The organism is Niveispirillum sp. FG156, assembly GCF_057809555.1.
This window is the reverse complement of sequence record NZ_JBMDKE010000031.1, coordinates 1-57671: the sequence shown is the minus strand read 5'-3', so window position 1 is coordinate 57671 and position 57671 is coordinate 1. Positions and strand designations below refer to the sequence as shown.

Genomic DNA, 57671 nt, shown 5'->3' with positions numbered 1-57671 from the left:
CCAGGGTCAGCGCTTCTTCATACTGGCGGTCCTCACTCAGGGCAGAGGCAAGGTAGCGCAGATAACTGGTATTGGTGGGGTCCCGTTCGATGGCAGCTCGATAGCAGGCAATACGCTCGGCGGGCGCGGCGTTGAGCTGCTTAAGCACGATCCCGAGATTGGCATGAATGACGGCTTCATCATCATTCAACGCCAAGGCACGCCGCAGGCGTTGTTCAGCCTCTTCCATCTGGCGCTGTGCGAAAAGGCGCAAGGCGCCTTCATGCTCGCGCAGGGCCTGCTGACGCTTGTCGCTGCGTACCAGCATCTCATCCCATGCCTGACAATAGGCCTGTTCGAGATGCCTGGTGAAGCCGGCAGCGTCGCACAGGGGCGAGGCCCACATACGGTCACGCAGCAGACCACGCAGTTCCTGAAGCAGCGCGGAACTTGCCGCCAGTCGGCGCGCCAATTCCACATAATGATCCGGATCGCGCGCGGCGAGGCCGGCCAGGCTGATATTGTTCAGAAAACTCAATGTCTGGCGTGAGACCGGGCGGGACAGCGGCAGTGTGACGATGGGTACACCCATCCACAGCGCCTCCAGGCTGGTATAGCCGCCGCTGAACGGGAACGGGTCCAGCGCGATGTCGATATCCGCATATTCCGCCAACAAAGCGTCATGCGTGCTCTGTGGACGACATTCCAGCCTGTCTTCCGCAACACCGTGCCCCGCAAAAGCCGTGCGCAGGCGCGCAACATGCTCCGGATCGGCATAGGATCGCCATTTCAGGATCAAACGGCTGTCCGGCACCTCGGTCAGGATGCGCGCCCAGGCCGCGATCACATGCTCATTGATCTTGGCGCTATTGTTGAAACTGCCGAAGGTGACGTAGCCGTTGCGCAGGAAGGGCGGGGGCGATACCGCCGGCGCAAAATCCACGGGCGTGTAGCAGAAGCGGTTATGGGGCAGACGGATCACCCGTTCCGTGAACAGGGATTCCGCCCCCTCGGGCGCGTGCACCGGGTCCATGATGACATAGTCCATGTCCCGGACGCCGGTTGTCGCGAAATAGCCAAGCCAACTGATCTGAACCGGCGCCGCCCGGCGCGCAAACAGGGGCAGCCGGTTGCCCTGCGTATGGCCGGACAAATCGACCAGGATGTCGATCCCGTCATTACGGATCATGGTATGGACCACATCATCCGGCTTGCCGGCAATGTCACGCCAAGTGCCAAAGCGGCGCAGACCCTGGGTCAGATGATCGGCAACGACAATGTTGCTGTAGAAGAATATCTCAAACCGCGAGAGATCATGGCGGGAGACGACATCGCGCGCCAGCAGGCCGGCAACATGCTGACAGAAGTCGGCAGAGACATAGCCGATGCGCAGCCGCCGCTCCGCCGGCAGCGGCAGCGCAGGCAGGAAGGTCGCTGCGCCGAAACGAGCGCCGTAACTCACAGCCGTATGGCGGATGGCCTGATCGGACAAAAGCGGGTGATATTGCTGGGCCACCAGGATGTTCGATGCAACACGGTTATCGGTGGGGGTGATCGCCAAGGCGCGGTGTAAAAGGGACAGCGCAGCTTCGGCCTGCCCCGCAGCCTGTTCGATCAATCCCAGATTGCTCAAGGCTTCATGCCGTTCCGGCCAAGTTTCCACCATGTGACGATAGGTGGCGGCGGCGGCAACCAGCTTGCCCTGCTGCTCCTGCACATCGCCGAGATTCAGCCAGCCACTATAATTTTGTGGATCAAGGGTCAGAGCGTGACGGTAGTTGCCCTCCGCCTCGACGAACAGACCGAGTTCCTGCTGCGTATAGGCCAGATTGTGATGGGCCATGGCCATGGCCGGCTTCACCCGGATGGCTTGCCTGTAACGGTCCAACGCCTCGTGTCGCCGACCCGTTTCGCGCAGCAGATTGGCAAAGTTGAAGATGAGGTCTGGACTATGGGGATCAACTTCCAATCCACGACGAAAGCAGGCGTCAGCCTGGCTTAGCAGACCCATGGATTTAAGCCCCGACGCCATATTGGTCAGCGCAGCGACATGGTTTGGATCTGCCTCCAGGACCCTTTCATATAATTCCATGGCGGCGGACGTGTTCCCGTCGCGATGAAGGGCCAGAGCCTTCTTAAACAGATCGGTCATTACGCAGTCCTTGAGCGCCTTGCACCGGTCGACCCCGACCCCTTTACCGGGAGCGTTGAACCTATTCATACAAGGTCGATATGGGTCGCAGGCCTAGCTCCCACATATCCTATCTTAGGTATGGAAGCACTCTTTCATACGATGCGACCGTTCAGACATCCGAAAAGAAAAAAGGCCCCCACTTCCGAACCGGATGAGGGGGCCTTTCAGTCTTCAAGACGTCCTTCCGCCGAAGCGGAAGGACGCTTTGTACGCAGTAATTAGAGGATCAGGATGCCGCCGGCGGTGGTGCCGGTGGTGATCAGCGACGTACCGGTGATACCAACCAGATCCACCAGTTCGCCGCCCGCCGTAGCACCCGTCTGGGTGTAGACGTAGGTGTGAGCGATCGAGTTGATCGTGGCGGTGAAGTACACGGTATCGCCAGCCGAACCGATGTCGTTGGCCGCAAGGGCCTGGACAGCAGCGGCCAGAGACTCTGCGCTGTTGATGGTGACAGCACCGGTGGAGCCATCGTTGCCGGTGAAGAAGGTAGCAACACCGGTGGCGATGTGGACCGAGCTGACAACAACGCCACCAACGGTCAGGGTGCTGTCGTTGGTCAGCGCGGCCGCATCAGCAGCGACTGCACCGGTGCCCGAGACGTCCAGCACGTCGCCACCAGCCAGGGAGAAGTCGGTGATGATGTCGTAACCGGACACCGCACCGCTGTTACCCGTGCCAGAGAAGCTCGGCGTGGAGTCACCCGTGGCGATGATGAACGTATCGGTGCCATTACCGCCCGTCAGGCTGTCGGCGCCGGTACCACCGGTGATGGTGTCGTTGCCTTCACCACCGCTGATGGTGTCGTTACCAGCACCGCCAACCAGGCTGTCGTTACCAGCGCCACCGCTGATCGCGTCGGACATCGACGTACCGGTGATGGTGTTGGCCAGCGACGAGCCGGTGATGTCGGCACCGAAGCCACCGGTATACTGGGACAGGTTGATGTTCTCGAAGCCCTTCTGGACAGCGGTGTTGGTGGCACCGTTGAAGAAGGTGATCTGATCGACCGTGCTGGACAGGTCCACCACGATACCACCCAGCGGCGAGGAACGGATGACGGTCAGGGTGTCGGTGCCGGTGCCGCCATCGAGAACGTCATTGGCGTTCTTCATCTGGAAGCTATCGCTACCGGAACCCGACGTGATCGTCATGGCCGAGGTGCCCGAACGGGTATCAATCGTGAAGTTGCTGGCCAGCGTGCTGGCATCGATGCTGGTCACATTGTCCTGCACCGTGGTCAGCGTAAAGGCCTTACCCGACCCACCGCCCGTGATCTTGTGGGTCACGGCGTTGTCGGTCGTGCTGTTCTGAACCGCCAGCTTGAAGTCTTCGCCGGTGGCGGCGTTGAACGTCCAGTTCTCGATGCCGTTACCAACCAGGGTCAGGCCCGTCGTGGCTGCGGTCACGTCAACCAGGTTCAGCGTGATAGCATCAGCCGTACCGGAGGAAGACGCCAGACCGAAGGTCAGGGTCTTGCCGTCGGTGTAGTCAGCCGCCAGCTTGTTGGCGTTCAGAGCGCCGCTGCTGGCAACACCGATGCTGAGCGTGGAGGCAGCAGCGATGTTGGTCAGGTTCAGGTTCTGCGTACCGCTCAGAGCCAGCGTCGAGTAGCCGGTGACATTGGACAGGTCAACGGTGGAAGCTGCCGTCACGGTGTTCAGCTCGATCGCCTCGAAGCCGCTGATGCGCGGAGCCGAGTTGTAAGCGTTGAGCTCAACATGGAAGGCGTCAGCCGTACCAGCGCCACCGGTGATGGTGTTGGCGGAAACCAGACCAGCCTGCAGAACCTCGACATCGACAGCACCGAAGAACTTCGAGAAATCGATGCTCTTGCTGCTGGCATTGCCCAGGCCATCGGTCGCGGTGAAGCTGATCAGCGGGTTGTTGCCCGTGATGACCAGATTCGTGGCCGAAGCCAGACCACCGGCAGTCGACACCGTCACATTGGTGTCGGTGCCGTTGATGGCATCGGCAACATGGATGTTGACGTTCTCGACGTTGGACAGGTTGGCGAAGCTGACGCCACCGGCCAGCGAAGCCGACTTGCTGTCGATGGTGGCGGACAGCGTGTCGCTGGTAGCGGTGCCACCGGTCACGGTGTCGCTGTTGTCGAAGCCGGAAGCGATGGTGAAGGTACCTGCACCATTACCACCAACCAGGCTGTTCGCGCCCGCACCGCCCTTCAGGGTGGCGGCGCCGGTGGCGGCAACCGTGGCCTTGAAGGTACCGGTGGTGATGCCGCTGGCGTCCACGGTGGTGACCGTGTTCTTCAGCGTGCCCAGATCCAGCGTGTTGGCACCATAAGCGCCAGAGGCGTTGATGGTCGTGGCCGTGACGTCAGTCAGGGTCAGGGTCGCGCCGCCCACCGAGGCAACCGCCGTCAGGTTCAGCGTCTCGATGTTCGAGGTCTTCAGCGTGGCCGTCTGCGCGACGGTGCTGTTCACGCGAACGGTCAGGCTATCGGCGGTGCCGGTGGCATCAGCCAGCGACGCCGTCAAGGTGCCGGAGTAGGCCGTAGTAGCGCTACCCAGACCAACCGTGGCGGCAGCGCCCAGGTTGGTGGAGGAAACGGCGCCGGAGCCCGTGTAGTTGATGATGCTGGCGCCAACGATGGTCGAGGCGTCGATCGTGGCAGCGGAAGCAGCGGCCAGGGTCAGCGTCTCAACACCGGTAACGTTCAGCTTGCCGGTCGTCGCGGTCAGGCCACCGATGTCGGCGGTCAGCACGTCAGCCGTACCGGCGCCACCATCAACGGTGTCGTCGTTGTTCAGGTTACCAGCGAAGGTGAGGGTGTCGTTGCCCGCACCGCCGGAGATGCTGTCCTTACCGGACGACGCCACGATGGTGTCGGCAGCGGTACCACCCAGGACGGTGGCGCCAGCGGCCAGCGTAACGCCGGTGCCGTTGAAGCTGCCGGCCAGAGCGGAAGCATCGACCTTGGTCAGGGCGGCGCCACCGGCCGTCAGGACCACGCCATGCGTACCGGTCAGGGTCAGCGTCTTCACGGCGGCGTCGGTCACGGAGACCGTGTTGCTGCCCGAAGAAGCAACGGAGTTGATCGTCAGCGTCTCGACATTGGCGACCGTAACGGTACCGACGTTTGCACCAGCGGAACCCGAGTCACCGACGCGGATGTTCAGCGAGTCCGTCGTCTGGGTCGCAGCGTTCGGAACAGCGATCGTGACGCTATTGCCGGTGACGGCGGCCAGATCAACCACACCACCGCTGGCAACGGTCAGCGTACCGGTCTGGGCGGTGCCGAAGCGAACCGAACCAATGCCGTTGGTCGTGGTCAGGTCCAGCGAACCATTGAAGCCCAGCTGCAGAACCTCGATGCCCTTCACATTCGTGAAGGCATCGGTGCCGGAGATGGCGGTCGACACCACCAGAACGTCAGCCGTACCAGCGCCACCGTCGATGGTGGAGCTCTTCGACACGGTGTGGATGGTCACCTTGTCGTTGCCCGAACCGCCCGTGACGTTCACGAACTGGGCATCACCCTCGCCGGACAGGTCCAGGGTCAGCGCGCCGGAGAAAGCCGAGGCATTGACGGTCTGAACGCTGGTGGAGGCCGAACCAGCGGCGTCGAACATGTTGCTGTTCGACAGGGTCAGGTCCTTGTCGCCGGTGACGACCAGGGTCTTCAGCTTGTCGTCAGCCAGATTGACGGTCGACTTCGTGCCGGTGGACGAGATCGTGACGGTCTCGATACCGTTCGAGGTGATCGTGCTGCCCACGACGTTGTTCACGCCGATGGTGGCGGCATCAGCCGTACCGGAAACAACGGAAGCCTGGTAGGTCAGCGTCAGGTCAGCACCCGAAGCGGCATTGTTCAGGCTGGCCGAAACAATGTTCTTCAGGTTGTTGACGGTGACGTCAGCCGTGGAGCTGTTCGAATTGATGTTGGTCAGACCAGTGAAGTTGGTCCCATCAATCGTCAGAGCATGCGAAGCGTCCGAATCCAGATTCTGAACGTTCAGAATTTCGATGCCGGTCGTGGTGACACCGGAAACGGTCGTGCTGCTGGACAGGGTCGAGGTGACGGACAGGGTGTCCGTGCCGGTGCCACCGTCCAGGATGTCGCCCGAGTTCAGCGCGCTGCCGCCCGAGGACAGCGAGGCGTTGAACACGTCGTTGACAACGCTGCCGGTGAACAGATCGGAAGCGGTGGTCAGGGTGAAGGTCAGCGAGGACGGCGGCGGAGCGGCGTCGACGATGGCGATCACGCTGGAGGTCAGGATGGAGTTCAGGCCGCTGTCGAACAGCGTGACCTTGAAGCCTTCCAGGCCTTCGTTGACGCCATCAGCGGTCGGGGTGACCGTGAAGGTGCCCGTGGTCGAACCGGCGGGGATCGTCACCGTACCGGTCACCGAACCGAAGTCCGTGGCCGAAGCAGCACCCAGAGCGCCACCCTTGGTGTCGCCGGTGATGTTATAGGTGAAGACCGTGTCAACGGCGACCGGCAGAGCGGACGTCACGGTGAAGGTCAGACCGGTGCCTTCGGTCACGGTCACGGTCGGAGCGGCGATCGCGAAGCTCTGGGGCAGCTGCGGGAAAGCACGACCTTCGGCGGCGCCGTAGGTGTACCAGTGACCGCGGGCAACGCTGTCGGACAGAACGGCCAGATCGGGATTGCCGGCCTTATAGGCGGCAACGCTGAAATTGACGGTGGCCTGACGGCCTTCGGCGGCGCCGTACTGGTAGAAGTGCGTGACGAGCTGCGCGTCGCTCAGACCCAGGTCGACCAGATCCTGGTTGTGGGCCTTGTAGTAGTCCAGGTTGAAGACCTGGGACGACATGGCGTTACGGCCCTCGGCGGCGCCATAGGTGTAGAAATGGGCGCGCAGCGCGGCGTCGGAGGTCACGCCGGCTTCAGCCAGATCCGGGTTGTTCGCCTTGTAAGCGTCAACATTGAACAGCGGAGTGGCCACGCGGCCTTCAGCGGCGCCATAACGGGTGAAGTGATCCAGACCTGAAGTGAAGAGCGTCACACCGTCGGGCTGCAGCTTGCCGATGACGGCGGCCACATCCGGATTCTGAGCGAGGTAGTAAGCCTCGTTAAAGACGAGACGCGAAGTGAGAGCCATCGTAGGATTCTCCGTGAGTTGGCTATTAGGCAGCGCCTTACTGGTACGAACTTACTCAGGTAGGAACAGCATCGAGCCCAAAGGGCAAATCGCAGCCGAACCCGGCCGCATATGGCAGTTGGTAAGACCGTGCGGTCTTGGTTGTCGACCGCACACCGCGGAAACAACGACCATTCTGAAAGTTAATTTGCTCGCTTGCTGTACCACCAGGATCGTTTGCACCAGAGTTGCGCATTAGGTTCTTTATGCGAGGGAACCACGCCACGCAAGAGGCAATTTGGCGAAACGGGTACGGCGGATTCACAAAAGTTCAGCAACTCACTAACATGAGGTCGCTGTTGATTTGGCGCACTTCAAGAACGGCTCACAACATATTGATTTTATTGGAGTATTTTTGAAGCGTTAAAATAGTGATAATTTCGCAACACGAGGGCAGCAAAATTTGCCGGGCAGATGTCATGGGGACGTCCATCTTCTCCACCCCCCTGCACACCTTCAGGCAACCACAACAAGCCCTTTGATTCGTAGAATTTGCTGCGACGCGGGACCCAACCCGCGTTGACGGGGCGGCGGGTGCGGGGCTATGCCGGACATACGCTATATAAGGGATGAATCATGGGCACCGCAGACCGTCCGGTATGGGTAGTGCTGTTGAACTGGAAGGGCGCGGATGACACAATCGCCTGCATCCGCAGCCTGCTGGCCATGGATGATCAGGGGTGGCGGCTGGCCGTCTGTGACAACGCATCCCCCGACGATTCCATGCCCCGCCTGCGGGCCGCCATGGACACCGGCTTCGGCGAGGACTGGACCGAACTGACCGAGGCGGATGTCGATAGGGTGACGCCGGCAACGCGTGCTTTCCTGATCCGCAATGCGGGAAATCATGGCTATGCCGGTGGCAACAATGTCGGTCTGCGACTGGCCCTGAAGGATTCGGGGATGAGCCATTGCTGGGTACTGAACAACGACACGGAAGTGGCCACCGACGCGCTGTCGCAGGTGTTGCGCCACGCTGCCGCCCACCCGGACCAGGGCATCATCGGCTCCACCCTTGCCTATTATGACAGGCCGCAGATCATGCAGGCGGCAGGCGGGGCGCAGTATAACCGCTGGACCGGCATGGTGCGGCTGATCGGTCACGCCCAGCCGGTCGCCGATGCGGCGGCATATGCGGGGACTAGGCTGGATTTCGTGGTGGGGGCCGCCATGCTGATCCGCCGTGCCTGGCTGGAGCAGGTCGGGCTGATGGATGCCAGCTACTTCCTTTATCTGGAGGAGATCGACTATTGCCGCAAAGGCGCTGACCGCTTCTCCCTGGGCTTCGCGCCGGCCAGCATCGTGCTGCACAAGGAAGGCGGGTCCACCGGCGGCAAGCGCGCGGATATCAGCGAGCTGGCGGATTTCTACAATATCCGCAACCGGCTGCGGGTGACGTGGCGGCACTTCCCCTATGCGATGCCGACCGTGATGGCCGGCCTGTTCATCACCATTGTCAACCGCATCCGTCGCAAACAATGGGACCGGGTCGGCATGGTCGTCCGCATCATGTTCAACTTCAAGCGCATCGACTACAAGGATATCCGCTGAACCCGCCGCTTTGCTGGCGTCTTGACGGGCGCCGATGGGCGTGAGAGAAGCCGTCGCCCACCCCCCGGACTTAACTTTCCAGACAAGACAGGGTCGGGATATGCCCGGTCTGCGACCGGCCCGGTGGAATTAAAGCGGGGATTGTGCGTGGAACATCGAAGCATGAAGAAGAATTTCTTCTTCAACCTTATTGGCATGGCCCTGCCGATCGTTTCCTCTCTGGTGACGGTACCGATCTATATCCACCATATGGGGGTGGAGCGGTACGGCGTACTTTCTGTTGTCTGGATCCTTCTTGGATATCTGGGCTTTCTGGATTTCGGCCTGTCGCGCGCATCCGCCCATGCCCTGGCCCGCCTGGCCCATGCACCCGCCGAGGAACGGGGCCGTGTCCTGATGTCAGCCCTGTACCTGAACACAGGCCTTGGTCTTGTCGGCGGGGTCGTCATCTATCTTGGGGCCGGCATCCTGTTTAAGACGGTTTTCGGCCTGCCGCCCGCCATCTGGGCGGAGGTGCAGACCAGCCTGCCCTGGATCGCGTCCATGCTGCCCCTGGCCCTGCTGACGGGGGTGGGGGTCGGCGCGCTGGAATCGCGGGAGCGGTTCCTGGCGGCCAACCTTCTGCAAACCTCCGCCCTGGTCAGTGGGCAGGTGTTGCCGGCGCTGGCGGCCATGTTCATCTCCCCCGCCCTGGACACGGTGCTGCCCACCGCGTTCGGCGTCCGCCTTGTCGCACTGCTGCTGCTGCTGACCGTGCTGGCACGGTGGGAGAAGCTGCGCCTTTACCGCTATGACCGGCGGGCCGGCACCTCGCTTTTCCAATATGGGGCCTGGGCCACCGTCACCAACGTGGTCAGCCCCATCCTGGCCTCCGTTGACCAGTTCTTTCTGGGGGCGAAGGCGGGTGCGGGTGCCGTCTCCTACTATGCGGTGCCGATGAATCTGGCCACCCGCATGCAGATCGTGGCCGCCGCCCTGTCGCGGGCCGTGTTCCCCCGCTTCGCGCGGTATGAGGAGCAGGAAGCCCGCGATCTGGCAGCACGCGCCACCACCGCGCTGGCCTATCTGTTCGGCGCCTGCTGTGCCGCCGGCCTGTTCCTGATCGGCCCCTTCCTGGCCCTTTGGATCAGCCCGGATTTCGCACAGACGGCAGCGCCGGTCGGCCGGGTTCTGATTCTGGGCGCCTGGATCAACGGCCTGGCCTTCATCGCTCTGTCGCTGCTGCAGGGCCGGGGGCGGCCGGATCTGGCCGCCCGCATCCATCTCCTGGAACTGCTGCCCTTTGTCCTGATTCTCTGGTTCCTGGTCGACCGTTTCGGCACCATCGGGGCCGCCTGGGCCTGGACGATCCGGGTCACGGTCGATGCCTTGCTGCTGATGTGGTTTGGGGGGATTCGGGAGCGGGCGATGGCGGCCCTGTTGCCCGCCCTGGCCATGCTGGTCGGCAGTTTCCTGCTGATCGAATATGATATCGCTGTGGGCGGCTGGCAGGCCCTGCTGGAAGCCAGCCTTGCCTTTGCCCTTGTCGGGTCCCTGGGCCTGATGGTGGACCGGCATCTGCGGCGTCTGGTTCAACAGCTTCTGTCGGGCCTCAGGCAGCGATATCTGTCATGATTGGCAGCGTGCGCGGGGTCACGACATGAACGGATCGGTCGATATTCTGCTGGCCACCTACAATGGTGCCCGGTACCTGCCTGCCCTGCTGGCCTCATTGGAGGGGCAAACCGAGGCGGGGTTCCGGGTGCTGGTGGCCGATGACGGATCTTCGGATGGCACGACCGCGATTCTTGAAGATTGGGCCGCCAGAAGAGGCCCGCAGCGCGCGCAAGTTCTGACATTCCCTGACCGGGCCGGTGGTGCGCGGGGCAATTTCGCGCGCCTGCTGGCCGCCAGCGATGCCGACTATGTGCTGTTTGCCGACCAGGATGATGTTTGGCACCCGACAAAGCTTGCCCGCACGCTGGCGGCGCTGAAGGCGCTGGAAGCCGGCCACGGGACGGACGCGCCGTGCCTGGCCTTCTGCGACCTGCGCGTGGTGGAAGCCGACCTGACGGTACGCCATCCCAGTCTCTGGGCATTCCAGGGGCTGGATACGGAGGCCGGGCTGCATCCCCGTCACCTGCTGATGGAGAATGTCGTCACGGGCTGTGCCATGGGGATCAACGCGGCGGCCCGCCGCATCGCCCTGCCCATCCCCGCCGCCGCCATCATGCATGATTGGTGGCTGGCCCTGTGCTGCGTCTTCGCAGGCCATATCACGGCGATTCCCGAGGCCCTGATCGATTATCGCCAGCATGGCGGCAACGATGTCGGTGCCAGCCGGTGGAGCCTGTATCAGCGGTTTGTGGCCCGGCTGCGCTCCCGCCAGGACAAGGATGGCTATCGGCAGTTCCTGAACCAGCGGCTGGATCAGGCGGGCGCTGTCCTGCACCAGGTGGGCGCTGGCCTTGATGGGGGCCATCGCACGTTGCTGGAAAGCTTTGCGGGCTTGCGCAGCCGATCCTGGCTGTCCCGCCGCCTGACGGCGCTGAAATACGGATTCGGCCCCAGGGACATGCGCAAGCGGGCCGGCTTCCTGCTGCGCCTGTAGGCGATCAGTCCTACCGTTCCTTCAGCAGAATGGAGCGCGGCAGGATCAGCAGGGCAAAGAACAGCCAGAAGATCAGGGCCTGGGTCGGCTGATAGGTCAAGCCATTGGCGAAGGGCAGGTTGGCTACATAGCTGGCCATCACCACCACCATGCAAGTGAAGAACAGCCGCTGCCTGTGCAGCCCCATCCGGTGGCAATACCCGACCAGTGTCAGCAGGCGGACGGCGACCATGGCCAGGAAAGCCAGGAACACCAGCAGGTAAAACACCCCGCCCAGCGCCCAGAATTCCACCAGCTGATTATGCGCCATGATGGACAGCTCATCCGGCTGTGGCACCAGGGCGGTGGAGGACATGCCGAAGCCGCCCCCCGTCAGATGGCCCGTCGGCCCCTCCACCCGGTCCAGGTTGAAGAAGACCTTGGCCGGATGCTGGAACAGACGCTCATGAAAGGAGGTGCCGACATCCACGTCGTCAACCAGCACCGCTTCCTGGCTGCTGACGCCGAAGCTGGCCAGACTGACCAGCACGCGACCGCGCACGGACGGGACCAGGATGGCGATGCAGATCACCCCGACGACCATCAGGGTGAAACCGGCCATGGCCCGGAACGGGAATTTCTGAAACACGCGGAAGCGCGGGAGGAAGTTCAGGCCGACCAGGGTGACCACCGGGATGGCCAGATTGAAGATTGCTGCCTTGGACAGGCTGGCGATGGCGGCCACGACAATGGCCAGCCCCACCAGCATCTTCCACAGGCCGGGCCGCATCAGGATCAGGATGATGGCAAAGTAGAAGCCGGCGGAAATGCCAATGGCCGTCACATTGCCCAGGACGCTGGCATAGCGGTCGAAGCCACCCCGCTTATAGTCCGACCCCAGCCATTTCATTTCCCCGAACATCATCTGCCAGGGCACAGACAGATTGCCGATGGCCATGAAGATGGCAACGCCGACCACCGCCGCCACCAGGGTCTGGAAATCCCGGACATAGAGCAGGAAGGCCACCAGGATTGGGAAGGCGAACAGGAACCGCCCCAGACCGACCATCGCCCCCACCGGCGAGATATTGGTCAGCGACATGGTGAAGGACAGCAGCGCAAAGAACAGATAAACCAGCAGCAAGGCAGCGCCGGCAATCCCGTCCGCCTCCAGCCGCAGGGGCCGGCGGAACAGGTCCACCGCCATGATCAGCAGCGCAGCCCCCAGCAAGGGCGCGTACAGCACCGGCGACAGCTTTGCCAGACTGTTCAGGGCGACCGCCGCGCAGACGAAAATGATCTTCAGCGCATCCCAGTCAATACGGGACAGCACGCCACGGGACGGAGACAGCACCATCGTCATCGCCCACCCCCGACAGGATCGGGACGCAGGACGGGGGCCGTGGGATCGCGGCCCCCAAGCCCCGACAGGAAGGCAGCGATGCGGCGGCAACCCAGGGCACGGCCATCACGGCCCCGCAGCAGCAGAAGGACGCTGCGCCCCAGGAACAGCACGGCCCGGAACAGGAAATAGGGGCGGTCATCCGACGTCGGATACCGCAGATACTGGCCCACCAGATAGCCCTGACCCAGGGCATAGCGCCATTCCTTGGCCGCCAGATCGGGCCGGGGCAGGCGCCGCACGGGGCGGGCCGGCAGATAAGGGATACGCGTCAGGCCGAGGCGGGTGACGATCCGGTGCAGCAGGCGGGCATCCTCCCCCGACTGATGCGCAGATGTGGTGCCGGGACCGATCGTTTCATCGAAACGAAGAACGGTCAGGGCGTCGGCCCGGAACAGGCTGGACCAGATGAAGCCACGGAAAACTACGAATCCGGCCCGCACAGGGTGGAGCTGGTCGCTGCCGCCGGTAACCGGCTCGCTTGCGAAACAAACGGGCGCGCTGACCATCGGCGCGTCGCGCAAGGCCGCAACTGCCGCCGCCAGGAAAGCAGCGTCTGGCCGTACGGAGACATCGGTAAACATGACGGCATCCACAAGACCCAGCGCCGCGTCCAGGCCCCGGTTGCGGGCCGCCGATGCCCCGATGCGGTCCAGCATCAGAAGCCGAAGACGCGGATCGTCGGGCAGAGCCGGTACCACGCCATCGGCAGACTGCCAGCAGACGACGATCAATGCGGAGAGATGCGGCAACAGGGACAGTTCCGTCAGCAGATTGCCGACGCAATCCACCAGCAGGTCCCCTTCCCCCTCCACCGCCGGCACGATGAAGCCGACGCGGGTCAAGGCCGACATCTGCGGCCCGCTGCTCATGGCGCTACCGATGCCCGCGCCAGAAGCCGGGCAAAGCCGATGATCGCCAGGATGAACAGGCTGCCCAGCAGGGCGGCGATGAAGCTGATCACCACCGACAGCAGCGGTTGCGGGCTCACCGGCTCCACCGTCACGCTGATCGGGTCCAGCACCTGGAAGGAGAAGTACTCAGCACTCTCCGCCTTCACGATCTTGCTTTCATTCTCCGATATCCAGCGGATCATATATTCCTGAACGCCGCGGCTCTGCTCACCATTGAAACGTTCGCGCAGGGCCGCGTTTTCCTTCTCATAGACCGAGAGCTTCTGCTTGCGCAGGATCTCGTCCTGCTCGCGGATCACCTGTGATAGGAACAGCCGCGCGAAGGCCGGATCGTAATGACGGAAGGACAGGCGGGTCGAGCGGCTGTCGGAATTTTTGGAGACATCCAGGCTGGACAGGACAATGGCCCGCATCTCGAACGGGGTCGGCGCCTCCGCCGCCTTCATCCCGAAGACAAAGCGCAGCACCCGCCCCACCAGCGCCACCGGCGAGGAGGACGGCTTCCAGCGCTTCTGTTCGGCATCCCAGCGGTCGATGAAGACCGTCTGCGCGATCTTCGGTTCGGTCAGCAGCCGTTCGGCCAACTGGATCGACCCCATGGAGGCCAGGAAATTAGCAAAGTCCGGGTTGGTGCTGCCGCCGCCCATCAGGGCCTGGGCCAGGGACCCGCCCGTGGCAGCGCTCAACCCGTCCATCCGCGTGTCGGGGGGCAGCATTTCCAGGGAGGCCTGATACTGCTTGGTCGACAGCAGGAAGGTGGAAACGGTTACCAGGAAAATGCCGACGAACAAGGTCAGCAGCAGCCTGGAACGGCGCCGGTAGAACCGGATAATGTCATAGATAGTGAAATCCATTTATCAAATCCTTGCCAGGTTGCTGTCAGGCGGCGCCATCAATCCATCAACAGGTTCCAGTCGCGCCGCAGGGCGGCACCATCGGCGGTATTCACCTGGCCGATCAGGGGCCGGCGGCTGCTCAGCGTCTGACCACCGTCACGCGTCAAGGGACGCCACAGCCAGCCCAGGCTGCCACGGGTGGACTTCACATAGAGATTGTCCAGCGGAATGACGAAGTAAATGCCCTTGTCGAACCGTCCCTCGCCGAACTGCTTGGCGGAAACATTGGTGAAAGTGGCAAAGGCACCGACCGTGATGCCGCTGTCGAAGGTGCGGGAAAGCTCCAGCGTGCCGCCCTCGTCCCCCGCCAGATAGCGGCCCACCTTGACGCTGGCATCAACGCCCAGCGGCTCATAATGATAGTAAGCGGTCAGGTGACCGGTCACGACGTCATAGGGACGGAACTTGAACCACTGGTCATAGTCGCGCTGCTTGGCCCAGGCCACGTCCAGCCCAATGGCCCATTCCTTACCGAACGGCTTGTACAGGACCTCGCTGCCCACGCCGCCGAACATTTCTTCCAGATAGCCGCCATAGACGCGGGCATAGGTGTCGGTCCCGATCTCCCGCGTATAGTCGGCCTGGAGATAGGTCATCGCGGTCGTACCCTGTTGCAGGTACTCCTTGATGTCGGACCGGACACGCGGCAGCAAGCTGTCAGACGGGATGCGCATCTTGTCGAAATTGTTCGACACATCAATACCCAGCCCGCCGGCGACGTTCAGACCCGGTGCCAGGACCAGCGTGCCGTTCAGACGCACCCAGGCCTGATACAGGATGAAGCTTTCGGGGCGGCCCAAGGTCTGACGCAGGGCCGGACGAATGTTCCAGCCGACGCTGGGATATTCCACATCTTCGGGATGGCTGGCATCCTCGGCCTTGGCGGAGGGCCGTTCGATGCGGGTGCGCATCCAGGCTTCCTCGATGGAGCCGCCATAGGGGGACAAGGCGCGTTCCAGATCGACCCGGAACATCGTGGCCGACAGCATCTCAATGCCATTGTCCACGAAGATGATCTCGATCTCCTGATATTCCGGCGGCAGGACCGCCGCGGCTGTGCGGGCCGCACGCCCGATGGCCTTCGGCACCTGCCGATAGCGGCCATTGCCCAGGAACAGGGTGACCTTCGGGGCCTTGTAATCGACCGCTGACAGGAAGAAGCCCTGCTTCTGCAACTGGGCCGACAGTTCCTTGCGCACCGTCTCATCCGGCGCCTGGCCCGTAACGGGCGGGACGGGATAGAGGGCGGGGACCGGGGCGGGACTGGTGACGCGCAAGCCCGCATCCCGGCGCAGGCTGTCGGCCTCAAAACTGGTCACCATCCAGGGCAGGTTATATTCAACCCGCGTTACCTGGATGCGGCCCGTGAAATCGGGCGCCAGTTCTGCCGCGCGGCGGGCCAGATCATAGGACACGGCCACGCTGTCGCGCGCGGGCGTTCCCGCGACCGTGATGTTGATCTCACCGGCCATGCGGGCAAAATGCTGAAGCGCCAGACCATCCAGTGCGGCCTGCCGGCCCAGGCCCGTCCGTACATCATCCGCCGGCGTGGCAGCAGAACGCGGCGCATCCGGCACGGCAGCGGGCGCCGCCGAGGGGGCCGCGGCAGGGGCCGTGGGGATCAACGGGGGCGGCGGCGCGTCGATCTTGCCCGGCCCCTTCGCCTTATGGAAATTCGTTGTCGTTGCGAAACGAAGCATGGCGCGGTTGCCACGCTCCAATGCAGCACCGACCTGCAGCCAATCCCACGGCTTGTAATCAAAGCCAACATTGATGGGGATGGACTGTTTCAGGTCATTGTCCAGCGGCTCGCTCTGATAGTCGTTCGGGTCATATTCGAGCTTTAGGCGCAGGCCTTCCAGCGGGGTTTGCCAAGCAACACCGCCAAAAAGCGAGACGGGGCCCCGGAAAAAGTCCGTCGACAGGGCGCCGCCGCCTTCTGTGAAGCCGGTGGGGCGTGTCTTGAACTTTTTGGAGATCAGGCCCAGCGGATTGCTGAACTTGTTCTGGGTTCCCATATTGCCCCAGCCCATGCCCAGGGACAGGTCAAAGTCACCGAAGCTTTGATCCGCAACGATATATTCGGAACCGAAAAGACCGGTGCCGGCAATATCGCGCATGCCGACGGCCAGGTTCGGCCAGGTTGCATCGCCTTCGACCAGCCGCACCTTCACGTCGATGCCGCGGTCCTTATAGGACTGCAACCCGGAGAAATCCTCCGGCCCGTAATAGCGGTTGGCGACGCTGGTATAGCGCAGGGTGGCTTCCAGCCAGGGCAGGCCCTGCACCGTAATGAAATAGCGCGAATAGGGCCAGACATAGGTGAAGCCGGCATAGGCCTGACCATCGGGTGCTGCCCGGGCGACCGGGGTCTGGATCAGGCCCGTGCCGCCGAAATCGTTCACCGTCTCCGGTGGCCGCCAGGGCAGAAAGGGATTGTTCTCCTGGGCGGCGACCGGGGCCGCCATCGCCAGAAGTGCGATGGCGGCGGTTGCCGTCCTGCCGAAGCGGAACATGGTCACGATCTATCCGCCTCAGTTCCGGGAAATCACGGCCAGCGAGGCCGCCGACAGGGCCAGATCGCTCAACAGGCCCACGACCGTACGGGTCATGGTCAGGAAGTTGAACGGCTGCGGATCACGCGGCACCACGATGGTGGAACCCGGCGGGATCGGCACGCTGCCATCGCTGAAGCGACCCAGGCTCAAGGGCTCGGACTCGCCGTTGGGATAGATCACGAAGGCATCGGACTCTTCCGCCGCAGAGGTGGCACCACCGGCCATCTTGATATAATCGCGGGCCGCCTTGCCACTCTTGAACATCACAGAACCGGAGTTCAGCACCTCACCCGACACGGTCACATGCGAGGGGCGCTTGGGGATCGTCAGAACGTCGCCCGGCTCCAGCACGAAATCCAGTTCCGGACGCGCGGCCAACACGGTCGGATCAACCTCGACAACGACACGGCCCACGGCGCGCGCGCTCTTCAGGCTGTTCACCAGGCTTTGCAGGAAGGGCAGGGCCTGACGGGCCTGTTCGGCTTCCTGACCGGACGCGCTGGCCATGACGCTGGGGATGGACTGTTCCAGTTCCAGGGCCGCCCGGCGGAAGCCCGCCTCCTCCGCATCACGGACACGTTCACGCGTGAAGACGGCGCCATAGGGGAAGGCCTCCGGCGTCAGGCCGTCCACACGGCGCAGCAGGTCGGAAAGACGTTCGCCACGCTTGATATCATAGCGACCGGGACGCATGACCTCGCCGGCCACCTTGACCACGCCCACCTCGCGCTTGGCCACGCGGGCCGCGATGCGGACCACATCGCCGGGGTTCAGCGTGGACTGGTTCAGCTGACGCAGGCTCATGTCGCTCGTGCGCTCGCCCTGGACATTGGTCATTTCCACGGCATCGGAATCGGCATCCAGGGTCACGCCACCCACGGCCTTCAGCACCGTATCGGCCTTGGCGCCCGGCACGACGGGATAGACGCCGGGGAAACGCACTTCACCCTCGATGGAGATGGCGTATTCCAGCAGGAAGGGAAGCAGGTCGGGATGACGGTGGAAAATGCGCGGGCAGGAGCGGATGTCGATCACCGACGTGTCCGTTAGTTGCCGGGAACCGGTACGCATCGCCACCGAATAGCGCTGCTGCAAACCTTCCGACGCCAGCGAGGCCAGGGTCTGAAGGCCGCCGCACTCCACATCGGATTCGACCAGACGGACACCGGCGGGATTGGTCGGGTCCTGATAGGTCCCGATCAGACGGCGCGGGCGGCCCGTGCCATCGCTTTCGCGCCCATCCTGAAAGTCGTCCCGTGGGGTGACCTGCTGGCGGTCGCGATCCTGCTGATAGGCCTCATAGGCATCAAAACCTGTGCCCGCAGCCGTCTCATTGGCACGGCGGGTCTGGCTGCGCTGACCGGTCTGACGGCTGCTGGTTTCGTTGGACGGCAGGGGGGCTGCACCGGCCATGGCCAGCTTCTCGCCCGTGATGGTGCGGTCCACGGCCAGCTTCACGCTGGGCGGCTGTTCCCCGCGCAGGACGGCCTGCACGTCAGCCGAACCCAGATAGCGGATATCCGCCTGGCTCAACACGATGACGCGGTCCCGTTCGCGCAGCGAGATATTCATGGATCCATCCATGACGCGCTGCAGATCGACCGGCACATAGCGGCGCTGCCGCGTGGCCGGGTCCTCGGTATCGATGACGGCGAGCGGCAGATAGGGATTGGCCGACAGAACATAAGGCTCGTTCAGGACATCGCGCAGCGTCTTGGCCTGCGCCAATCCACGGCTGCCCGGCATTTCCGCCGCCCCTTCCAGGGCGAAGGCATCGCGCGGCAGCTCGACCGACACGATATCACCGGCCAGCACCTTGGCCCCGCCGGCGGCGTTGCGGATCACCTGATTGCGGCCCGACTTGTCCAGCCGCAGAACATCGATGCGGTTGCCGCGCGCACGCTGCGGCCCGCCGGCCAGTGCCAGCACGGCCGACAGGCCGGCCTCATCGGATTTCAGCTCGTAAATGCCGGGGCGCACCACATCGCCCTGCACCGCCACGGTTTCCCCGATGGCGGGCACCACGATCTGGTCCCCGTCCTGAAGCCGCAGATCATTCAGCGTACGGCTGCCCAGCAGCACATCATAGAGGTCCACCGCGATGGTGGTGTTGCCGCGCAGAATCTTCAGCGCACGCAGCGAACCCGACTTTTGAATGCCATCGGCCTGCGACAGGGCATCGACAAGGCTGGAAAAGCTGGTCAACGTGTAACGGCCCGGCGCACGGACCTCACCGGTCACCAGAACGCCGATGGAGCGCACGGAACCGACGGAAACGAAAACGTTGGTCTGGATGAAAGCGGACTGGGCCTGGGCCGTCAGATCCTCGCGGAATTCACCGAAGCGGCGACCGGCGGCAGCCACGGGGACCATGTTGGGCAGCACGATGCGCCCCTCACGGTCCACCCGCACGCTGGTCGTGCTGTTGACCTGACCACGCAATGTCACAACCAGCTCATCGCCGATGCCCAGGACATAATCATCCGGCACCGACCCGTTCAGCAGGGCCGTGGAGGTCAGGCGGCGCTCGTTGCGCAGGTCATAGCCAAACTGTTCCAGGCGCTTGCCCGCGCGCTGGCTATATTGCCGCTCCAGCGGCGAGGGGCGCCGCATTTCCGCGTTTTCCGCGAAGGCGGGGTCCATCGGGTCGCGCGCATCGAACTGCGTCTGACCGGACGGCATGTTGAGATAATTGTCGACACCCCCGGCACCCGTGCGGGACCGGTCCAGCTGGCTGCTGGCATTTTGCGGCGTGTTACCACGCTGGCCGAACTGGCTCTGCAGGTTTCGAAGGTCTATGGCCCCATCCGGCAACTCGATGGTCTGGGCAGCGGCGGGCATCACAGCACTGACAAGCAGGGCGGCACATGCTAGACCGACCTGCAAGTGCCGCCCACTGACGGCGCCCTTGAACACACGACGCATCGAGTTCTCCATGACACTTCCCAAAAGCGATTCCAAAGGCCACGCGACACTGCTGAACCGTCGCCAATGCCTGGGCGCGATCGCCACCACGCTGCTGCCAGCCACTGTTCTGACGGCATGCGGAGACCTGGGTAACACTGAATCTCCGTACTGGGCAACTGTGGCGGCGGTGGGTGGCATTGGCGGCAAGGCACCTGTGACGCGGGCGCAGGCAGATGCCCTGCCCTATGCCTCAATCCTGGCATGGCTGGAGGACAGCAGTGAGGCCTTCATGGTGCTGGGCGAAATCGGCGGAAATGGGGCGCTCTATTATTATAGCCAGACGCGGCAGGTGCTGGTGACGCGCGGCCCCTTCCTGATACAGACCGTGGGGCTGCCCGGCGATCTGTCGCGCACGTCATTTCCCCAGGATACCATCCCCGACCTGCGCACGCTGATCGGGAAGGAGTATATCCGCCATGTCGATATCCAGGCCGCAGGCCTGTTCGATGTTGCGGTCAAAGGCCGGTTCAGCGACCTGGGCACGGAAAAGCTCACCATCCTGGAACGCGACTTCACCCTGACCCACCTGCGTGAGGACGTGGTGATGACGGGGATGAAGCCCTTCAGCAATGATTACTGGATCGAACCGGCGACCGGCTTCTGCTGGAAAACCCGGCAGCATATTCACGACCGTACCGAGCCCGTGAATATCGAGATCATCAAGCCGGCGACGTGACCCGGAGCCTTGCGGCACCGCAGGACAGGGGATGTTCTGTGGCGCCGCCCGGCCAGCCACAAAACGCGCAAACAAGAAAAGGACCTCCGGAGCGATCCAGAGGTCCAGTTCTATAGCCCACAGCCTGCTGGTACGGACCCGATCAGCGGGTCGACGTCGCCGTGCGCGTGCTGGTGCTCGTGCTGGTCGGCGTGGTCTGGGTGCCAGGACCCGGACCCGGGCCGGGACCCGGCTGCTCTTCGTCACCACCACCAGAAGCGGCAGCCACGACGCCAGCAACGGCGACGGCGCCGACAACAGCAACGGTGCCCAGGGAACCCAGGGCGACGCCAGAAGCGCCCGCACCAGCGGCAGAACCGGTGGCGGTCGGAGCAGCCGCCGGCGCGGCGCCGGAAGCGCTCTGTGCGTTAGCGATGCTCGGGGCTGCGCCCAGCGCGATGGCGAACGTCAGAGCCAGGAGTTCCTTTTTCATTGGTAAATTCCCCAGAGGTTGGACCGATGTGCCTTATACCACTTCTTTTTCGCGTTGCGAGAGGCTTCTTGCGTGTGGCTGGGTCCAAAATACCATCATGACCAGCCGCATCAAGACTTTCCTGTCACACCATTATGCAGCGCCACTCACCCGGACCGTCACTGCGCAACCAAGTATAATCCTTGAATACCAATAATTTATGACAGGATGACGATCCCCTTCTTCGCCGCCCGCTTTCCCCACCCATACCATCAGCACAGGTGGCTTACCGCGAAATGGCGAGTGTTGCGGCACTGCAACGGCGAATGGTCATAGAAGGTTTGTTCGAGTGCTGTGGAAATACTCGCAACACCCGACAAGCAGGGGCGAATGCATTTCCCGCTTTGCAGACTGGCGATTCGGTTTATATCTTTTGGTGGAGGTATCTTTCGGATGCAAAGCAAATCAGCCGACCGGACCATTCGATTGCAGCTGGCATTGCTGCAGGAAGATCTGGCCCGTCTGCAGAATCGGTGCGCCGGTCTGCCCACTCCACCGGACGTTACCATCGCACTGCGGCAGTTCAAGGAGCTGGGCCCCGCCTTCGAAGCGGTGGCCGCCTTCACCTCGGTCATGCGGTCCAACACCAGGTCATTGGACGAGGAGCGGCGCGCCCAGGTGGAACGCCAGCTGCGTCAACTGACCGTGGCCCTGTGGCAGCTGCATCTGGGCGCCGTTGCCCCGCGCCTGGAGAAGATGGCCGCCAATATAAGCCATATGCCGATTGGAACGCGATTCGTGTTGGAGCGCTGGGTTAAACAACTTTCCGAAATGAAGAGTGAGACGGAGATCGTCGAGGGCCTGGAGCCCGCCCTGCTGGCCCGTGTCGAGGCCATGGCCGAAACGCTGGTCAACAACGCTCCCGACCTGATGGATTTCGGTCGCGGCTGAGCCCCTGACCGCTAGCCAACAGCGGGGCTGGGCGTGTAAACTCACCCGCATCAGCCGCCCCCACCGGGGCAGGCTCCAGCGGGAAACAGCAACGCGCATGAGCAGCATTCTTGATATTCTGAAGCCCTACGGCCGCCCCAACCCCAAGGAGGAGTCGATTCTCGACGCCATTCTGGAAAAGCTGGGCCGTGGGTCGCTGTCACCGGAAGACGCGATTGATGAGATCATCGAGCGGCTGAACTGGCCGCTGGAACGGGCGGCTGCCGAGGTCGACGGCTATCTGGAGTAGGCGATGGGGCGGTGCCGTCTCTCCCTAAGGACGTTATAAGCTTTAGGATAGGGAGACGTTCTGACGCTGGTTTGCACCGCCTGATTGCGTCATCGTCGTTCCGCGGGAAGGAACGGCGGACAGTTCGTTCCGGTCCGCATCCCGAATTGCGGAGCGGAATGACCGCGCATGCGCCTTCGCTTGCTGATCCCCCTGTTGATGCTGGTCATGGCCGCTGCCCTGGTGGCCCTGGCGGTCCTGGGGCTTTTGCGCGACTGGAACGACAAGCGCGCGGCCGACCGGTATCTGGCGGCCGATCAGGCGCGCGGCATGCTGGTCGAACTGGCGCTGGGTTGGGCGCTGGAACGCGGCACGACCTATGTCCTGCTGTCCCAGGAAACCGTGCCGGGGGAGGCACAGCTGGCCCCGCTGCGGTCGGTTCGCGCCCATACCGACACGCAGCTGGATACGCTGCTGACCCATCTTTCCCATCCCGATCAGGCCCCCAACGGCGCCACGGAACTTCTGGCCACGCTGCGCCAGGCGCGCAAAACCCTTGGGTCCATGCGCGAGCAGCTGGACGAGGCACTGCACCGGACACAGCAGGAGCGGCCCGACGATCTGGCGGAACGCTGGTTCGGCACCATGACGGGCCTGATCGATCAGGCCCGACTGTCGCATCAGATGCTGGCCGACCGTTCCCCCATCATCGACCCGCTGATCGCCGCGCATGCGCCGCTGCGCCAGTCGGCCTGGATCGCGGCGGAGCAGGCGGGGCGGCTGCGTGCCCTGCTGTCGGCGGCCCTGATACGCGGCGCCACCCCCAACACCATCGAAATGCTGGCGGAGTCAGAAACCCGCTTCACCCTGGCCTGGGAGAATGTCCGGCAGTTGGCCGCCCAGAGCGATGTCGGCATGGAGACGGTGCGAATCGCCACATCCGCCACCGACAGCCTGATCTCCAACCGGATCGAACCTTTCCGTCGAAGGGCCATGGATCTGGCCCGCGCCGGACAGATCGACCCGGTCTCCGCCGCCGACTGGTTCAGCATGGCAACGACGGGGATCGAGGCCGTGGAGGCGGTGCTGACCGCATCGAAATCGGTCACGGAGGTCCGGGCCCGCCGCCTGTCACAAGACGCGCTGGTCAGTCTGGCCCAGGGTGTGCTGCTGTGCCTGGCCACGCTGATCATTGGCGGTGTGGCCCTGCTGCTGGTGCATTGGCGGGTGCTGCGCCCGCTGGCCAAGCTGACCGAGGTGTTCGAGCAGATCGCGCGCGGGGAGACCGACGTGACGATGCCCGACATTTCAAGGCCGGATGAGGTCGGCGACCTGTCGCGCGCCGCCGGTGCCTTTCGGGCGGTGCATCTGGCAGGCCAGTCCCTGGCCGATGCCCTTCGCCGGCGTGAGCATCTGCTGGACCTGTTCATCCGGCATGCACCGGCGGCCATCGCCATGCTGGATACAAGGTTGCGCTATGTCGCCGTCAGCCGGCGCTGGCTGTCCGACTATGATCTGAACGACCGCGACCTGATCGGCCGCTCGCATTACGAGATTTTTCCAGAGATCGAGGAACGGTGGCGGAGCATCCATGAACGCTGCCTGGCCGGCGAACATGCCAGTGCCGCCGAGGATCAGTTCCAGCGCGCCGACGGTTCCGTCGTCTGGCTGCGCTGGGAAATCCATCCCTGGTACGATATCGACGGTGATGTCGGCGGTATCGTGATGTTCACCGAGGTGATCACGGCCCGCAAGCAGGCCGAGGATGAGATGCGCCGCCTGACCAGCGAGCTGCAGGCTATTGTCGACAGCGCCGACAACGCCATCATCGTCACCGACCCCAACGGCACCATTCGCGCCTTCAACCGTGGGGCGGAACGCATGCTGGGCTATACCGCCGCCGAGATGGTGGGCAAGGAAACGCCCAAATGCTTCCATGACATGGGCGAGGTGGCGCGCGCCGTCGCCAAGCTGACCACCGATCTGGGACAGCCGCCCGTCGATCCGTTCGAGGCCTTCGTGCACCGCGCCCGTCTGGGCAAGCGGGATCAGCGGGAATGGACCTATATCGCCCGCGATGGCCGCCGCTTCCCGGTTCTGCTGTCCGTCACCGCCATCCGCGACGGCCAGGGAGTAGTGACGGGCTTCCTGGGCGTGGCCAATGACATCTCGCACCTGAAGGAAATGGACCGGCTGAAGTCGGAATTCATTTCCACGGTCAGCCACGAACTGCGCACACCGCTGACTGCCATCCGCGCATCGCTGGGCATGATCAATTCCGACATGTTCGGCCCCCTGCCCGCCGATGCACGGCAATTGACGGATATCGCCCAGGAAAGCACCGAGCGCCTGATCCGCCTGATCAACGATCTGCTCGACATGGAGAAGATCGCATCGGGCAAGATGCGCTTCGATCTGGCGCCGCGGTCGCTGCCGGCCCTTCTGGACGAGGCGGTGCGTGACCATCTGGCCCTGGCGGAGCGGTCGCAGGTGAAGCTGGCCGCCGGTCCGGGTCTGACACCACAGACACGGCTGGAAGCCAAGGTCATGGCCGATCCGGATCGGTTGGCCCAGGCCTTCGCCAATCTGATCTCCAATGCCGTGAAATTCTCCCCGCCTGGCAGCACAGTGACCCTGTCAATGGAACTGCGTCCCGACGGTCTGGTGCGGGCCACGGTGGCGGACCAGGGGATCGGGATTGATGAGAGTTTCCGCGACCGCATTTTCCAGCGCTTCGCGCAGGCGGACGGTTCCGACAGCCGGGCCAAGGGCGGAACAGGCCTGGGCCTGGCCATCACCAAGGAGATCGTGGAGCGCCAGGGCGGGCAGATCGGGTTTGACAGTGTGCCTGGTCACGGCACCCGGTTTCATATCGATCTTCCGGTATTGCAGGATGCCAATGTCGTGCCGCCCCCTGCGATGCCGGCCCCGGTTCCCGCCGATATCCTGATCTGCGAGGATGATCCCCATATCGCCCGGCTTCTGTCGCTGATGCTGTCGCAGGCCGGCTTTACCCCGACCATCGCTGCAACGGCGGGGGAAGCCCTGTCCTTGCTGGCCCGCCATCCGTTCCAGGCCATGACCCTGGACCTGATGCTGCCCGACCTGCCAGGGGTCAGCCTGTTCCGCGCCATCCGTGCCCAGCCGGAAACCAGGGACCTGCCGGTTATCGTTGTCACAGCCAGCGGTGATGGCGAGCGCGATGCCATCGAGGGAGAGGCCGTGGGCGTCATCGACTGGCTGTCCAAGCCCATTGACGAGGAACGGCTGATCGCCGGTCTGCGCCGGGCCGTCCGCGATGATACGCCCCACCGCCCCCGTCTGCTGCATGTGGAGGATGACGCCGATATCCAGGCCGTCATCCGCCATCTCCTGTCTGGACAGGCGGAAATACACCCGGCCCCCACCCTGGCCGCAGCCATGGAGGCCGCCGCCGCCGGGCCGTTTGATATTGGGATCATCGATATCGACATGCCCGATGGCTGCGGCCTGGATGTCATCCCGCATCTGCGCGACCGGCAGGGACTGCCCGTGCCCATCGTGGTCTTTACCGGCGCCGATGCGGGGCCTGTGAAGATGCGGCAGGTCGCGGCAACACTGGTCAAGTCCAGGGCCCGCAACGAGGAACTGGTGGACACCATCCGCAGCCTGATACATAGGATGGCCCCCGAGTTGGAAACCGGCGCAATGTCAGCACCCGTGGAGACCCCCCATGATCCCCGCGCTTGAGCGTATCCTCTATGTCGAGGATGAGGAAATGCTGCGCACCGTTACCAATCTGGCTCTGACCCGGATCGGGAAGTTCACCGTGGAACTGTGCGACAGCGGGACCAAGGCCGTGGAGATGGCCAAGCGTTTCAAGCCGCAGCTGATCATGCTGGACGTGATGATGCCGGTGATGGACGGCCCCGCCACGCTGCGCGCACTGCAGGACGATCCGGAGACCACCGATATCCCCGTGATCTTCATCACCGCCAAGGTGCAGCCGCGCGAGGTGGAGACTTTTCTTGCGCTGGGCGTGGTGGATGTCATCGCCAAACCGTTCGAACCGATGGGCCTTGCCGGGCAGGTCCGTGGCGTCTGGAACCGCCTGAATGGGGGCGCATAAGGGCCTCCGCCCGTTCCTGTCACGCAACCACCATGGAATGGTGACATTTCTGTCGCCGATGATGCGGTAAGTCCCCAGGCGCTATCCACGCGCAACGGGGTCCAACCCATGTCGCCTGACCGTCCCTTTTCCGTTCTGTTCATCTGCCGCCGCAATGCCTCGCGCAGCCTGATGGCGGAGGGGCTGCTGCGCAAATGGGGCGCGGGTCGCTTCGATACCTTCTCCGCCGGCCCTGAACCACGCGACGAAGCCGATCCGATCACGCTCGACCTGCTGCACAAGGTGGGGATCGATACGCAAACCCTGCGGCCCAAGCGCTGGGACCTGTTCACAGGCCCCGATGCGCCGGATTTGGATTTCGTCTTTCATGTGTGCGAACAGTCTACCGCCCTGCCGCAGCCGGCCTTCACCGGCAATCCGATGCGCGTGACCTGGCGGTTCCCCGATCCGCTGGCGCTTGAAGGGTCGGAGACGGAACGCCGTGCCCTGCTGAACCTTGTGTTCGGCATGGTGGAACGGCGGGTGAAGCTGCTCTGTGCCCTGCCTGACCACCGTCTGGCCCGTCTTACAGCCTCGGATGTCAGCGACATCGCCCTGGCGGGGTGAAGCTTCGCTTTCCTGACGGCCCGCATCCGCGTTAAACCCTGTGCTGGTTTCGTAACGGGTGCGGTGCAGGGATGAGCAAGGCCTGGGTCAACGAGAATGCGCGCGACGCCGCCGCTGACGATGATGACGGCGCCGATGATCCGCGCCCGCTGCCGCCCGGCACCAAGAACCACATCACACCGCAGGGATATGACCGCATGCAGCGGGAATTGCAGAACCTGCTGCGCGTGGAACGGCCCAAGATTGTGGAGATCGTGCATTGGGCGGCCGGCAATGGCGACCGGTCGGAAAATGGCGACTATCTCTACGGCAAGAAGCGGCTGCGCGAGATTGACCGCCGCATGCGTTTCCTGTCCAAGCGGCTGGAGATTGCCAATGTCGTGGACGCAAGACAGCAGAGGCATCGCGATCAGGTGTTTTTCGGCGCCACCGTCACCTATGCCCGTGAGGATGGGACGGAGAACACGGTGACCATTGTCGGCGTGGATGAAACCGATATGGGGCCGGGCCTGATTTCCTGGGTTTCGCCCGTGGCACGGGCCCTGCTGAAGGCGCGCGAAGGCGATCTGGTCAGCCTGCGGACACCGGCGGGGCTGGAGGAACTGGAAGTCGTTTCCATCTCCTACCCTGCATCGGACGGCACAACCTAACCTTCTGCACCTGCCCCAGGACGGGAACGGTTTGTTACTTAATTCGAGTATCGAATGATCGCGCGGCAGGGGAATGGCCGCCGCCCGGAGAATCGATGGTGGTCGCGTCCAAGAAGCTGACCCTGATCCTGACATTCACCTTGGTCCTGATCTGGGGTGGGACGGGCGTGCTGCTATGGCTGGAACGCGAGCGGGCGCTGGACCAGGCACGGCGCGATGTCTCCAATCTGGCACTGGCATTCGAGGAACAGTCCTTCTGGATCCTGTCCACGGTCGAACAGACGCTGCGCACCGCCAAGACCGAATATGAAACGGACCCGACCGGATTCGACCTGCGCCGTTTCATGCGCAAGCACACGATGCCCGAAGGTTTCACGGTGCAGATGTCGATCATCGGTGCCGACGGCTATCTGATCGACAGCTCGCTGGGCATGGGGCCGGAAGCGCGCATCACCAACTATCTGGACCGCGCCCATGTCGCCGTGCATGTCGGACAGGATACGGGTAGCGTCTTTGTCGGCCCGCCCATCGTGGGCAGATTATCGGGCAGATGGTCGCTGCCGGTCAGCCTGCGGCTGAACCATCTTGACGGTACCCTGGCCGGCATCATCACCCTGGCCATGGACCCCTTCTATCTCTCCGCCTATTACCACAAGCTGGATCTGGGCGAGAACGGGGTGGTCAATCTGCTGGGGGCGGATGGGATCATCCGGGCCCGTTCCAGCCGCGCCGACAATGGCGACGGCAATAGCGGCCTGGGACAGGTGCTGGACGATGGCGCCCTGATGTCCACGGCGCGCCAGGCCCCGCAGGGGCTGGTGGAGAATATCAGCAGCGTGGATGGCATTCACCGGCTGCTGGCTTTCCGTCAGGTCCGTTCCTACCCGCTCTATGCCCTGGTCGGCCGGGCCTTGAGCGATGTTCTGACGCCCTGGTGGACCCTGGCCCTGCGCGCCCTGGCCGCCGCGACCATCGCCAGCCTGGGAATGATCGCGCTGTTCCGGGCGCTGGCGGTGGAGGCACGCCGCCGCCGGGCGCAATCACGCGACCTGTCAGAGGCCAACCGCCTGTTACGGCTGGGTGAACAGCTTGCCATGGTCGGCCATTGGCGGTTCGAGCTGTCGACCCGCCGCCTCACCTGGTCGGACGAGGTCTATCGCATCTACGGGCTGCGCAAGGACAAGTTCCAGCCGACCATGGAGGCCACACTGGCCGCCCATCATCCGGAAGACCGTGACCGGTTACGTGAGCTTGTGACCACGGCCATGCAGTCGGGCGCCAGCTATGAAATGGGTCTGCGCATCATCCGGCCCACGGGCGAGACGCGCCATGTGGTGACGCGCGGGGTGGTGGAGTTCGGGCCCGATGGCAAGCCCTTCGCCCTGTTCGGCGCCGTCAGCGACGTGACCGACCGCACCGCGCAGGAGGAAGCCCTGCTGATGGCGCGGCGGGAGGCGGAGGCGGCGGCCCGCGCCAAGACCGACTTCCTGGCCACGGTCAGCCACGAGCTGCGCACGCCCCTGAACGCCGTGATCGGCTTTGCCGACCTGCTGCTGACCGCCGACCTGCCGGAGACGGAGCGGCGGCGTTACATCGGCTTGCAGGCCGAAGCCGGTCGCACGCTGCTGGCCGTCATCAATGACGTGCTGGATTTCTCCAAGGTCGATGCCGGGCACCTGCAGCTGGAGGAGATGCCCACAGACACCGTGGGCATGCTGCAGACCTGTGCCGAGCTGGTCCGCCCCATGGCACAGGAAAAGGGCCTTTCCCTGCGAATCGATCTTGCCGCCGACCTGCCCCCCTGGCTGATGCTGGACCCCACACGGGTGCGGCAGGTGGTGCTGAACCTGCTGAACAATGCCGTCAAGTTCACTCAGGCTGGCCATGTCACCCTGTCGGCCACCACCATTGCGGGCGAGGGCAACGGGTCGCTGCGCATCGCGGTCGCCGATACCGGCATCGGCATCGCACCGGAGCGTCAGCCGCAGCTGTTCGAACCGTTCCATCAGGCCGACGCCTCCACGGCCCGCCGCTATGGCGGAACGGGCCTGGGTCTAGCGATCTGCAAGCGGCTGGTTACCTTGATGAGCGGGCGGCTGGGCCTGTCCAGCGAGGCGGGGCGGGGCAGCCTGTTCTGGATCGAAATCCCCCTCCGCCTCACCGATCCGCCCAGCAATGCCCCTGCCCTGCCGACACCCGGTGCCGGCGGGGACGGGGCCAACGCCCGCACCTTGCATATCCTGGTGGCGGAGGACCTGCCCGTGAACCAGCTTCTGGTTCGCGCCATTCTGGAACGGGCGGGCCACCGGGTCGACATCGCCGTCGATGGTGCCGCCGCCCTGGCCGCCGTCCAGCGCACGACCTATGATCTGGTGCTGATGGATGTGCAGATGCCGGGGATGGATGGGCTGGAGGCGACGCGCGCCATCCGCGCCCTGCCCTCCGTCGCGGGACGCATCCCCATCATCGCCCTGACCGCCAACGCCCTGCCGTCGGAGGTGGAACGCTGCCGCAAGGCGGGAATGAACGACCATATCGCCAAACCCATCGAGGCCAGCCATCTGGTCGCCGCCCTGACCCGCTGGTCACAGCGCATCGGCCCCGCGCAGGCACCGGCACCCACCGGCGGCACCGCAAGCGGCAATCTGCCGGTGCTGTCCATGGATATGCAGGCGCAGTTGGAAGCGCTGATGGGGGCGGGTGCACTGCTGCCCATGATGGAGGAGGTGGCCACCACCCTGCGGCAGCGCACGGTCCTGGTCGGCGATAGCACGATCAGCCTGGATGTCGTGCGGGCCCAGGCCCATTCCATGGTTTCCCTGGCCGGAAATTTCGGCCTGATGGAACTGTCGCGGGCGGCGCGCGACCTGGAACAGGCCATCGATGCGGGCACCGACCGGGCCGCATTGGCGGAACCGCTGGCGCATCTCACCGCGGCGGGAGAGCGGGCGCAACGCGCCTTGGCCGACCGTATCCCCGAACTGTCGCGCGCCATGGCGACGGAAGCGGAAGGCTGATCAGCGAAACGGGCCCCTTGCTATCGGCGCGCGGAAACGCCATGAAGGGTAGACCTGTTTGTGCCGGAAAGTTTGACCGCGATGCTTACCCAGCGGGCAAAATACGCCCTTCGCGCCTGTATCCATCTGGCTGATCGCTTTGAAGATGCCACAACGGTTCAGATCGGGGAAATCGCCGCGTCGGAAAATATTCCGGCCAAATTCCTGGAAGCCATCCTGCTGGACATGCGCAAGGCCGGGCTGCTGCAAAGCCAGCGGGGGCGGCATGGTGGCTATCGTCTGGCCCGCCCGCCGGAGAATCTGTCGGTTGGCGACATCATCCGCGTCATTGACGGCACGCTTGCCCCCATCCGCTGCGCCAGCCGGCTGAAGTTCGAACCGTGCGAGGATTGCGAGGACGCGGCCACCTGCGTCATCCGCTGGGCCATGCTGAAGGCACGCGACGCCATGGCAACCGTGCTGGACCGCTGCACCCTGGCGGAGGCGTCCCGACGCCGGCGGTCGCTGAGCCATCCGCTGGATTTCGTGATCTGACTTCTGTCAGCCCGCACCGTCACATGATCGTCACGCCGAACCGGCTTGACTCTGCGGCGGCCATAATTCCTACTGGTGGTATAGGATAATACCGCCAGCAAGGAAGCCCTGCCCGCATGACGGATCGCACCCGACGCCCCACCATTGCCGTGATCGGCGCCGGTTTCAGCGGTTCACTGGTGGCCTTGCACCTTCTGGCCGCCGGCCCGGCGGCCCCCCGCATCCTTCTGGTGGAACGCGCACGCGGCTTCGGCAAGGGGGTCGCCTACAGCACGCGGCACGGCGCGCATCTTCTCAATGTCCGGGCCGGCAACATGTCGGCCTTTCCAGACCGGCCTGGGCATTTCCTGGACTGGCTGCGTGGCCGGAATGAAACCGCCGATCCGGCAGGCTTCGTGGCGCGCGCCACCTATGGCCAGTATCTGCAGGACATGCTGTCCCAGGCGGCGACCGGGTCGGATGCTGTCGGGCGTCTGGTCCTGGTCGCCGACGACGCGGTCGGCCTGATGCCGGCTGCCGGCGGGGGCTTTCAGCTGACCACCGATGTCGGTCGGACCTACGAGGTTGATGGGGCGGTGCTGGCCGTGGGGAACTTCCCCCCTGACCCACCGCCGGGCGTGGACAAGGCGCTTCTGGACACATTCAGATTCCAGAGCGATCCCTGGGGCCCCGGCGCGCTTTCCCGGATCGGGGAGAAGGATGGGGTGCTTCTGCTGGGCACCAGCCTGACCATGGTGGATGTGGCCCTGTCCCTGGCGGATCAGGGGCATGTCGGGCCGATTCTGGCCCTGTCGCGTCGCGGGCTTCTGCCGCGACGCCATGGCCCGGCGGGCCACCCCGCCACGCCACAGGCGGCCCCCGTCATCAGCCCGTCCCTGGCCGGGTCCCTTCACGCCGTGCGCGTGGCGGTGCGGGCGGCCATGGCGGAGGGACGGTCATGGCATGGGGTGATCGACAGCCTGCGTGCCGCAACCGGCCCCTATTGGCATGCCCTGCCGGTTGAAGCACGTGCCCGCTTCCTGCGGCATCTGCGGCCCTGGTGGGATGTGCATCGCCACCGGCTAGCACCGCCCGTCGATGAAAGGCTGCGCGCCATGATGGCGCAGGGCCGTCTACGGGTGATTGCGGGCAAGCTGGAATGGCTGCGCGCCGGAGAGATCGGTGAACTCTCCCTGCGGCTGCGCCGGCGCGGACAGAGAGCGGCAGAGGAATTGACGGTGCAGCATGCGGTGAACTGTGTCGGTCCCGGCGGCGATATTGCTGGAACCCGCGACCCGCTGCTGCGCGGCCTGCTGGATGCGGGACTGGTGCGGCCCGACCCGCTGCGGCTGGGTCTGGATACCGACCGGGATGCCCGGTTGAAGAATGCCGACGGGCAGGTCGTGTCCGGCCTGTACGCCATGGGGCCGATCATGCGCGGCACCCTGTGGGAGATCACCGCCGTGCCCGATATCAGGGTACAGGCGCAGAAGCTGGCCCATTCGATCCTGGCCGCGACATAAGCTTGGTCGTTACCTGTTCCCTCAGGCGCCGGGCGCCGCCATCCGGCGGCTTGGCTTACGCGCACATGGGTGCGCGGGCCGCCGCCGGAGCGATTTCCGGTCAACCGGAAATCGTTCTAGAAAAGGTGCCGCAGACGGCGCAGACGCGCCTTGTAATAATACCGACCGACCGCCGTGACCGTGACACGCTTGGCAGCCGACAAGGTGCGCCACAGGAACGGCATGTTGCGCAGGAAGGCCAGACGGCGTGATAGCGCGTTTGACCGTTCCTCCACCGTGCCGATCAGGCTGTCCTTGTTCCGGAAATCCTCGTGCTGGCGGGTGGGGGCGCCATTGGAAACAGGGTGGCTGGGCACGCAGATGTCGCGGCGGATCTTGAAGCCCACGATCGATTCGTAGAAATGCAGCGAGAAGACACTGTCCTTGTAGGGCAGCGTGGAAAAGGGCTGATTGATGCCGGGGAACCGGGAATTGATGTTATCGACGATCACCTTCGTCCATTCGATGAAGGAATAGGGGGTGGGATAGCCGAAATCCTTGAAATAGCTGGTGTGGGTATCCTCCACCGCGATCAGGCCCCCATCCCGGACATGGGGCATCGCCTCGCAGACGGTCACGATCTGCTGTTCGAATGTGTGGCCGCCATCATCCAGCAGGATGTCCACTTTTCCGATCTTGGCAAAAAGCTCCTGCCAGAATTCCGGTTTGGCCTGATCCCCGATATGGATTTCAAACCCGTCCTGTTCCCATCTTTTGGCGGCGGGATTGAAGTCCAGGCCAATGATACGGGCCTTGGGGCCGAAAAATTCTCGCCACATGAACAGCGATCCGCCGTTCAGAATGCCAACCTCGACAAAGGTGATCTCACGCCCCCGATACGAACTGAATAAATCTTCATATGTATGAAAATAAGATGAGTGTTTTATAGATGAGTAGGGTGAACGTTTATAGCATTTATAGATATCAGTATCTTTATAAGATTGTCCGGCACCCGAAGATTGAGCGATATTTCCTTCAACCTTGGCGGACAGCGACATATCCTTCACCTTTTAACAGGGGGACCTTTCAGCTTTCTAATATATATCACCCTTTACCCCGTGGTAACAGGTCATAGGAAATCCCCAAATCGCGGTAGGCAATTGGGGAAGCCCGGCGGTTTCGATCTCACCCTTTGCGTGGCCCATAGCGCTTCTTGGGCGCCCCCCGAAAGCCCTGGGGCGGCTTTGGCTTGCCACCGCCACCGGGCCGACCGCCCGGACCCTTGCCCATTCGCTGACGCCGCGCCGTGCTGGCCAGCAGTTCAGACAGGCGGCCCGCCACCTCAGACCGGCGTTCCTCCACGGCCTTGCGGTCGGGAAACAGACGGGGAAACTTGCGGCTGGCCCAATAGTAGAGGTCGCAGGACCGTGACAGTTCCTCCAACCCATAATCATCCAGCCGTTCCATGCGGGCCGGCACGACCAGGCCCAGCGGCACCGGTTCATCCGTCTCCACGGCGCGCAGGATCTGATTGAAGAAGCGGGCATCCACTTCCTTCTCGGGATCGCACGGCATGAACAGCAGGGACAGTTTCTGTTCAAACCCGATATCCCGTTCATCCAGCGCCTGGGCCAGACGGCGCAGGGCCGACAGGTCGGCCACGCGATAGGGGCTGCCGGTCGTGCGGGCAGCAGCGAAACAGTCGATCAGCAGCATCATGCTGTCCCGACCGATACGCCCGGCCAGCCGGTCGACCATGGCGCGGGTGGGCCGCACCGTCAGGGCGCGGCGGGACCCGAAGGACGGGTCATGGCGGGTCCAGATGGTGCGCAGCTGCTGCACCGTGCCCTTGGCCACCACGCCGAATTCGCCAACCTCATGATGACCATACCGTCCGGCCCGACCCGCGATCTGTTTCAACTCAGCAGGCGTCAGTTCCCGCTGCTCCACCCCGTCGAACTTTTCCAGGGTCGTGAACAATACGCGGCGGATGGGCAGATTCAGGCCCATGCCAATGGCGTCGGTGGCCACGACGACATCCGCCTCGCCATTGGTGAAACGCTCCGCCTCCCGGCGGCGCACTTCGGGCGCCAGCGCGCCATAGATCACGGCGGCGGTCAGGCCCTTGGCCTGCACGATGTCGCGGACCAGATGCACATTGCGGCGGGAGAAGGCGATCAGGGCATCGCCCTTGCGCACATCCTCAAATTCCAGCCGCTCTTCGACCATGTGCAGCGGCTGCTTGCGTTCCAACCGCACAATCTCCAGCGGTTCCCCCAGGTACCCTGCCACCCGTTCAATCAGCGGCAGCGCCTCCGGCGCGCCCAGCAGATAGACGGTGCGGGCCGCCACCCCCATCAGCGCCGCCGTCCAGGCCCAGCCGCGATCCTTGTCGGCCAGCATCTGGATCTCGTCGATGACGGCGACATCCACCACCTGCTCGGGGTCCAGCATTTCGATGGTGGAGGCCAGATGCCGGGCGCCGGGAACGCGGATTTCCTCCTCCCCCGTCAGCAGGGTGGTGGGCGTCCCCTCCCGGTTAAGCCGGTCCATCACCTCCAGCGCCAGAAGGCGCAAGGGGGCCAGATAGACACCTTGTTCGGCCTCATGCAGGGCCGCCATGGCGCGGTGGGTCTTGCCGGAATTGGTGGGACCGACGACGGCCACCAGCTTGCGCCCCATGGAACGCGCCGTGGGGAACAGCTTTTCAAACTTGGCGAAGTCGAACTCGGTATTCACGAAGGTGCGACCGCGCGCCACGGCGCGTTCACGCAGCCAGGTATCCGCCACCTCTTCCCAGCGGCGTAGGATATCGTTGGGTTGGTGGTTGGTGCGGGCAACACGGTAGAGACGCTGGGCCAGATTCTCGAAGGTCCAGCTGTCATCCGCCTCGCCCACAAGGTCATGCAGCTGCCACAAGCGGGCCGCCACATCCTCGAGCGCCGCTTCAAGCAGTTGACGCAGCTGCGGGTCTTCCACCAGATGCTGACGTAAGGTGGCATCGTCCAGCCCGGTCAGTTCATCAATGTCGAAGCTGCGCGAGACTTCCAGCCGGATCGGCCCCGGCATCTCGGCAAAGGAGAGCTCATCATGGGCGCGGGCCCGCACCCGGCTTTTCGCGTCTGCCGCCAGCAGGGCGACATGCGTCCCCTCCAGCACGCGGCGTCCCTGTTCCAGCAACTCGGCCCGGCGTACCAGCCGCGCCACCAGCCCCTCGATCTCCAGCGCCACGGCATCCCGCCGCTCCGCCATCACCACCAGATCGCGCCGCCCCTGTGGCAGCGGCAGGCCCAGCGGTACCATGCCGTAGGCAGCCGCCTGCTCCACCCGGTCCAGGCCCAGACGACCGACGGTAGTAATTTCCGGGTGATGCCGGGCAACAGAGAAGACCATATCCGGGTCCATCGCCACTGACGGCTCCGGGGGCAACATATCCATGGGTAACGCTACTCGAAGAAAAGGGATTTCGCAGGCGCACACTATGCCCGCGATCCGGCATTTTGCCCAGGGGCCGGGCGGCATGGCTTCCTTGTGGACAGGGGTGGGGGGATAGGGACTTGAACCCAGGCGCGATCCGACGCAAAACCTGCGGACGGCCCGCCTGCCTTTCTGCCGGAGTGATGATGCGCCCCGCCCGCCTTGCCCGACCGACCTGTTCGCTGCTGTCCGCTGCCGCGCTCTGCCTGCTTCTGTCGCTGCCCGTGGGGGCGGCACCCACCCTTACCGTCAGCAGGGAGGTCGGCCTGCCGCTGCAGGCGGCGAAGGAGGCGCTGGCCGCCAACCGGTTTGACGCCGCCCTGGCCGCCATCGACAAGGCCGCCGCCGTGCCCACCATCACGGCGGAGGAAAAATGGGCGGTGGAGCAGACGCGCGCCGCCATTTTCAAGGCGCAGGGCCGTTTCGACAAGGCGGCCATCGCGTTCGAGGCGGCGACCAGTCTGGTGCCGCTATCCGCCGCCGATCAGGCGGGTGCCCTGGAAACCCTTTCGCAACTCTGGTACCGGGCCGGCAACTATGCCAAGTCGGCGGAGTTCGGGGAAAAGGCCATGGCCGCCGGCAGGCTCAGCGATGCCTTCCGCCAGATGGTGGCAGAGGCCTATTTCCGGGCCAAGGAACCCGCCAAGGCCGGCAAGCTGGCCCAGGCCCTGATCGAGGATCAGCGTAAAGCCGGCCGCGCGCCCTCGGCGGAAGTGCTGCAGCTTCAGGCGGCGTCGGAATTCGGGTCCGGCAATATCGAGGGCTATATCAAGACCCTGAAGCAGCAGTTGCGCACCGACCGCAGCAAGGAGAACTGGCTGCGCCTGTTCAACGCCATGCAGCAGGCCAAACCCGTCCCCGAAAAGCTGGACCTGGACTGGGCCCGCCTGCGACTGGCCGCCAATGCCTATGAGAACCCGGACTCCTTCACCGAAATGGCCCAGCGCGCCATGGTGGAGGAACTGCCCGCAGAGGCCGCCGCCGTTCTGGAGCGCGGCTGGTCGCTGGGCATCCTGGGCAAGGGTCCCAAGCAGGACCGGCATGAACGCCTGCGCGACTATGCCACCAGACAGCTGGCCGCACAGAAGGAAGGGCTGGCGGCGCGGCAGCAGGAGGTGGCGGCGGGCAAGGATGCCAATGCCATGGCCAAGCTGGGCATGATCCTGGTCTCCCTGGGGCGGACGGATCAGGGCATCGCGATGTTGCAGCAGGCGTTGAAAGGCAAGCTGCTGTCCCCCAATGTCGTCCGCCTGCGGCTGGGCATGGTGCAGTACCGGGTGGGCCAGACCAAGGCAGCCGCACAGACCATGGCGGCCCTGCCGCCCGGCAGCGATGAGGCGCGGCTGGCCGAGGTCGGGGCCTTACTGTACCCGGCTGCGAACTGACACCATGAGCAAGCCGCCCCCCGTCCCCACCCATCTGGACGCGCCGCGCACCAACCTGCTGATGCGGTCGGGCCGCTGGGTGAACCTGTATGATCCGTCGCCCGCCGACATCATGCTGGAGGATTGGGTGACGGGGGCGTCGCGCGTCGCGCGCTGGGGCGGGCAGACGCGGGGCGACACCGCCTATAATGTCCTGCAGCACTCGGTGCTGCTGGAACAGGTACTGGTCACCCTGCTGGCCCCCGATGCCAGCCCCGCCCTGCGGCTGGCGGCCCTGATGCATGATCTGCATGAAGGGGGCGGGTTGGGTGACGTCGTCACCCCCTATGGCAAGCTGTTCGCGACGGCGGGCCTGAAAGAGGTCAAGGCCCGGCTGGACCGCGCGCTGTTCCTGTCCGTCGGCCTTAGCTGGCCCCTGCCGGCCACGCAGACCGACCTGATCAAGAAGGCCGACAAGGTCACGGCCATATCAGAAGCGATCCAGTTGATGGGCTGGCCGGAAAAACTGGCCCGCCGTGACATTGGCGGCAATTACCGGGGCAAACTCTGGACCCAGCCGATCATGGTGGTGGGAGAGGCAGAGGCGCGGGAACTGTGGTGGGGCCGGTATAGGGCCGTTACGGGCGCAACGTCACCCTGACATATGCAAGAGCCACCCAGAATCAAAACGCCACCGGGCGCGCTGCCGCGGCGGCGTTCATCCATCGCAAACGTGAAGGGCGGATCAGGCCGCGTGCTGGCTGGGCCCCAGACGGCGGAAGCGGGTGGTGTCCAGCACCACTTCCAGCGCCAACGAGAGCCGGTCGCTGTTGCGGCCTTCCACCAGAAACTCCACATGCGTCGGACGGGTGGCATGCTGGTGCACGGCATGCACCAACAGGCGCCGCCGGGGCATCTTCAGTTCCTCCAGCCATTCCCCCACCTTCGGGGGTTCCGCCGTCCGCCTGGACAATACCATCGCCACTCTCCTGAAACTGCGGGCCAATGCTTCCCGATGGAAACAGGCCGAAACCGGTTACCCGATGCCGTCCACCGCCCGAGCCAGAGGCGAGGCCGGCTGAACCGGGTTCATGGGTGGATAGCCTTATCCACTCCCCTATGATAGCGGATTTTTCTCCCAAAGGAATAGACCATCCGGCTTAGGTCTTGGGGCAAAGCATGTCGAAACATGAGTCCAATGGACAGAACGCGCCCCCGTTTTGCCATTGGCGGCGGTTAGAGGGATAGGGTACAGGGTCCGTGACCCGTGGCAGCGGGCCCGTGAACGGAAAGAAACATGTTCGACAATCTTCTCAATCTGGTCGATCAGATGGGCTATTGGGGCCTGCTGATCCTGATGTTCCTGGAAAATGTCTTCCCGCCCATTCCGTCGGAACTGATCATGCCGCTGGGCGGGTTCCTGGCGGCGCAGGGGAAGATGGACCCGGTGCTGGTCGTTCTGGTCGGCACGGCGGGATCGGTGCTGGGCGGGCTGCCCTGGTATTATATCGGTCGCGTGCTGGGCCATGACCGCGTGATCGCCCTGTCGGAGCGGTTTGGCTTCATCATGACCATGGACCCGCCCGACGTCGAAATGGCCTTTGGCTGGTTCGCACGGCACGGGCGCAAGGCCGTGCTGCTGGGCCGCCTGATCCCGGCCATCCGCACCTTGATCTCCGTTCCTGCCGGTATGGCGCGGATGAGCATGCCGACCTTCCTGCTGCTCACCACCATCGGCTCCCTGGTCTGGACATCGGTCCTGACGGCAGCGGGATATCTGCTGGAAAGCCAGTATGAGAAGGTGGAGACCTGGGTCGATCCTGTGTCCAAGATCGTGGTCTATGGCTGCATCGCCCTCTATCTGGGCCGCATGGGCTGGCGGCTGGTGCGCGGCGCCCGCAAGTAAGCAGGGTAGAGGGGCACAACGGCCCCTCCATCCATCAGCGGACGCGGCGGAACCGGTGCATGTCGGCCAGCGCGAAGATCGACAGGCTGAGCCGGTGGACGGGATTGCCATCAACGGCCAATTCCACGTTGGGGGCCGGCGTCCCCGGCTTTGAATGCACGGCCATGATCTGGAAGCGCCGCTTCGGCGGCGTCAGTTCCTCCACCCACTCACCCGGAGAGAAATCAATCACTTCCCGCGCCATGATGGCTCCCATTGCACCGACAGGGGGACATCATAAGCGATTATCCAACCTTTTGGGAAGTGCGACGGAGACAGGGGTTAGTCCATTTGGAATAACCCTGCCTCCATGCGCATGTTGTAGAAGGTAAGGAAGCCAGTTTAACAAGTTAACCGGCAGAATCTTCCGGTATCGCGCGCGCCCGCACCATGCCGATGGAAAACATCGACATGACGACTTCATCCTTGTGGTTCAGCACTTCCGTGGACTGACGGATGGTGCCCATTTCCGGACGTGAACGGGAGCGCTTGACCTCCAGAACGCGGATACGCACCCGTAACCGGTCACCCGGACGCACAGGCTTCAGCCAGCGCAACTCATCCAGACCGGGCGACCCCAGCGAGGTTTCCGGCGACAGCATATTGTCCACCAGCATGCGCATCATGAAGCCCGCCGTCTGCCAGCCGCTGGCGACCAATCCGCCGAAATGCGTGGCCTTGCCCGCGTCTTCATCCAGATGGAAGGGCTGGGGGTCATACTCCTGCGCGAACTGCACCACCTCTTCGGCGGTGACCAGACGGTCTCCGAATTCGAACTCCATGCCGGGGGCGAAATCTTCAAGGTAACGAACGGGGGCTGGCATCTTTGCGGGTTACTCCCTAGGGGCGGAGTGCGACTGCCTATCAGTCGCTTTTTCCTTTAATTGCAATACGTTATCAGAAGACAAAGCGGGTTGGCTGTGCCAGTATCGGTCCCGTGGGCGCTATGCCTTCCAACCCTTTTACCGACAAGATTGCGAAGGTTCCCATGAAAGGCGACGCCACCGTCATCCAGCATCTCAACACCATCCTGACCAACGAGCTGACGGCGATCAATCAGTATTTCCTGCACGCCCGCATGCTCAAGAACTGGGGTTTCCTGCGTCTGGGCAAGAAGGTGTATGAGGAAAGCATCGGCGAGATGAAGCACGCCGACTACCTGATCGAGCGCGTGCTGTTCCTGGAAGGGCTGCCGAACCTGCAGAGCCTTCACAAGCTGCATATCGGTGAGGATGTGCCGGAATGTTTTGATGGCGACCTGGCCATCGAAAGCCGGAACCGCACCGAGCTGATCGAGGCCATGCAATATTGCGAGGGCGTGCGCGATTACCAGTCGAAGGAGATTTTCCGCCGCATCCTGGAGGATACGGAGGAGCATATCGACTGGCTGGAAACGCAGTTGGGCCTGATCAAGAGCGTGGGCCTGCAGAACTATCTGCAAGAACAGATGGGCCGCGACGAATAAGCCATTCCGCGTGACCAGAAACGGCCAGGGCCGCGCAGGGAAACCTGCGCGGCCCTTTTCATTCCACCCGAATTGGGTCCATGGCCAAAACCGACCGGGATTTAGAATTGCCCCCAAAATCCGGACGGGGAATGGGACATGCGGGATCGGGCGGGGCTGCCGGCAACCATTGTGATGGCCGGGCTGGCGGGGGCCAGCATCGACGGTGTCTATGCCTCCATCATGGGCATGGTGCGCGGCATCGGTGTGATGCGCGTCTGGCAAGGCGTGGCGGGCGGCTGGATCGGTGGGGCGGCCCGCGATGGCGGGCTGACCACGGCGGCGCTGGGCTTTGCCACCCATATCGGCATCGCCCTGGCCATGGCCACCGTCTATGTGCTGGCCCTGCGCCGTGTCGCGTTGCTGCGGACCTCGCGCTGGCCGGCGGCAGTGGCCTATGGGCTGGGGCTTTATGGGGCCATGTATCTGGTGGTCCTGCCGCTGCGCTGGCCCGGCATCTTCCCGCGTTGGGACGGGCTGTTCTCCGTCACCGACATCGCCGCCCATGTCGGCGTGGCGCTGGCCATCGCCGCCGTGGCCCGCCAGCGCGGGGAATGAGGGCGGCGGCCCTCACTCGATCCGCGTATGGGCGCCCGCCTCACCCTGCTGCCAATAGCCTGACGCCTTGACCCATTGCGGGCCCAGGCCATGGCGGTTCAGCAGCGCGTCACGGATCAGCCGCGTCTGCCGTGCCTCCCCCGCCACCCAGGCGAAAACATCCTGATGCGGCAGGCGCAGACCGGCCACCGCCGACAAAAGATCCCGTCCGCCATGGGCCGGCTCGCGAAACAGCCAATGGATGGTGAATTCGGCCTTGCTGGACAGGGGCAGGCAATCTTCGGGGCTGTCCACCTCCACCAGGACCAGGGCGCGAACGCCGTCGGGCAGTTCCTCCAGCCGCCGTCCGATGGCCGGCAGGGCCGTGTCATCGCCGATCAGCAGATGCAGGCCGAAATCGACAGGCCAGACGCTGGAACCGCGCGGCCCCCCGATCACCAGCCGGTCACCGACCTGCGCCCTGTGTGCCCACAGGGTGGCCGGCCCCGCCTGCCCCTCCGCCACGCCATGCAGGGCGAAATCCAGCACCAGCGTGCCGGCCGCCACATCGAAGCGGCGGGGGGTATAGTCACGGGCCAGCGGCTTGGCCCCTTCGGCCACGTCATAGGAACCTGTGACGGGATCGGGGAAGAACAACTTCACATGATCGTCAAAGCCCAGCGACTGGAATCCCGAAAGATCGCCTGAAAGCGTCAGGCGCAGCATGTGCGGGGTCAGTTCATCGCGCCCGGTCACGATCAGGTCGCGGCGGCGCGTCTCAAACCGATGGCGCTGCACGCTGCGGGTGGGACTGTGGATATCGGGTGCCATGGTCACAGCCTTTCAATTTTGCGGGCCAGTTCGTCGATCCAGTCGACGATGGTTTCGATCTCGGTCTTGGACAGGGGCCGCAGGGCGCGGGTGCGCAGGGCGGCCTTCAGGTTATGCATGGCGCGGAACAGGGGCGCATATTCCGGCCCGCCGCCGCGTTCCTCGGCACCCGCCTGCATAACGGCGAACAGCCGCTGCACCTCATCCGCCTGCTCACGCAGATAGGTTTCGCCCGCCGGCGTGATGCGGGCCTGCTTACGGGCATCCTCCCCCGCTTCGATGGTGATGAAGCCGCCATCCTCCAGCCAGGACAGGGCGGGATAGATGACGCCGGGCGAGGGCGTGTAATGGCCCTGCGACCGTTCCTCAATCTCCTTGATCAGTTCGTAACCGTGGCTGGGCTTGTCAGCGATCAGGCGCAGCAGCACCAGACGCAGGCCGCCATGCCCGAAGCCGCGACCGCCCGGCCCGCCACGCCCCCCATGCCGCCCGCCACCCCGGCCAAAGCCGCGGAAATCATCATCCCCGTCACGGCCAAAGCCGCCACCATGGCCGCCCCGGCCAAAAAAGAACCCCCTCATGGGCCCCTCCTCTATCGGACTGTGTTTCGATATATCTGATTTGATCTTCCGACAGAGGTTTGTCCAGAGGGGATCGATGCATATCAGATATATCGAGTTATGATCGGAGGGCGAGGCTTGGCAAGAACCCACCGCACATATACGATGTGTATATCCAAGACAGGAGGGCACAGCGCCATGGGCACCAGAACAACCCTGTTCCGTTCCAACCGTACACAGGCGGTGCGGTTGCCCAAGGATGTCGCGTTTCCTGACAGTGTGAGCGAGGTGGTCATTCTGAAAGAAGGCGACCGCCGGATCATTGTACCGCGCGACCGCCTGTGGGACGATTTCTTCGATCAGCCTGGAACGGATTTCCCTGACCGGGAACAGCCCTTGCCCCAGGCGCGGGAAGCATTTTGATGCTGCGCTTCATGTTGGACACCGACACCTGCATCCGGGTTCTTCGCGACCGCCCCCCGCAGATGCGGGAACGTTTCCAGGCCGCCTCGGGAAATCTGTGCATCTCCACGGTCACGCTGTCCGAGTTGCTTTATGGGGCCGCGCGATCAGCGCAACCTGAAGCCAAACGGGCGCAGGTCGCATCCTTGACGGAACGGCTTGACGTTCTGGCCTATGACGAAGCCGCCGCCGATCATGACGGAGATATCAGACAGGATCTGGAACGGCGGGGCTGTTCAATCGGCCCCTATGACACGATGATTGCCGCTCATGCACGCAGCCTGGGCCTCATACTGGTAACTGGCAATCTGCGGGAATTCCGTCGTGTCGATGGCCTTCGCTGCGAGGACTGGCAGTGATTTGAAAGGCCCAGAAGCAAAAACCCGGCGCCCTCTCGGACGCCGGGTTTCGCAGACAGCATAGCTGTGTCGGTCAGCGGACCTGCCGCGCCTCCGCGAAATCACTGTCCTGCTCGTTCAACTCCCCCAGCTCGCCCCGCGCCCGCGCCTTGCGGCCATAGACCAGCTCGAACAGGGGAGAGGCCATGAGGGTGGTGATGATGGCCATCAGCACCAGCATGGAGAACAGGGCCGGGCCGATGATACCCTTCTGCAATCCGATATTGATGATGATCAGTTCCATCAGACCCCGGGCATTCATCAGGGCGCCGATGCCCATGGCGGTGGCATTATCCTGTCCCGTCAGGCGGGCAGCGGCCCAGCAGGCCCCGCCCTTGGCCAGGATGGAGGCCGCCAGGATGCCCAGCGTCACCAGCACCAGCCCCATATTATCGACCAGCGTCAGTTGGGTATGCAGGCCGGAATAGGTGAAGAACATCGGCAGCAGCACAACAACGGCGAACGGCTCCAGCTGTTTGCGCAGTTCAGTGGCCAGCACACCGCGCGGGATCACGCAGCCCAGCAGGAAGCCGCCGAACACGGCATGAATACCGGCGGCATCCATGGCCCAGGCCGACAGCAGGAACAGGATCAGCACGATGCCCAGCGTCGTATGGCTGACCTTGCCTTCACGTTCGGCCTTGCGGCCAAGCGGGGCCAGCAGACGGGGGCCGAGGGTCAGCATGAAGACCGCAAAGGCAAGCCCGCCGCCAATGGCCTTCACCGCCACCATGGGGCCGTCGCCGAAGGTAGCCAGCACGATGGCCAGCACCGTCCAGGCACCGGCATCATCAATGGCGCCCGCCGACAGCGACAGGGTGCCCAGTGGCGTATGCGACAGGCCGCGTTCATGGATGATCCGGGCCAGCATGGGGAAGGCCGTGATGGCGATGCAGGCGCCCATGAACAAGGTCGTCTGCGGCAGGGTCAGCGCCTCATTGAACAGGCCATGGCCCATCAGCCAGGGCGTGATCAGAATGGCCAGCAGGAAAGGTGCCGCCATGCCCGACAGCGAAACGGCAGCGGCACTGACTGCGTTGGACTTGAAATGATCACCACGAAAGCCCAGCCCCACCAGGAACATGTAGAGGCCAACACCGAACTGCGCCCCCACGAACAGCACGCTTTTCGATTCCTTGGGGAACAGCAGACCCTGGATATCCGGCGCCAGCAATCCCAGCAGCGACGGCCCCAGGATCACACCGGCAATCATCTCCCCCACCACCTGCGGCTGACCCAGATAGCGTTTGGCAAGCCAGCCCACTCCCCGGCAGGCAATGATGATCACGGCGAGCTGCAGAAAGAAGACCACACTGAGCTGGGCTGGCGTCATGCCCCGTCCTCCCCATCGGACAACGTTGTCGGAAGCGCGTTGACCCGCGTCTTGCAACATTCAGCCTATATCAGCGCTGTCATTCGAAAGGAACTGATTTGAAGCGGGGTTTCCATAAAGGCACGGATGCTGGATTCCGACCCGCCCCACACCTATTGCCGCGGAAAGTTTGCTGCGCCGCGATATGCGGAAACAACATGTCATGGAACTGTCATATTTCATTCGTTACTTACCATCCTGTGCCATAACTGCATCACCGTCATGGTAACGTCACAGTTGCGCAGCGCACGATCTTGATCGGCGCCCACCAGCACTTCATGTTGTAACGCAGCAAACGATTGATCAACCCGGCCGGGGTGACCCGGGCGGGTATTTCTGTGCGCAAATACGACGAACGCCTCTCGAACATGAACGAAGGGGCGGCGTTTCGGATCAGGAATCGACGCCGGCGCCATGACCGCCGCAATCAGGCTCTGAAGGGGGCATTCCATAATGCGTAAAGGCAATCCGTCTCATATCCGTCTGCTGGCCGGTGCCGCCAGCCTTCTGGCCCTGTCCGCCGCGGCGCCCGCCGCCAGCGCTCAGGCTGTGCTGGACGAGATCATCGTTACCGCCACCAAGCGCGCCGAGAACCAGCAGCAGGTTCCTGTGTCGGTCGGCACCATCAGCGACGACAAGCTGAATTCCGTCATGTCCGGCGGCGTCGACCTGCTGGCCCTGTCGGCCCAGGTCCCCAGCCTGTATGCCGAATCGACCTTTGCCCGCACCTTCCCGCGCTTTTACATCCGCGGCCTGGGCAACAGCGATTTCGACCTGAACTCGACCCAGCCCGTCGGTCTGGTGATCGACGAGGTGGTGCAGGAAAACCCGCTGCTGCGCGGCTTCCCCATCTTCGATACCGAGCGGGTGGAAGTGCTGCGCGGGCCGCAGGGCACGCTGTTCGGCCGCAACACGCCGGCCGGCACCATCAGCTTCGTCTCCAAGAAGCCGACCCAGGACACCCAGGGCTATCTGAACGCCTCCTATGGCCGTAAGAACACCATCGGGGCCGAGGGCGCCATTGGTGGCGCGCTGATCGACGGCGTTCTGTCGGCCCGCCTGTCCATGAAGTATGACCGCAAGGACAATTTCATCGACAACACCTTCACGGGTGAAAAGGACGCCATCGGCGGCTTCTCCGAGACGGCAGCCCGTCTGCAGCTGATGTATGAGAAGGGTCCGCTGACGGCTTTGTTCAACGCGCATGCGCGTGACCTGGACGGCTCGGCCCGCGTGTTTGTGGCCAATGCCATCACCAAGGGCGGCAACAACCTGTCCTCCACCTTCTCCCGCAACAGCGTCTACCAGAACGGCCAGAACGATCTGGACGTGTCCAGCCAGGGCGGCAGCCTTAAGCTGGAATATGATCTGGACGGCCTGCTGCTGACCTCCATCACCGGCTATGAGACGGCGGATGTCTATACGCGCGGCGATATCGATGGCGGTGTGGCCGGTCGCGGCCCCGGCTTCGTGCCGTTCGACAGCGAGACGGCGGACGCCCTGCCCGACCATGCGCAATGGACCCAGGAACTGCGCCTGTCGAACGCCGATGGTGAGCGCCTCCGCTGGCAGACGGGCCTGTTCTATTTCAACGAAGACGTGACGGCCTATGGCTATGCCTATGGCAACGCGTCCGACCCGCGCAACATCTTCGTCTTCACCGACAGCCGGCAGGAAACCAAGACCTGGGCCGTGTTCGGCCAGGCCTCCTATGACCTGACGGAACAGGTCGTTCTGACGGGTGGTGTGCGCTATAACGACGAAGAGAAAGACTTCTCCGTCGTCCGCACCATGCCGGGCGTTGCGGGTTCCACCCGTGGCAATGCCAGCCTGTCCGATGGTCAGGTGACCTGGGACGTCGCCCTGACCTATAAGGCCACGGACGATGTCAACCTGTTCACCCGCGTGGCAAACGGCTATCGCGCGCCATCGATCCAGAGCCGTCCGCTGTTCTATTTCGGCCCGGACATCAACCGCGACGCCCTGTCCATCGCCAAGGCGGAGACGCTGATGTCCTATGAGGCTGGCATCAAGTCGAACCTGTGGGAACGCAAGGCCCGTCTGAACGTCACCGCCTTCTATACCGACATCAACAATCAGCAGTTCACGGCTGTTGGCGGTACGTCGAACAACAACACGCTGATCAATGCCGATGGCGGCGAAGGTTATGGTTTCGAGGCGGAGCTGGAACTGCTGCCGACCGAGAACCTGCTGCTGACGGGTGGCCTGTCCTATAACCACACGGAAATCCAGGACAAGACCCTGCGTATTCCCGTCTGTGGCGGCGGCTGCACCGTCACAGACCCCACTGTGGTGAACCCGGTACTGGGCACATTGGCAGTGTTGGATGGCAATTCCTTCCCCAACGCGCCCAAGTGGATCTTCTCTGCCACGGCCCGTTACGGCATCCCGGTGTCGACCGGCGAGGTCTATGTCTTCACCGACTGGAACTACCGCTCCAAGGTCAATTTCTTCCTGTACACGTCGAAGGAATTCTATTCCGACAGCAAACTGGAAGGCGGCCTGAAGGTCGGTTACGTGTCGGATGATGAGAAGTTCGGGGTGGCATTGTTTGGCCGCAACATCACGAACGAGAAGTCGCTGGAAGGTGCCATCGACTTCAACAATCTGACCGGTATCGTGAACGAGGCGCCCTTCTACGGCGTTGAAATCACGTCCAAATTCTGATCCCGCAAGGGTTCGGACGAAAAGGCCGCGCCGGGCAACCGGCGCGGCCTTTTTTGTCGTAGATCAGGTCGAGGCGCGAGCCGAGCCCTGACGAAAAAGGCTTGAAAGCCATACTGTCAGGGCTTGCCGCGGGATCGACCTGACCTACGGCTTCAACCCCACGCCATAGAAATCCAGCCGGGTCGATGGTGAGGCACGGAAATCCACGACTTCCGGGCGTATGGCGACATAGACATGCGGGTTGGCCATGGGCAGCCAGGGCATCACCTTGCGGAAGACGGCCTGCGCCTGGATATAGTAGCCGCGCCGCACCGCCTGATCGCTGGTGCGGCGGGCCGCGTTGATCAGACGGTCCATCTCCGGATCGCACCAGCGGGCCAGATTGCCATTGCCGGGTTTGGCTGCCTCACAGGACAAAAGGTCGGACATGAACCGGTCCACCTCGTCATTCGACCAGCCATATTGCGCCATCGGTGCCTCCCCGAAACGAACCCGGCGGACATACTCGCCCCATTCATAGGTGACGATCTTCGCCTTGATCCCCACCTTGGCCAGATCGGCCTGGATCATCTCCGCGATGCGGCGGGGGGCGGGGTTATAGGGGCGGACCACGGGCATGGTCCACAGCTCTGTCTCAAACCCGTCCTTCAACCCGGCCTCGGCCAGCAGCGCCCTGGCCTTGGCAGGGTCATAGGGAAGGTCCTGGATATTGTCATCATGGGCCCAATGGCCGATGGGGATGGGCGTGGTGGCGGCCCTGGCCGTACCCATAAAGGCCTGATCCAGGATCGCCTTCTTATCGACGGCCAGATTGATGGCCATGCGCACCCGCAGATCGTCGAACGGCTTCTTCGCCATGTTCATGGCGACATAGCCGACCGACATGGCATCCACCCCTACAATCCGTACAATCGGATCCTGGCGCATGCGGTCCAGGTCGGCGGGATTGGGATAGGTCATGGTGTGACATTCGCCGGCCTTCAGCTTGGCATAGCGGACGGTGGCGTCCGGCGCGATGACGAAGACCAGTTGGGCGAGCGGCGGGGCGCCGCGCCAGTAATCCTTGTTGGCGCGCATCCGCACCTCGGTATCCAGCTGATGCCGGACCAATTGGAACGGACCCGTACCGATCGGCTCCAGGTCTACCTTCTCCGGCATTCCGGCCTTCAACATGGCATCGGCATATTCAGCCGACTGGATCGACATGGCCTGGCTGGTCAAGGCGCGCAGCAGGCCGGCATCCGGTTCCTTGAGCCGGAAACGCACCTTGTAGGGTTCCAGCTTCTCCACCGCCACAAGGTTGGTGGACAGGCCCAGATTATGGAAGGGCGCATAGACCTTGCCGCCGGCAACCGCATTGTAGGGATGGTTCTTGTCCATCTGCCGGGCGAAGGTGAAGACGACGTCGTCGGCGTTGAAATCACGGGTCGGGGTGAACAGCTTGGACCGGTGCCATTTCACGCCCTGGCGCAGGGTGAAGATCACCGCACGCCCCTCATCCGCCAGCTCCCAGCCCGTGGCCAGCTGCGGCTCCAGCTCCAGGGAGCCACGCTGCACATTCACCAGCTTTTCATAGAGTTGCTGCGCAATGTCGTAGGAATTGCCCGAGGTGGAATATTGCGGGTTCAGGCTGTCAGGGGCGGCTTCGGCACAATGAACCAGGGTCTGGGCCTGTCCGGGCCCCCCAGCCAAGGCCAGCACCCCACCCAACAGCAGCCAAGACAGAACCCGCATCATCGCCCCCGTCAAAAACTGGCCCCCAGGGGATCATGGAGGGGGCCATGGGCGCAAGCCGCTTGGCGGCCCCGCCCCCGTTACCATTGCCTGATAACGGTGAAACGTGCATAAGGAACCCGTCCCGAACCGTGCCCTGGGGCGAAGGGGCGGTCGTGATGGCTCTGTTATTCTGAACCCCTTGTCTTTCCCTTCGCCGGATCCGATCCCATGCAAGTTACCCGCTTCGATATTGACGGCCTCGCATTGCTGAAGCCGGCGCGCTTCGGCGACCATCGCGGCTATTTCGCCGAAACCTACAGCCGCCGCCGCTTTAAGGAGCTGGTGGGGGCGGATGTCGAATTCGTGCAGGACAATCACTCCCTGTCGCGCGATGTCGGCACCCTGCGCGGCCTGCATTTCCAGCGTCCGCCGACGGCACAGGGCAAGCTGGTGCGGGTGGTCGCAGGTGCGGTTCTGGATGTTGCCGTCGATATGCGCCACGGTTCCGCCACCTTCGGACGGCATGTGGCTGTGGAGCTGACCGCCGAGGGTGGCGAACAGTTCTGGATCCCCGCCGGCTTCGCGCATGCCTTCTGCACGCTGCTGCCAGATACGGAGTTCGTGTACAAGGTGACCGACTATTACAGCCCGGCCGATGATGGCGGCATCATCTGGAGCGATCCCGATCTGGGCATCGAATGGCCGTTTCCGGCGGAAAAGCTGATCCTGTCCGATAAGGACATGAAGCTGCCGCGTCTGGCCGATCTGCCGCCCATTTTCTGAACCGACGATCCGAGAGCCCTGGAATGACCATGCTTTCCCCCAAACTGATCCTCGTTACCGGGGGCGCCGGCTTCATCGGTTCCGCCTTCATCCGCCATGTGGTGGGCGAGAAGGGTTGCGCCGTCGTCAATATCGACAAGCTGACCTATGCCGCGAACCTTGAGAATGTGAAATCGGTCAAGGATAGCTCGCTCTATCATTTCGAGAAGGCGGATATCTGCGATCGTTCCGCGATCGATGCGATTTTCACGAAGTATCAGCCCGACGCCATCGTACATCTGGCTGCCGAAAGCCATGTCGATCGTTCCATCGATGGCCCCGACGCCTTCATCCAGACCAATGTCGTGGGTACTGGCGTGCTGCTGTCGGCGGCGCGCGATTACTGGCAGGGTCTGGACGGGCAGAAGAAGGCGGATTTCCGCTTCCACCATGTCTCCACGGACGAGGTGTTCGGGTCGCTGGGCGATGAAGGTTTCTTCACCGAGACCACGCCCTATGCCCCCCGCTCACCCTATTCGGCGTCCAAGGCCTCCAGCGACCATCTGGTCGATGCCTGGCACCATACCTATGGGCTGCCCGTCGTTCTGACCAATTGTTCGAACAATTACGGGCCTTTCCACTTCCCGGAAAAGCTGATCCCGCTGGTCATCCTGAACGCCCTGGAACGCCGTCCCCTGCCCGTCTATGGCAAGGGTGACAATGTGCGCGACTGGCTGTTCGTGGAAGACCACGCCAGCGCCCTGTGGGAGGTGCTGACGCGCGGCCCCGTGGGTGAGCGGTTCAATATCGGCGGCAATAACGAGAAGACCAACCTGGAGGTCGTGGAGCGTATCTGCGATATCCTGGACAGTCTGCGCCCCGATGGAACCCCGCGCCGTGACCTGATCACCTTTGTGAAGGACCGGCCCGGCCACGATCACCGCTATGCCATCGACGCCACCAAGATCCGCACGGACCTTGGCTGGGAGCCGAAGGAAAGCTTCGAGACGGGTCTGGAAAAGACGGTACGCTGGTATCTGGATAATGAATGGTGGTGGGGCCCGTTGCGGGAAGAAGCCCACAAGCGCCGGGGTGAGGGGAAAAAATAATGGCCAAGCGTAAAGGCATCATTCTGGCAGGCGGGTCCGGTACAAGACTGTACCCCATTACCATGGGCGTGTCGAAGCAGCTGCTTCCCGTCTATGACAAGCCCATGATCTATTACCCGCTGTCGGCCCTGATGCTGGCCGGGATTACCGACATTCTGGTGATCAGCACCCCGCATGACCTGCCGCAGTTCAGCCATCTGCTGGGCGATGGCAGCCAGTGGGGCCTGAACCTGTCCTATGCGGTGCAGCCCAGCCCCGATGGGCTGGCCCAGGCTTTCATCATCGGGCGCGGCTTTGTCGGCAATGATCCGGCGGCACTGGTGCTGGGCGATAACATCTTTTACGGCGACGGGTTTGAGGCCTTGCTGGCCAATGCCGATGGCCGGGATAGCGGCGCCACCGTCTTCGCCTATCACGTTAACGACCCGGAACGATATGGCGTGGTCAGTTTCGATGCCACGGGCAATGCCCTGACCATCGAGGAAAAGCCCAAGGCGCCCAAGTCGAACTATGCCGTTACAGGCTTGTATTTCTACGATAATTCGGTCGTGGATATCGCCGCGACCATCAAGCCGTCGCCGCGTGGCGAGCTGGAAATCACCGATGTCAACAATGTCTACCTCCAGCAGGGTAAGCTGATGGTGGAACGGATGGGCCGGGGCTATGCCTGGCTGGATACCGGGACCCATGACAGTCTGGTCGAGGCCACGCACTTTGTGCAGACGGTGGAAAAGCGCCAGGGCCTGAAAATCTGCTGTCCGGAAGAGATCGCGTATCGGCGCGGATGGATCGGGGCGGAGCAGGTGGAAAAGCTGGCCAAGCCCATGATGAAAAATGAGTACGGGCAGTATCTGATGAAGATCCTGCGCGAGGCAGGGGCTTGATTTCCATGCATATTTTGGTGTTTGGCCGGGGCGGGCAGCTAGCACTTGCCATGCAGGATCAAGGCACGAAGGCGGGTCACAAAGTGACCTGCCTGGGCCGGGAAAGCCTGTCCATTGCCGATGAGGCGGCGGTTGCCGGTGCCATCGCGGCACACAAGCCGGACCTGATCGTCAATGCCGCCGCCTATACCGCTGTGGACAAGGCAGAAAGTGAGCCGGATCAAGCCTTTGCGGTCAATCGCGACGGCACCCGCCATATCGCGGCGGCAGCCAAACAGGCCGACATCCCCTTCATCCATGTCTCCACCGACTATGTGTTTGAAGGCGGCGGCGACCGGCCCTGGCGCGAGGATGATGCCACCGGACCGTTGGGAGTGTATGGAGCCTCCAAGCTGGAAGGCGAACTGGCAATTGCAGAGCTGGGCAAGGCGCGCAATGCCACATTGCGGACCAGTTGGGTTTTCAGCCCCTATGGTGCCAATTTCGTGCGGACCATGCTGCGCCTGGGTGCCGACCGTCCGGAATTGCGGGTGGTGGCGGACCAGCGGGGGCGGCCCACGGCGGCCCATGATATCGCCGATGCCATCCTGTTGATGGCACCGTTCGTGGCCGATGGCAGCGCCCATGGCATCTATCATTTCGGGGGCGCGAAGCCCACGAACTGGCATGAATTTGCCGAGGCGGTGTTCGCCAGCGCGGCCCGCCATGGCCGACCAGTGCCGGTGGTGAAACCCATTTCGACAGCGGAATATCCAACGCCGGCCAAGCGTCCGGCCAATTCCGTGCTGTCCTGCGACCGCTATCTGGCGCTGCCGGGGGCGGTCCTGCCGGACTGGCGGATTGAGTTGGATCGGGCGGTCGATGCATTGGTGGCCGCTGGGTGAGGTTGCGCGTCAGGGCTCGGGGCTTTGCCCCTCGACCTGACCGACGGTGCGTGTTTGGACCCCGGTTCCGTGAGGAGCCGGGGTTTTTCTTTGGCCTGCGACAAGCTGACCTGGGACTCAGGGGCATCGCGGGCGTATGGATAGTGAAGACACCATACAATTCTGATTGTATGGCCATACAATGTGGAGGTGCCGGATCATGGCCACCCATAACAAGATCGACTTTTCCACCACCCCGTTCGGACTGGGCATCCGGGGGTTGTGCCCGCATTGCCGGCAGGGGAAAATCTTCGCGGGCTATCTGGCGCTGGCCAAGAATTGTTCGCAGTGCGGGTTGGACCTGTCCTTTGCCGATCCGGCGGACGGGCCGGCCTTTTTCACCATGTCGATTGTCAGTTTCCCGCTGACCGGATTTGCGGTGTGGCAGGAGCTGGCATTCCAGGCGCCCTATTGGGTGCATCTGTTCACGACCCTCCCCGTATCGATGCTGTCGGTGATGGCGCTGCTGCGGCCATTGAAGGGCTGGCTGGTCTGTGCCCAGTATATGAACAAGGCGGAGCAGGGGCGGCTGGATGAGGGCGAGGATGGGCAGGGCTGATGGCTGACTGGGTTCCGCCGACGCTGCCGCCGGGCGGGGCGCTGTACCGCGCCATTGCCGATGCCATCGCCATGGATATCGCGTCGGGCGCCCTGACACCGGGCATGCGCCTGCCGCCGCACCGCAAGCTGGCCGATGCCCTGGGCGTGGACCTGACCACCGTGACGCGCGCCTATGCCGATGCGCGGGCAAGGGGGCTGGTGGAGGCGGTGGTGGGGCGCGGGACATACGTTGCCGATGCCGTAAACCCGCGTCGCACCAAGGTGGAGCTGGACCTGTCCATGAACCTGCCGCCGCAGCCGGCCAGCGCCAATCTGGCGCTGCGGCTGGGCCGGGCCATGGCGGGGCTGACGCGGCGGCCCGACCTGTCCAGCCTGCTGAATTACCAGCCCAGCGGCGGCGGGGATGGTGACCGGCGGGCGGGGGCGAAATGGCTGTCGGCCCGCATCCCCGATCTGGATGCCGGCAGGGTGCTGGTCACGGGTGGGGCGCAGGCCTGTCTGTCGGCCCTGCTGACCCTGCTGGGCGGGTGGGGCGGCGATGTGATGACGGACCCGTTCACCTATACCGGGTTCCGCATGGCGACTCAGCTGCGTGGCCTGTATGTGACGCCGATCCAGACCGATAGCATGGGCATCGTGCCGGAAGCGTTGAGCACGGTGGCGCGCAATGCCGAGGCGAAGATCGTCTATCTGATCCCCACCATCCATAACCCGACCTGCACCACCATGCCGCTGGAGCGGCGCCAGGCCATCGTGAAGGTGGCACGCGATCTGAACCTGACCCTGATCGAGGATGACGCCTATGGCATGCTGGCCGATCCCGGCCCGCCGCCGCTGGCGGCCTTGGCGCCGGAACGGGTCTGGCATATTGCCAGCCTGTCGAAATGCCTGACGCCGGGCCTGCGCGTTGCCTATCTGGTGGCCCCGGTGGGCGCCGATATCCCGGCGGTGCGCGCCCATCTGCGCGCCACGGCCCAGATGGCCCCGCCCTTATCGGTGGCCGTCGCGACGGGGTGGATTGAGGATGGGACAGCGCAGGAGATCCTGGCCGCGATCCGGCAGGAGGCGGAAGAGCGGCAGGCGATTGCCCGGCGCGAACTGCCCATCGGGTCGATGGTGGCGCACGCGCAGGGGCACCATGCCTGGGTCACCCTTCCCCCCTATTGGACCGACCGCGCCTTTGCCGAGGCGGCGCGCAAGATGGGGGCGGCGGTCATCCCTGGTGCCGCCTTCGCCATGGCCCCGGAACCGCCGCGCAAATATGTGCGGGTGGGCTTGGGGGCGGCACCGGACCAGCAGGCGCTGACCGTGGCGCTGCGGCGGCTGGCGGCACTGATGCGCAACGGGCCGGTGGCGGAGGAAGAGGTGGTTTGAGGGGGAGGCTACGCTCCGCTTCAGAGGTTCTTTGCGGCTTTCATAGCTATTCTGGTTCTTTATCGCCTCCCCCTTTGTTGCTTTTCCCTTTGTTGCCTCCCCGGCGAAGGCCGGGGCCCAGGGGCCGCGAGCCCGACGTTTCAGCAGCTTTGATTGGAGTCGGTGGAGAGGTAGTGCGTGTGGCCCCTGGGCCCCCGGCCTTCGCCGGGGAGGCAATAGAGGGAGGGGATTGGCGGGCTTTCTCACCCCTTCCGGCACACCACATAATCCAGCGCCGGGACAGTGACGCTGTAGGCGCTCCCTTGGCCCGTGGCGCAGGTGCCATGCAGGGCGGTCCAGGTGGTACCGGGGCCTTCGGTGTCCAGCGTCAGGGAACGGGGTTTGGTGTCGGTGTTGGCGACGATGAGGAATTGTTCGCCCCGCGCGTCGTCGATGCGAGAAAAGGCCAGGAGGCCCGGACCCTTGCGTTCGAAATAGCGCATGATTGTGCTGCCCTGACGCAGGCCGGGATGGGCCTGACGGATGGCGGCCATGGTTGCGAAGGCGCGGTAGAGGCTGTGGCCGGGTTGGAAGGCGTCGCCGGTGCGGGGGCCGATGGTGCCCAGGCGTTCCTCGGTGTTGAATTGTTTGGACGCACTGGCGAACATCGGCTGGCGCGAGGCCTTGTCATCGGCCAGACCCACAAAGCCCTGTTCATCGCCGTAATAGAGGGTCGGCACGCCGCGTGAGAAGAACATCATGGCGTGGCCCAGCGCCACGCGGGCCTGCAGCTCCTCGGCCTTCATTTTCGGGTTGGCCTTGCGGATTTTGAAGGCCAGGCGCCCCTGATCATGGTTGGAGATGAAGGTCGCCAGCTGGTGGGCGGTCTCGTCGCCGGCAGGGTAGAGCCGGTCGGCGCGGAACAGCCCGTCCCAAAGGTCGAGATCGGCGCCCATGCCCAGCGTGTCCCGTGCTGCCGCCGACAGGCCGAAATCCAGCACCGAGGGGAGGCCCAGGATATCGGTATAGGCGGCGAGGTCCGCCGGCTTTTCATTGGCCACTTCGCCGAAAATGATGAAGTTGGGAATGCCCTGGGCCCTGGCGAAGGCCGTGATCTCCGGCACGAAACGGTGCCAGAATTCGGGGTTCACATGTTTGGCGGTGTCCAGGCGATAGCCGTCGATGCCGTATTCCTTGATCCAGTGCTTGTAGATATCGATCATCCCGTCGATGACGGCGGGCTGTTCGGTGTAGAGATCATCCAGGCGGGAGAAGTCGCCAAAAATGCTGTCCTCCCCGCTGAAATGGCTGTCGCCGCGATTATGGTAATGGCGCGGGTCATTCATCCAGGCAGGGTTCTTCACGGTCGCTTCGCCTGCCGGGACGTACGGCGTGTAGGCGTAATTGATGTCAGTCAGGGCGGCGTAGTTGGGCACCGTCTGATGGGCCGTACCATCGCCCTTGAAACCCGGATTGATGGCGGCCCCGTCCGACGCGCGGCGGGTGGTGGGATAGTCGCCCTTGGACCGGTAGGGGCAGGGCTTGGACATGCTGGTCGGGTCGCATTCCCGGAACTGGATCACGTCGCCCGTATGGTTCACCACGATATCCATGATGATTTTGATATTGCGGGCGTGCGCTGCGTCGACAAAGGCCTTGAAGGCAGCATTGCCGCCCAGATGCGGATCGACATTCAGGAAATCCAGGCCCCAATAGCCGTGATAACCCGCCGACAGGCCGCCATCATATTTATGCACCACCTTGTTCACGACGGGCGGGGTGACCCAGATGGCGGTGACGCCCAGCCCCTGGATATAGTCCAGCTTCTGCGCCAGACCCTGAAAATCCCCGCCATGGAACATGCCGATATCGGTGGGATCAAAGCCGGTCTGTTCCGGCGTGCCCGTCAGGCCGCCCTTGTCGTTGGACGTGTCGCCATTGGCCATGCGGTCGGTGACCACGAAATAGACCACGTCATCGGCAAAGGGCCGGTCGCGATAGGGGGCGAGGTCCGCCGCCGCAGGGGCGGCCAGGGCCAGCAGGGTGGCGGCGGTCGTCAGCAGGCGGGACATGGCGGGGGCCTTTCGGTTTTTTGGGGGTGGGGCGGGCGTGGGGACGTGGTTCCCTCACCCTCCCAAGCCCTGGGGGGCTTGGGCCCCTCCCTCTCCCACTTTCGTGGGCGAGGGGAGAAAATTTGCCCCTCGCCCGCTTGGCGGGAGAGGGAGGGGCCCGTTGGCGTCAGCCAAGGGGAGGGTGAGGGGGCAACGCTAACTCTATCTCCCCCCCTGAAAAGTCCGGCCGGGGGGGGGGCCCCCCGGCCGCAG

45 protein-coding genes (1 of these 45 running past the window's edge) are annotated in these 57671 nt (G+C 63.7%); 27 read left to right on the top strand and 18 right to left on the bottom strand.

Features of this window, described 5'->3' with window-relative positions; translation table 11 throughout:
* Together ACODSP_RS19365 and ACODSP_RS19360 are read right to left on the bottom strand one after the other, a co-directional pair.
* Nucleotides 1-2131: the 5' portion of an O-linked N-acetylglucosamine transferase, SPINDLY family protein gene (locus ACODSP_RS19365; RefSeq protein WP_488967187.1), read on the bottom strand. It extends 1829 nt beyond the left edge of the window; the window shows 2131 of its 3960 coding nt (coding positions 1-2131); it begins with the start codon at nucleotides 2129-2131; its stop codon lies off the left edge, out of view.
* A 260-nt stretch (nucleotides 2132-2391) separates the two neighbouring features.
* Nucleotides 2392-7263, bottom strand: coding sequence for a beta strand repeat-containing protein (locus ACODSP_RS19360; protein WP_488967186.1), 4872 nt, complete (start codon nucleotides 7261-7263; stop codon nucleotides 2392-2394).
* 615 nt (nucleotides 7264-7878) lie between these two features.
* Between ACODSP_RS19360 and ACODSP_RS19355 the strand changes: the two genes are divergently transcribed.
* From ACODSP_RS19355 to ACODSP_RS19345, 3 genes are all read left to right on the top strand, one after another.
* Complete coding sequence (locus ACODSP_RS19355) at nucleotides 7879-8853, top strand: glycosyltransferase family 2 protein (protein WP_488967185.1); 975 nt, start codon at nucleotides 7879-7881, stop codon at nucleotides 8851-8853.
* Between the two features lie 162 nt (nucleotides 8854-9015).
* Nucleotides 9016-10467 carry a flippase gene (locus ACODSP_RS19350; RefSeq protein ID WP_488967184.1) on the top strand — a complete coding sequence of 484 codons (1452 nt, stop codon included), beginning with the start codon at nucleotides 9016-9018 and terminating at the stop codon, nucleotides 10465-10467.
* Nucleotides 10468-10492: 25 nt separating this feature from the next.
* A complete protein-coding gene (locus ACODSP_RS19345; protein WP_488967183.1) occupies nucleotides 10493-11443 on the top strand; it encodes a glycosyltransferase family 2 protein in 951 nt (316 codons plus the stop codon).
* Between the two features lie 10 nt (nucleotides 11444-11453).
* Here ACODSP_RS19345 and ACODSP_RS19340 read toward each other — a convergent pair whose 3' ends face one another.
* Genes ACODSP_RS19340 through ACODSP_RS19320 form a run of 5 tightly spaced genes read right to left on the bottom strand, consistent with a single transcriptional unit; the run spans nucleotide 11454 to nucleotide 20117 of the window.
* Nucleotides 11454-12785 carry a hypothetical protein gene (locus ACODSP_RS19340; protein WP_488967182.1) on the bottom strand — a complete coding sequence of 444 codons (1332 nt, stop codon included), beginning with the start codon at nucleotides 12783-12785 and terminating at the stop codon, nucleotides 11454-11456.
* The gene (locus ACODSP_RS19335; protein WP_488967181.1) at nucleotides 12782-13696 is read right to left on the bottom strand and encodes a hypothetical protein; all 915 of its coding nucleotides are present in this window, start codon (nucleotides 13694-13696) and stop codon (nucleotides 12782-12784) included. Before ACODSP_RS19335 ends, ACODSP_RS19340 begins: the two co-directional genes overlap by 4 nt.
* Nucleotides 13693-14592: a hypothetical protein gene (locus tag ACODSP_RS19330; protein WP_488967180.1), complete on the bottom strand. Its 900-nt coding sequence runs from the start codon at nucleotides 14590-14592 to the stop codon at nucleotides 13693-13695. The genes ACODSP_RS19335 and ACODSP_RS19330 overlap by 4 nt, the downstream gene beginning before the upstream one ends.
* 38 nt (nucleotides 14593-14630) lie before the next feature.
* The gene (locus ACODSP_RS19325; RefSeq protein ID WP_488967210.1) at nucleotides 14631-17150 is read right to left on the bottom strand and encodes a YjbH domain-containing protein; all 2520 of its coding nucleotides are present in this window, start codon (nucleotides 17148-17150) and stop codon (nucleotides 14631-14633) included.
* An 18-nt stretch (nucleotides 17151-17168) separates the two neighbouring features.
* On the bottom strand, nucleotides 17169-20117 hold the full coding sequence (locus tag ACODSP_RS19320) for an SLBB domain-containing protein (protein ID WP_488967179.1): 2949 nt from the start codon (nucleotides 20115-20117) through the stop codon (nucleotides 17169-17171).
* A gap of 10 nt (nucleotides 20118-20127) precedes the next feature.
* On the opposite strand from ACODSP_RS19320, the gene ACODSP_RS19315 reads away from it, so the two are divergent.
* A complete protein-coding gene (locus tag ACODSP_RS19315) occupies nucleotides 20128-20835 on the top strand; it encodes a YjbF family lipoprotein (RefSeq protein WP_488967178.1) in 708 nt (235 codons plus the stop codon).
* A 142-nt stretch (nucleotides 20836-20977) separates the two neighbouring features.
* Here the strand turns inward: ACODSP_RS19315 and ACODSP_RS19310 are convergent, their stop codons facing one another.
* A complete protein-coding gene (locus tag ACODSP_RS19310) occupies nucleotides 20978-21307 on the bottom strand; it encodes a hypothetical protein (protein WP_488967177.1) in 330 nt (109 codons plus the stop codon).
* 432 nt (nucleotides 21308-21739) lie between these two features.
* Here ACODSP_RS19310 and ACODSP_RS19305 point away from each other — a divergent pair, with 432 nt between their 5' ends.
* The 9 genes from ACODSP_RS19305 (at nucleotide 21740) to ACODSP_RS19265 (ending at nucleotide 32922) form a co-directional block, all read left to right on the top strand.
* Nucleotides 21740-22237, top strand: a complete 498-nt coding sequence (locus ACODSP_RS19305) for a hypothetical protein (RefSeq protein WP_488967176.1) — start codon at nucleotides 21740-21742, stop codon at nucleotides 22235-22237.
* Nucleotides 22238-22334: 97 nt separating this feature from the next.
* A complete protein-coding gene (locus tag ACODSP_RS19300) occupies nucleotides 22335-22526 on the top strand; it encodes a hypothetical protein (RefSeq protein ID WP_054169837.1) in 192 nt (63 codons plus the stop codon).
* Nucleotides 22527-22694: 168 nt separating this feature from the next.
* Nucleotides 22695-26234 carry a PAS domain S-box protein gene (locus ACODSP_RS19295; protein WP_488967175.1) on the top strand — a complete coding sequence of 1180 codons (3540 nt, stop codon included), beginning with the start codon at nucleotides 22695-22697 and terminating at the stop codon, nucleotides 26232-26234.
* Nucleotides 26218-26613: a response regulator gene (locus ACODSP_RS19290; protein ID WP_488967174.1), complete on the top strand. Its 396-nt coding sequence runs from the start codon at nucleotides 26218-26220 to the stop codon at nucleotides 26611-26613. Before ACODSP_RS19295 ends, ACODSP_RS19290 begins: the two co-directional genes overlap by 17 nt.
* Nucleotides 26614-26721: 108 nt before the next feature.
* A complete protein-coding gene (locus ACODSP_RS19285; protein ID WP_488967173.1) occupies nucleotides 26722-27219 on the top strand; it encodes an arsenate reductase/protein-tyrosine-phosphatase family protein in 498 nt (165 codons plus the stop codon).
* Between the two features lie 71 nt (nucleotides 27220-27290).
* Complete coding sequence (gene greB / locus ACODSP_RS19280) at nucleotides 27291-27869, top strand: transcription elongation factor GreB (RefSeq protein ID WP_488967172.1); 579 nt, start codon at nucleotides 27291-27293, stop codon at nucleotides 27867-27869.
* A gap of 95 nt (nucleotides 27870-27964) precedes the next feature.
* The gene (locus tag ACODSP_RS19275; protein ID WP_488967171.1) at nucleotides 27965-30886 is read left to right on the top strand and encodes an ATP-binding protein; all 2922 of its coding nucleotides are present in this window, start codon (nucleotides 27965-27967) and stop codon (nucleotides 30884-30886) included.
* A gap of 81 nt (nucleotides 30887-30967) precedes the next feature.
* Nucleotides 30968-31420: an RrF2 family transcriptional regulator gene (locus tag ACODSP_RS19270; RefSeq protein ID WP_054169831.1), complete on the top strand. Its 453-nt coding sequence runs from the start codon at nucleotides 30968-30970 to the stop codon at nucleotides 31418-31420.
* A 116-nt stretch (nucleotides 31421-31536) separates the two neighbouring features.
* On the top strand, nucleotides 31537-32922 hold the full coding sequence (locus tag ACODSP_RS19265) for an FAD/NAD(P)-binding protein (protein ID WP_488967170.1): 1386 nt from the start codon (nucleotides 31537-31539) through the stop codon (nucleotides 32920-32922).
* A 116-nt stretch (nucleotides 32923-33038) separates the two neighbouring features.
* Here the strand turns inward: ACODSP_RS19265 and ACODSP_RS19260 are convergent, their stop codons facing one another.
* On the bottom strand, nucleotides 33039-33959 hold the full coding sequence (locus tag ACODSP_RS19260) for a class I SAM-dependent methyltransferase (protein WP_488967169.1): 921 nt from the start codon (nucleotides 33957-33959) through the stop codon (nucleotides 33039-33041).
* A 127-nt stretch (nucleotides 33960-34086) separates the two neighbouring features.
* Nucleotides 34087-36339, bottom strand: coding sequence for a helicase-related protein (locus ACODSP_RS19255; protein ID WP_488967168.1), 2253 nt, complete (start codon nucleotides 36337-36339; stop codon nucleotides 34087-34089).
* 182 nt (nucleotides 36340-36521) lie between these two features.
* On the opposite strand from ACODSP_RS19255, the gene ACODSP_RS19250 reads away from it, so the two are divergent.
* Both ACODSP_RS19250 and ACODSP_RS19245 read left to right on the top strand, forming a co-directional pair.
* Nucleotides 36522-37763, top strand: a complete 1242-nt coding sequence (locus ACODSP_RS19250) for a tetratricopeptide repeat protein (RefSeq protein ID WP_488967167.1) — start codon at nucleotides 36522-36524, stop codon at nucleotides 37761-37763.
* 4 nt (nucleotides 37764-37767) lie between these two features.
* Nucleotides 37768-38403, top strand: a complete 636-nt coding sequence (locus ACODSP_RS19245) for a hydrolase (RefSeq protein ID WP_488967166.1) — start codon at nucleotides 37768-37770, stop codon at nucleotides 38401-38403.
* Between the two features lie 84 nt (nucleotides 38404-38487).
* Here the strand turns inward: ACODSP_RS19245 and ACODSP_RS19240 are convergent, their stop codons facing one another.
* Nucleotides 38488-38721, bottom strand: coding sequence for a hypothetical protein (locus tag ACODSP_RS19240; protein ID WP_102114575.1), 234 nt, complete (start codon nucleotides 38719-38721; stop codon nucleotides 38488-38490).
* Between the two features lie 318 nt (nucleotides 38722-39039).
* On the opposite strand from ACODSP_RS19240, the gene ACODSP_RS19235 reads away from it, so the two are divergent.
* Nucleotides 39040-39648 (top strand): DedA family protein, encoded by a 609-nt coding sequence (locus ACODSP_RS19235; protein ID WP_488967165.1) that lies wholly within the window; start codon nucleotides 39040-39042, stop codon nucleotides 39646-39648.
* 34 nt (nucleotides 39649-39682) lie between these two features.
* Here the strand turns inward: ACODSP_RS19235 and ACODSP_RS19230 are convergent, their stop codons facing one another.
* Together ACODSP_RS19230 and ACODSP_RS19225 are read right to left on the bottom strand one after the other, a co-directional pair.
* Entirely contained in the window at nucleotides 39683-39892 is a 210-nt protein-coding gene (locus ACODSP_RS19230; RefSeq protein ID WP_156344811.1) for a hypothetical protein, read from the bottom strand.
* A gap of 145 nt (nucleotides 39893-40037) precedes the next feature.
* Nucleotides 40038-40511: a MaoC family dehydratase gene (locus tag ACODSP_RS19225; protein WP_488967164.1), complete on the bottom strand. Its 474-nt coding sequence runs from the start codon at nucleotides 40509-40511 to the stop codon at nucleotides 40038-40040.
* A gap of 164 nt (nucleotides 40512-40675) precedes the next feature.
* On the opposite strand from ACODSP_RS19225, the gene bfr reads away from it, so the two are divergent.
* The gene (gene bfr, locus ACODSP_RS19220; protein ID WP_488967163.1) at nucleotides 40676-41152 is read left to right on the top strand and encodes a bacterioferritin; all 477 of its coding nucleotides are present in this window, start codon (nucleotides 40676-40678) and stop codon (nucleotides 41150-41152) included.
* Nucleotides 41153-41290: 138 nt separating this feature from the next.
* Nucleotides 41291-41749 carry a hypothetical protein gene (locus ACODSP_RS19215; protein WP_488967162.1) on the top strand — a complete coding sequence of 153 codons (459 nt, stop codon included), beginning with the start codon at nucleotides 41291-41293 and terminating at the stop codon, nucleotides 41747-41749.
* A 12-nt stretch (nucleotides 41750-41761) separates the two neighbouring features.
* Here the strand turns inward: ACODSP_RS19215 and ACODSP_RS19210 are convergent, their stop codons facing one another.
* Both ACODSP_RS19210 and ACODSP_RS19205 read right to left on the bottom strand, forming a co-directional pair.
* A complete protein-coding gene (locus tag ACODSP_RS19210; protein ID WP_488967161.1) occupies nucleotides 41762-42559 on the bottom strand; it encodes a siderophore-interacting protein in 798 nt (265 codons plus the stop codon).
* Between the two features lie 2 nt (nucleotides 42560-42561).
* Entirely contained in the window at nucleotides 42562-43140 is a 579-nt protein-coding gene (locus ACODSP_RS19205; RefSeq protein ID WP_488967160.1) for a PadR family transcriptional regulator, read from the bottom strand.
* 177 nt (nucleotides 43141-43317) lie between these two features.
* On the opposite strand from ACODSP_RS19205, the gene vapB reads away from it, so the two are divergent.
* Complete coding sequence (vapB, locus tag ACODSP_RS19200; protein WP_488967159.1) at nucleotides 43318-43542, top strand: type II toxin-antitoxin system VapB family antitoxin; 225 nt, start codon at nucleotides 43318-43320, stop codon at nucleotides 43540-43542.
* Nucleotides 43542-43940 carry a tRNA(fMet)-specific endonuclease VapC gene (gene vapC, locus ACODSP_RS19195; RefSeq protein WP_488967158.1) on the top strand — a complete coding sequence of 133 codons (399 nt, stop codon included), beginning with the start codon at nucleotides 43542-43544 and terminating at the stop codon, nucleotides 43938-43940. Before vapB ends, vapC begins: the two co-directional genes overlap by 1 nt.
* 73 nt (nucleotides 43941-44013) lie before the next feature.
* On the opposite strand, the gene ACODSP_RS19190 is transcribed toward vapC, so the two are convergent.
* Nucleotides 44014-45312, bottom strand: coding sequence for a cation:proton antiporter (locus tag ACODSP_RS19190; protein WP_488967157.1), 1299 nt, complete (start codon nucleotides 45310-45312; stop codon nucleotides 44014-44016).
* Between the two features lie 492 nt (nucleotides 45313-45804).
* On the opposite strand from ACODSP_RS19190, the gene ACODSP_RS19185 reads away from it, so the two are divergent.
* Nucleotides 45805-48039, top strand: a complete 2235-nt coding sequence (locus tag ACODSP_RS19185) for a TonB-dependent receptor (protein ID WP_488967156.1) — start codon at nucleotides 45805-45807, stop codon at nucleotides 48037-48039.
* A 144-nt stretch (nucleotides 48040-48183) separates the two neighbouring features.
* Here ACODSP_RS19185 and ACODSP_RS19180 read toward each other — a convergent pair whose 3' ends face one another.
* Entirely contained in the window at nucleotides 48184-49776 is a 1593-nt protein-coding gene (locus ACODSP_RS19180; protein ID WP_488967155.1) for an ABC transporter substrate-binding protein, read from the bottom strand.
* A gap of 207 nt (nucleotides 49777-49983) precedes the next feature.
* Here ACODSP_RS19180 and rfbC point away from each other — a divergent pair, with 207 nt between their 5' ends.
* The 6 genes from rfbC (at nucleotide 49984) to ACODSP_RS19150 (ending at nucleotide 55368) form a co-directional block, all read left to right on the top strand.
* Nucleotides 49984-50538 (top strand): dTDP-4-dehydrorhamnose 3,5-epimerase, encoded by a 555-nt coding sequence (gene rfbC / locus ACODSP_RS19175; protein WP_488967154.1) that lies wholly within the window; start codon nucleotides 49984-49986, stop codon nucleotides 50536-50538.
* 29 nt (nucleotides 50539-50567) lie between these two features.
* Nucleotides 50568-51626: a dTDP-glucose 4,6-dehydratase gene (gene rfbB, locus ACODSP_RS19170; RefSeq protein WP_488967209.1), complete on the top strand. Its 1059-nt coding sequence runs from the start codon at nucleotides 50568-50570 to the stop codon at nucleotides 51624-51626.
* On the top strand, nucleotides 51626-52510 hold the full coding sequence (gene rfbA / locus ACODSP_RS19165) for a glucose-1-phosphate thymidylyltransferase RfbA (RefSeq protein ID WP_488967153.1): 885 nt from the start codon (nucleotides 51626-51628) through the stop codon (nucleotides 52508-52510). The genes rfbB and rfbA overlap by 1 nt, the downstream gene beginning before the upstream one ends.
* Before the next feature lie 5 nt (nucleotides 52511-52515).
* Complete coding sequence (rfbD, locus tag ACODSP_RS19160; RefSeq protein WP_488967152.1) at nucleotides 52516-53394, top strand: dTDP-4-dehydrorhamnose reductase; 879 nt, start codon at nucleotides 52516-52518, stop codon at nucleotides 53392-53394.
* A gap of 199 nt (nucleotides 53395-53593) precedes the next feature.
* A complete protein-coding gene (locus ACODSP_RS19155) occupies nucleotides 53594-53992 on the top strand; it encodes a DUF983 domain-containing protein (protein ID WP_488967151.1) in 399 nt (132 codons plus the stop codon).
* Complete coding sequence (locus ACODSP_RS19150; RefSeq protein WP_488967150.1) at nucleotides 53992-55368, top strand: aminotransferase-like domain-containing protein; 1377 nt, start codon at nucleotides 53992-53994, stop codon at nucleotides 55366-55368. The genes ACODSP_RS19155 and ACODSP_RS19150 overlap by 1 nt, the downstream gene beginning before the upstream one ends.
* Nucleotides 55369-55610: 242 nt before the next feature.
* Here the strand turns inward: ACODSP_RS19150 and ACODSP_RS19145 are convergent, their stop codons facing one another.
* Nucleotides 55611-57419 (bottom strand): alpha-amylase family glycosyl hydrolase, encoded by a 1809-nt coding sequence (locus ACODSP_RS19145; protein ID WP_488967149.1) that lies wholly within the window; start codon nucleotides 57417-57419, stop codon nucleotides 55611-55613.
* Between the last annotated feature and the right edge of the window lie 252 nt (nucleotides 57420-57671).

Excerpts from the sequence above, each read along its gene's own strand:
- ACODSP_RS19190 (WP_488967157.1), bottom strand. The coding sequence starts at position 45,312 with ATGACGCCAGCCCAGCTCAGTGTGGTCTTCTTTCTGCAGCTCGCCGTG.
- rfbD (WP_488967152.1), top strand. The coding sequence starts at position 52,516 with ATGCATATTTTGGTGTTTGGCCGGGGCGGGCAGCTAGCACTTGCCATG.
- ACODSP_RS19315 (WP_488967178.1), top strand. The coding sequence starts at position 20,128 with ATGACACTTCCCAAAAGCGATTCCAAAGGCCACGCGACACTGCTGAAC.
- greB (WP_488967172.1), top strand. The coding sequence starts at position 27,291 with ATGAGCAAGGCCTGGGTCAACGAGAATGCGCGCGACGCCGCCGCTGAC.
- ACODSP_RS19250 (WP_488967167.1), top strand. The coding sequence starts at position 36,522 with ATGATGCGCCCCGCCCGCCTTGCCCGACCGACCTGTTCGCTGCTGTCC.
- ACODSP_RS19275 (WP_488967171.1), top strand. The coding sequence starts at position 27,965 with ATGGTGGTCGCGTCCAAGAAGCTGACCCTGATCCTGACATTCACCTTG.
- ACODSP_RS19245 (WP_488967166.1), top strand. The coding sequence starts at position 37,768 with ATGAGCAAGCCGCCCCCCGTCCCCACCCATCTGGACGCGCCGCGCACC.
- ACODSP_RS19355 (WP_488967185.1), top strand. The coding sequence starts at position 7,879 with ATGGGCACCGCAGACCGTCCGGTATGGGTAGTGCTGTTGAACTGGAAG.
- ACODSP_RS19180 (WP_488967155.1), bottom strand. The coding sequence starts at position 49,776 with ATGATGCGGGTTCTGTCTTGGCTGCTGTTGGGTGGGGTGCTGGCCTTG.
- ACODSP_RS19300 (WP_054169837.1), top strand. The coding sequence starts at position 22,335 with ATGAGCAGCATTCTTGATATTCTGAAGCCCTACGGCCGCCCCAACCCC.
- ACODSP_RS19330 (WP_488967180.1), bottom strand. The coding sequence starts at position 14,592 with ATGGATTTCACTATCTATGACATTATCCGGTTCTACCGGCGCCGTTCC.
- ACODSP_RS19215 (WP_488967162.1), top strand. The coding sequence starts at position 41,291 with ATGCGGGATCGGGCGGGGCTGCCGGCAACCATTGTGATGGCCGGGCTG.
- ACODSP_RS19255 (WP_488967168.1), bottom strand. The coding sequence starts at position 36,339 with ATGGATATGTTGCCCCCGGAGCCGTCAGTGGCGATGGACCCGGATATG.
- ACODSP_RS19240 (WP_102114575.1), bottom strand. The coding sequence starts at position 38,721 with ATGGTATTGTCCAGGCGGACGGCGGAACCCCCGAAGGTGGGGGAATGG.
- ACODSP_RS19185 (WP_488967156.1), top strand. The coding sequence starts at position 45,805 with ATGCGTAAAGGCAATCCGTCTCATATCCGTCTGCTGGCCGGTGCCGCC.
- ACODSP_RS19150 (WP_488967150.1), top strand. The coding sequence starts at position 53,992 with ATGGCTGACTGGGTTCCGCCGACGCTGCCGCCGGGCGGGGCGCTGTAC.
- ACODSP_RS19295 (WP_488967175.1), top strand. The coding sequence starts at position 22,695 with ATGCGCCTTCGCTTGCTGATCCCCCTGTTGATGCTGGTCATGGCCGCT.
- ACODSP_RS19325 (WP_488967210.1), bottom strand. The coding sequence starts at position 17,150 with ATGTTCCGCTTCGGCAGGACGGCAACCGCCGCCATCGCACTTCTGGCG.
- ACODSP_RS19205 (WP_488967160.1), bottom strand. The coding sequence starts at position 43,140 with ATGAGGGGGTTCTTTTTTGGCCGGGGCGGCCATGGTGGCGGCTTTGGC.
- ACODSP_RS19345 (WP_488967183.1), top strand. The coding sequence starts at position 10,493 with ATGAACGGATCGGTCGATATTCTGCTGGCCACCTACAATGGTGCCCGG.
- rfbA (WP_488967153.1), top strand. The coding sequence starts at position 51,626 with ATGGCCAAGCGTAAAGGCATCATTCTGGCAGGCGGGTCCGGTACAAGA.
- ACODSP_RS19210 (WP_488967161.1), bottom strand. The coding sequence starts at position 42,559 with ATGGCACCCGATATCCACAGTCCCACCCGCAGCGTGCAGCGCCATCGG.
- ACODSP_RS19155 (WP_488967151.1), top strand. The coding sequence starts at position 53,594 with ATGGCCACCCATAACAAGATCGACTTTTCCACCACCCCGTTCGGACTG.
- ACODSP_RS19260 (WP_488967169.1), bottom strand. The coding sequence starts at position 33,959 with ATGTCGCTGTCCGCCAAGGTTGAAGGAAATATCGCTCAATCTTCGGGT.
- ACODSP_RS19335 (WP_488967181.1), bottom strand. The coding sequence starts at position 13,696 with ATGAGCAGCGGGCCGCAGATGTCGGCCTTGACCCGCGTCGGCTTCATC.
- ACODSP_RS19235 (WP_488967165.1), top strand. The coding sequence starts at position 39,040 with ATGTTCGACAATCTTCTCAATCTGGTCGATCAGATGGGCTATTGGGGC.
- ACODSP_RS19320 (WP_488967179.1), bottom strand. The coding sequence starts at position 20,117 with ATGCGTCGTGTGTTCAAGGGCGCCGTCAGTGGGCGGCACTTGCAGGTC.
- ACODSP_RS19145 (WP_488967149.1), bottom strand. The coding sequence starts at position 57,419 with ATGTCCCGCCTGCTGACGACCGCCGCCACCCTGCTGGCCCTGGCCGCC.
- ACODSP_RS19340 (WP_488967182.1), bottom strand. The coding sequence starts at position 12,785 with ATGACGATGGTGCTGTCTCCGTCCCGTGGCGTGCTGTCCCGTATTGAC.
- ACODSP_RS19360 (WP_488967186.1), bottom strand. The coding sequence starts at position 7,263 with ATGGCTCTCACTTCGCGTCTCGTCTTTAACGAGGCTTACTACCTCGCT.
- ACODSP_RS19285 (WP_488967173.1), top strand. The coding sequence starts at position 26,722 with ATGTCGCCTGACCGTCCCTTTTCCGTTCTGTTCATCTGCCGCCGCAAT.
- rfbB (WP_488967209.1), top strand. The coding sequence starts at position 50,568 with ATGCTTTCCCCCAAACTGATCCTCGTTACCGGGGGCGCCGGCTTCATC.
- ACODSP_RS19350 (WP_488967184.1), top strand. The coding sequence starts at position 9,016 with ATGAAGAAGAATTTCTTCTTCAACCTTATTGGCATGGCCCTGCCGATC.
- ACODSP_RS19290 (WP_488967174.1), top strand. The coding sequence starts at position 26,218 with ATGATCCCCGCGCTTGAGCGTATCCTCTATGTCGAGGATGAGGAAATG.
- ACODSP_RS19270 (WP_054169831.1), top strand. The coding sequence starts at position 30,968 with ATGCTTACCCAGCGGGCAAAATACGCCCTTCGCGCCTGTATCCATCTG.
- vapC (WP_488967158.1), top strand. The coding sequence starts at position 43,542 with ATGCTGCGCTTCATGTTGGACACCGACACCTGCATCCGGGTTCTTCGC.
- ACODSP_RS19310 (WP_488967177.1), bottom strand. The coding sequence starts at position 21,307 with ATGAAAAAGGAACTCCTGGCTCTGACGTTCGCCATCGCGCTGGGCGCA.
- ACODSP_RS19265 (WP_488967170.1), top strand. The coding sequence starts at position 31,537 with ATGACGGATCGCACCCGACGCCCCACCATTGCCGTGATCGGCGCCGGT.
- ACODSP_RS19225 (WP_488967164.1), bottom strand. The coding sequence starts at position 40,511 with ATGCCAGCCCCCGTTCGTTACCTTGAAGATTTCGCCCCCGGCATGGAG.
- vapB (WP_488967159.1), top strand. The coding sequence starts at position 43,318 with ATGGGCACCAGAACAACCCTGTTCCGTTCCAACCGTACACAGGCGGTG.
- bfr (WP_488967163.1), top strand. The coding sequence starts at position 40,676 with ATGAAAGGCGACGCCACCGTCATCCAGCATCTCAACACCATCCTGACC.
- rfbC (WP_488967154.1), top strand. The coding sequence starts at position 49,984 with ATGCAAGTTACCCGCTTCGATATTGACGGCCTCGCATTGCTGAAGCCG.
- ACODSP_RS19230 (WP_156344811.1), bottom strand. The coding sequence starts at position 39,892 with ATGGCGCGGGAAGTGATTGATTTCTCTCCGGGTGAGTGGGTGGAGGAA.
- ACODSP_RS19305 (WP_488967176.1), top strand. The coding sequence starts at position 21,740 with ATGCAAAGCAAATCAGCCGACCGGACCATTCGATTGCAGCTGGCATTG.